This is a genomic window from Sphingomonas psychrolutea (genome assembly GCF_014636175.1).
Taxonomy (GTDB): Bacteria; Pseudomonadota; Alphaproteobacteria; order Sphingomonadales; family Sphingomonadaceae; genus Sphingomonas; species Sphingomonas psychrolutea.
On record NZ_BMDW01000025.1, the window covers coordinates 1 to 51,714 of the forward strand.

At 64.2% G+C, this 51,714-nt stretch carries 39 protein-coding genes and 1 tRNA gene; 23 read left to right on the plus strand and 17 right to left on the minus strand.

The genetic code is table 11. The features are described from left to right. The first annotated feature begins 479 nt into the window (after positions 1–479). Complete coding sequence (locus tag IEV62_RS15910; protein WP_188449227.1) at positions 480–1,067, plus strand: recombinase family protein; 588 nt, start codon at positions 480–482, stop codon at positions 1,065–1,067. 109 nt (positions 1,068–1,176) lie between these two features. On the opposite strand, the gene IEV62_RS15915 is transcribed toward IEV62_RS15910, so the two are convergent. The 4 genes from IEV62_RS15915 to dapB form a co-directional block, all read right to left on the minus strand. Then, positions 1,177–2,088 (minus strand): hypothetical protein, encoded by a 912-nt coding sequence (locus IEV62_RS15915; RefSeq protein WP_188449229.1) that lies wholly within the window; start codon positions 2,086–2,088, stop codon positions 1,177–1,179. An 838-nt stretch (positions 2,089–2,926) separates the two neighbouring features. Further along, positions 2,927–3,262, minus strand: coding sequence for a hypothetical protein (locus IEV62_RS18295; RefSeq protein WP_229733274.1), 336 nt, complete (start codon positions 3,260–3,262; stop codon positions 2,927–2,929). 1 nt (position 3,263) lies between these two features. Continuing rightward, positions 3,264–3,926 (minus strand): endonuclease III, encoded by a 663-nt coding sequence (gene nth / locus IEV62_RS15925; RefSeq protein ID WP_188449230.1) that lies wholly within the window; start codon positions 3,924–3,926, stop codon positions 3,264–3,266. After that, on the minus strand, positions 3,923–4,651 hold the full coding sequence (gene dapB / locus IEV62_RS15930) for a 4-hydroxy-tetrahydrodipicolinate reductase (RefSeq protein WP_188449232.1): 729 nt from the start codon (positions 4,649–4,651) through the stop codon (positions 3,923–3,925). The genes nth and dapB overlap by 4 nt, the downstream gene beginning before the upstream one ends. A 317-nt stretch (positions 4,652–4,968) precedes the next feature. Here dapB and IEV62_RS15935 point away from each other — a divergent pair, with 317 nt between their 5' ends. Continuing rightward, positions 4,969–5,670, plus strand: coding sequence for an NAD-dependent deacylase (locus IEV62_RS15935; protein WP_188449234.1), 702 nt, complete (start codon positions 4,969–4,971; stop codon positions 5,668–5,670). Positions 5,671–5,796: 126 nt separating this feature from the next. Here IEV62_RS15935 and IEV62_RS15940 read toward each other — a convergent pair whose 3' ends face one another. The 5 genes from IEV62_RS15940 to lepB form a co-directional block, all read right to left on the minus strand. Beyond that, a complete protein-coding gene (locus tag IEV62_RS15940; RefSeq protein WP_188449236.1) occupies positions 5,797–6,291 on the minus strand; it encodes an Hcp family type VI secretion system effector in 495 nt (164 codons plus the stop codon). Positions 6,292–6,386: 95 nt separating this feature from the next. Further along, positions 6,387–7,358 (minus strand): carbon-nitrogen hydrolase family protein, encoded by a 972-nt coding sequence (locus IEV62_RS15945; protein WP_188449238.1) that lies wholly within the window; start codon positions 7,356–7,358, stop codon positions 6,387–6,389. Positions 7,359–7,400: 42 nt separating this feature from the next. Then, positions 7,401–8,306 carry a GTPase Era gene (gene era / locus IEV62_RS15950; protein ID WP_188449240.1) on the minus strand — a complete coding sequence of 302 codons (906 nt, stop codon included), beginning with the start codon at positions 8,304–8,306 and terminating at the stop codon, positions 7,401–7,403. A 112-nt stretch (positions 8,307–8,418) separates the two neighbouring features. After that, a complete protein-coding gene (rnc, locus tag IEV62_RS15955; protein ID WP_188449242.1) occupies positions 8,419–9,087 on the minus strand; it encodes a ribonuclease III in 669 nt (222 codons plus the stop codon). Then, positions 9,084–9,914 carry a signal peptidase I gene (gene lepB, locus IEV62_RS15960; RefSeq protein WP_188449244.1) on the minus strand — a complete coding sequence of 277 codons (831 nt, stop codon included), beginning with the start codon at positions 9,912–9,914 and terminating at the stop codon, positions 9,084–9,086. Before lepB ends, rnc begins: the two co-directional genes overlap by 4 nt. Before the next feature lie 190 nt (positions 9,915–10,104). Between lepB and pgi the strand changes: the two genes are divergently transcribed. Together pgi and gorA are read left to right on the plus strand one after the other, a co-directional pair. After that, on the plus strand, positions 10,105–11,598 hold the full coding sequence (gene pgi, locus IEV62_RS15965) for a glucose-6-phosphate isomerase (protein WP_188449246.1): 1,494 nt from the start codon (positions 10,105–10,107) through the stop codon (positions 11,596–11,598). A gap of 135 nt (positions 11,599–11,733) precedes the next feature. Next, positions 11,734–13,083 carry a glutathione-disulfide reductase gene (gene gorA / locus IEV62_RS15970; RefSeq protein WP_188449248.1) on the plus strand — a complete coding sequence of 450 codons (1,350 nt, stop codon included), beginning with the start codon at positions 11,734–11,736 and terminating at the stop codon, positions 13,081–13,083. Between the two features lie 89 nt (positions 13,084–13,172). Here the strand turns inward: gorA and IEV62_RS15975 are convergent, their stop codons facing one another. The 4 genes from IEV62_RS15975 to acs form a co-directional block, all read right to left on the minus strand. Beyond that, a complete protein-coding gene (locus tag IEV62_RS15975) occupies positions 13,173–13,496 on the minus strand; it encodes a GIY-YIG nuclease family protein (RefSeq protein ID WP_188449250.1) in 324 nt (107 codons plus the stop codon). Between the two features lie 74 nt (positions 13,497–13,570). Then, complete coding sequence (locus IEV62_RS15980) at positions 13,571–14,404, minus strand: TauD/TfdA dioxygenase family protein (protein WP_229733276.1); 834 nt, start codon at positions 14,402–14,404, stop codon at positions 13,571–13,573. A gap of 50 nt (positions 14,405–14,454) precedes the next feature. Then, a complete protein-coding gene (locus IEV62_RS15985) occupies positions 14,455–16,500 on the minus strand; it encodes a M13 family metallopeptidase (RefSeq protein ID WP_188449252.1) in 2,046 nt (681 codons plus the stop codon). A 98-nt stretch (positions 16,501–16,598) separates the two neighbouring features. Then, on the minus strand, positions 16,599–18,536 hold the full coding sequence (acs, locus tag IEV62_RS15990; RefSeq protein WP_188449254.1) for an acetate--CoA ligase: 1,938 nt from the start codon (positions 18,534–18,536) through the stop codon (positions 16,599–16,601). Between the two features lie 112 nt (positions 18,537–18,648). Here acs and IEV62_RS15995 point away from each other — a divergent pair, with 112 nt between their 5' ends. The 7 genes from IEV62_RS15995 to cobT all read left to right on the plus strand — a co-directional run bounded on the left by IEV62_RS15995 (position 18,649) and on the right by cobT (position 24,942). After that, the gene (locus IEV62_RS15995) at positions 18,649–19,665 is read left to right on the plus strand and encodes an NAD-dependent epimerase/dehydratase family protein (protein WP_188449256.1); all 1,017 of its coding nucleotides are present in this window, start codon (positions 18,649–18,651) and stop codon (positions 19,663–19,665) included. A 74-nt stretch (positions 19,666–19,739) separates the two neighbouring features. Beyond that, positions 19,740–21,266 carry an acyl-CoA carboxylase subunit beta gene (locus tag IEV62_RS16000; RefSeq protein ID WP_188449258.1) on the plus strand — a complete coding sequence of 509 codons (1,527 nt, stop codon included), beginning with the start codon at positions 19,740–19,742 and terminating at the stop codon, positions 21,264–21,266. 297 nt (positions 21,267–21,563) lie between these two features. Further along, positions 21,564–21,854, plus strand: a complete 291-nt coding sequence (locus IEV62_RS16005; RefSeq protein WP_188449261.1) for a hypothetical protein — start codon at positions 21,564–21,566, stop codon at positions 21,852–21,854. Beyond that, the gene (locus IEV62_RS16010; RefSeq protein ID WP_188449263.1) at positions 21,851–22,072 is read left to right on the plus strand and encodes a hypothetical protein; all 222 of its coding nucleotides are present in this window, start codon (positions 21,851–21,853) and stop codon (positions 22,070–22,072) included. The genes IEV62_RS16005 and IEV62_RS16010 overlap by 4 nt, the downstream gene beginning before the upstream one ends. Positions 22,073–22,119: 47 nt before the next feature. Beyond that, positions 22,120–22,239, plus strand: coding sequence for a type II toxin-antitoxin system Phd/YefM family antitoxin (locus tag IEV62_RS18440; protein ID WP_373868605.1), 120 nt, complete (start codon positions 22,120–22,122; stop codon positions 22,237–22,239). Between the two features lie 59 nt (positions 22,240–22,298). Continuing rightward, positions 22,299–23,102: a hypothetical protein gene (locus tag IEV62_RS16020; RefSeq protein ID WP_188449266.1), complete on the plus strand. Its 804-nt coding sequence runs from the start codon at positions 22,299–22,301 to the stop codon at positions 23,100–23,102. Continuing rightward, on the plus strand, positions 23,092–24,942 hold the full coding sequence (gene cobT, locus IEV62_RS16025) for a cobaltochelatase subunit CobT (RefSeq protein ID WP_188449267.1): 1,851 nt from the start codon (positions 23,092–23,094) through the stop codon (positions 24,940–24,942). The genes IEV62_RS16020 and cobT overlap by 11 nt, the downstream gene beginning before the upstream one ends. A 74-nt stretch (positions 24,943–25,016) precedes the next feature. On the opposite strand, the gene IEV62_RS16030 is transcribed toward cobT, so the two are convergent. Beyond that, positions 25,017–27,626, minus strand: coding sequence for an HWE histidine kinase domain-containing protein (locus IEV62_RS16030; RefSeq protein ID WP_188449268.1), 2,610 nt, complete (start codon positions 27,624–27,626; stop codon positions 25,017–25,019). Continuing rightward, the gene (locus IEV62_RS16035; protein WP_188449269.1) at positions 27,619–28,269 is read right to left on the minus strand and encodes a biliverdin-producing heme oxygenase; all 651 of its coding nucleotides are present in this window, start codon (positions 28,267–28,269) and stop codon (positions 27,619–27,621) included. Before IEV62_RS16035 ends, IEV62_RS16030 begins: the two co-directional genes overlap by 8 nt. A 291-nt stretch (positions 28,270–28,560) precedes the next feature. On the opposite strand from IEV62_RS16035, the gene IEV62_RS16040 reads away from it, so the two are divergent. The 5 genes from IEV62_RS16040 to IEV62_RS16060 are packed head-to-tail and all read left to right on the plus strand — an operon-like array spanning position 28,561 to position 33,857. Next, a complete protein-coding gene (locus IEV62_RS16040) occupies positions 28,561–28,821 on the plus strand; it encodes a ribbon-helix-helix domain-containing protein (RefSeq protein ID WP_188449271.1) in 261 nt (86 codons plus the stop codon). A 57-nt stretch (positions 28,822–28,878) separates the two neighbouring features. Beyond that, on the plus strand, positions 28,879–31,350 hold the full coding sequence (locus tag IEV62_RS16045; RefSeq protein ID WP_229733279.1) for a TonB-dependent receptor: 2,472 nt from the start codon (positions 28,879–28,881) through the stop codon (positions 31,348–31,350). Then, on the plus strand, positions 31,350–32,081 hold the full coding sequence (locus tag IEV62_RS16050) for a tetratricopeptide repeat protein (RefSeq protein WP_188449274.1): 732 nt from the start codon (positions 31,350–31,352) through the stop codon (positions 32,079–32,081). The genes IEV62_RS16045 and IEV62_RS16050 overlap by 1 nt, the downstream gene beginning before the upstream one ends. Further along, positions 32,075–32,758, plus strand: coding sequence for a Fe2+-dependent dioxygenase (locus IEV62_RS16055; protein WP_188449276.1), 684 nt, complete (start codon positions 32,075–32,077; stop codon positions 32,756–32,758). Before IEV62_RS16050 ends, IEV62_RS16055 begins: the two co-directional genes overlap by 7 nt. A gap of 7 nt (positions 32,759–32,765) precedes the next feature. Beyond that, positions 32,766–33,857: a PepSY-associated TM helix domain-containing protein gene (locus IEV62_RS16060; RefSeq protein WP_188449278.1), complete on the plus strand. Its 1,092-nt coding sequence runs from the start codon at positions 32,766–32,768 to the stop codon at positions 33,855–33,857. A gap of 241 nt (positions 33,858–34,098) precedes the next feature. Here IEV62_RS16060 and IEV62_RS16065 read toward each other — a convergent pair whose 3' ends face one another. Together IEV62_RS16065 and IEV62_RS16070 are read right to left on the minus strand one after the other, a co-directional pair. Continuing rightward, on the minus strand, positions 34,099–38,688 hold the full coding sequence (locus tag IEV62_RS16065; protein ID WP_188449280.1) for an NAD-glutamate dehydrogenase: 4,590 nt from the start codon (positions 38,686–38,688) through the stop codon (positions 34,099–34,101). A gap of 71 nt (positions 38,689–38,759) precedes the next feature. After that, a complete protein-coding gene (locus IEV62_RS16070; protein WP_188449282.1) occupies positions 38,760–40,058 on the minus strand; it encodes a PAS domain-containing protein in 1,299 nt (432 codons plus the stop codon). Between the two features lie 203 nt (positions 40,059–40,261). Here IEV62_RS16070 and IEV62_RS16075 point away from each other — a divergent pair. The 7 genes from IEV62_RS16075 to IEV62_RS16105 all read left to right on the plus strand — a co-directional run bounded on the left by IEV62_RS16075 (position 40,262) and on the right by IEV62_RS16105 (position 51,231). Further along, positions 40,262–40,337: transfer RNA gene (locus IEV62_RS16075), tRNA-Thr, on the plus strand. A 623-nt stretch (positions 40,338–40,960) separates the two neighbouring features. After that, positions 40,961–41,686, plus strand: coding sequence for a helix-turn-helix transcriptional regulator (locus tag IEV62_RS16080; RefSeq protein ID WP_188449284.1), 726 nt, complete (start codon positions 40,961–40,963; stop codon positions 41,684–41,686). Between the two features lie 348 nt (positions 41,687–42,034). Beyond that, entirely contained in the window at positions 42,035–45,040 is a 3,006-nt protein-coding gene (locus tag IEV62_RS16085) for a TonB-dependent receptor plug domain-containing protein (protein ID WP_188449286.1), read from the plus strand. 71 nt (positions 45,041–45,111) lie between these two features. After that, complete coding sequence (locus tag IEV62_RS16090) at positions 45,112–47,160, plus strand: alpha/beta hydrolase family protein (RefSeq protein ID WP_188449288.1); 2,049 nt, start codon at positions 45,112–45,114, stop codon at positions 47,158–47,160. After that, positions 47,157–48,254, plus strand: a complete 1,098-nt coding sequence (locus IEV62_RS16095; RefSeq protein WP_229733281.1) for an alpha/beta fold hydrolase — start codon at positions 47,157–47,159, stop codon at positions 48,252–48,254. Before IEV62_RS16090 ends, IEV62_RS16095 begins: the two co-directional genes overlap by 4 nt. Next, a complete protein-coding gene (locus tag IEV62_RS16100) occupies positions 48,254–49,864 on the plus strand; it encodes an amidase (RefSeq protein WP_188449290.1) in 1,611 nt (536 codons plus the stop codon). Before IEV62_RS16095 ends, IEV62_RS16100 begins: the two co-directional genes overlap by 1 nt. 59 nt (positions 49,865–49,923) lie before the next feature. After that, positions 49,924–51,231, plus strand: coding sequence for a metal-dependent hydrolase family protein (locus IEV62_RS16105; protein WP_188449292.1), 1,308 nt, complete (start codon positions 49,924–49,926; stop codon positions 51,229–51,231). Positions 51,232–51,714: the final 483 nt, after the last annotated feature.

Consider the following 51,714-nt stretch of genomic DNA (forward strand, 5'->3'; position numbering starts at 1 on the left):
CCTGAATCGCTTCTCCGAAATAGGAACACCGGTGACCGTCCGCCTCTCATAACATCTTCAAGTAAAAGCGCGGTTATGCTCTCGCGACGTTATGCAACAAAGCCAGTCCAAAGTATCTGCTGCGCTGTCGAGAGTGTCGGCCGCGTCGTCAACTTCGGAGATAGCTGCTCTCATGGCTTCGACCCTAACCTTCAGCGCTGCGATCTGTTGGTCGCGTTGATCCAGCTCCTCTTGCGGCACGCCACAACCCGATAGGAGCGCGAGGCCCGATAATACGAACGCTATAGTTCCTCTGCGCATGCCACCCCCGGTCGGAACGCTAAGCCTCCCGAGCCGCTTGTCAACGCGACTACGATGGAGGCTGTATCGAAAACGAACGGTTTCGAGCCCCTATTGAGAGGTGTATCGATTATTAGCTTGACGGCAATTCCGATACATAAGCAGTAACGAGCTACGTTATCGATACAGGGAAAACTGTCATGGCTCGCACATTTTCATATTGCCGCGTAAGCACCGTTGATCAGACTACCGACAACCAAGTTGCAGAAATTGAGGCGGCGGGGTTCGCAGTCGATCCTAAACGGGTCGTGACTGAGACGGTGTCGGGTTTCACGTGCGCTCGGGAGCGTGCGGGCTTCGCAAAGCTAATGGACCGGCTAGAGGCCGATGATGTGCTGATCGTCAGCAAGCTTGATCGACTGGGCCGTAACGCGATGGACGTGCGGGCAACGGTGGAGGCCTTGGCGGTGGCAGGTGTGCGGGTCCACTGTCTCGCGCTTGGCGGGGTTGATCTGACTAGCTCGGCGGGGAAACTCACGATGGGGGTAATCAATGCCGTCGCTGAGTTCGAGCGGGACTTGATCGTGGAGCGAACCCAAGCGGGCTTGAAGCGGGCAAAGGCCGCTGGGGCCGTGCTGGGCCGTCGCGCTTCCTTAGATACTGCGCAGCAAGAGGCCGTGAGGCAACGTAGGGCCGCTGGGGATTCGCTGGGCGTGCTGGCGAAGGCGTATGGGGTTTCCCGCGCAGCGATCCAGCGGGTGGAGCGGCGGGCCTCTACGGGGGCCTGAGCGGCCTTGATATTCGGGCAGTGCCACGCCCGCCTGTCGTGTGATATTGTTACATCGACGGAAGGCCGTTCCGAGACGCAAGGGGGACTTTCGGCGCTATTCGGCCCCCTTAGTGGACGCTCGGCACGGGCGCGGTCGGCTTCCCGAGGTTCTCGGTGAAGTAGCGCTCGAAAGCATTCTTCAGGACCTCCGCCGCTATCCCACGCTTCGACGTCGGAACGATCAGTGCGTCATGGACCGGGAGGAACCCAATGCCCTGGGACTGTAGCTCGGCCATCGCCATCATCATGATTTCCGCTTCATGATATTGAAGGTCGTGCGTGCTGATGCCGTGGCCTTTTAGTCCCGCAAGGACCGGAAAGCGCTTTACGGCCTCACGCCGCACAATGGCACAGCGGGGGCCGCCAGCCTTGGGGTCTGATGCGCCTAGCGCGATCATGATCCAGCGCTTCACTTCTTTATGGTCTAGCCCCGGGAGGGCGTAGGAGGCCGTAGAGGCATCGAACGGGAGGCCTAGCAGGCCGTGTAGGATCGTTAGGTGCGCGGCGCTTAGGTCAACCTCTTCGACCGCTTCACCGTCAATGCGGAGTAATGCTGCGCGTGCCCGCCGCCCCCGCCCGCTCTCATCCCCACCGCCGCTCATACTTTCGTAAGCGTCACCCCGGGGCATGGAATAGAAGCGACCGCCCCATTGCCAAGCAAAGTCCGGTTTACCGGCATGGCTGAATATTCGACGAAGGCCTGCGAAGACGATGCCGTCGATTCGCCCTTTCGCCATTAGGAAGGCATTCAGGCTTTCCATGCTTGCGATAATGGCGAGCGCCTGAGGGTCCTTAGGATCGATTGGGAGCCGTACGGCCCGGTCGGATTTTGTCACCTTTTCCGCTCGCGCCTCCACGGCATCGCAGGCGGCTGGCAGCGCTACAGTCCCCGTGGCGAAATGGGCTGCCAAGTTGCTTAGCGTGACGCCATGCTCGCTCGCCATCTGAAGGAGCGGGGCCGTGGGACGAAAACTCGTCATAGCCGCCCTTTGATGGGATAGACCAAACCTATCCTCTTCCCGAAAGAAGCCCGCCAGTTCCTCTAAGTGCCCCGAGGCTCCCATAGCGGCCCGCATGGCATTGAAGGCTGTAGCCCGTCCCGGATAGGCGGCTGTGGCGCTGTTGCTGGTCCTTAGCTTGCTCCACCGCCCTGCGCGGATGCCGTAGAGGAGGTCAGAGAGGAACGGTCCCAAGGCCTGCCGATATCGCAATAGCATCGTAGGGCGGGCCTGGACCCTCCCCTTCATGTGGGGCAATACCACTGTACCAATGATGAATGAAATCAAGGCCTCAGCCTCAGGGGAGCAAGGGCCGCCAGCAAGCAGCATTGAGCGCGCGAAAGTCCTAGCATCCCGTCGATCCGTCGCGCGATCAGGAAGCGCTAGGTCCCCTAGTGGCGTGTAGGCGTGCATGGGTGGACCTTAATGGGGGATAATGATGACCCCCACTGGAGGCTTGCGGGGCTGTAAGCTACTCAGGGTAGCGTAGGGCAACCCTTAGCATAGTGGAGTAAAAACTCCATGGCCATTCACTGACTTTCCGCCCCGGACGTTCCCACGGGCCGCACCGCTACCTTTCAGCCGTCCGGGGCGGATGTCTGGCCCGCCACAACTGTGACACAACGCCGCCCTTGCCGAGACTGCTAAAAGGGTCCAAACCGCCCGTGGCGAGCAGCAGAAGGTAGGTTTTCCACGGGTTTCCAGATACGGGACGGCCCAGACTGCCTTCGGAGGGCAGCGCTCTATCCAGCTGAGCTACGGGTGCCTGATTGCCCGCCTAGCAAAGCCGGGGGCGCTGCGCCAGTCCCTTGCGTGGCGGCTATTTGGCCAGCGTCANCTGCAGGACCGGGGTGGAATAGAGCACGGTGATGATATCGACCGAGCAGAGCTGGCTCAGGCTGGTTGCGTAGGAGAAGCGCTCTTCGAACCCAAGCCCCGGGCACGCATAGGGCAGGGTGTTGCGATACACTTTGCGGCCGGTCATGATAAAATCGATCGTGCGGTCGCCATGGACGCGGGTTTCGCTGATCTGGCGCAGCGGGATGCAGCTTTCCGGCTTGCCCACCTCGGTCGCGACGAGAATCGCCTGGCGGTCGCGCGCCATGCCGGGCGCGGCGACAGCGGTGACGGCAAGAGCGGCGAACAGCAGGCGCATGTCATGTCTCCTGTTTGGCGCGGAGCTTCGGCGCCGGGGTCTTGGGCTTGAACGCGCAAAGATCGGCGACGTTGCAGCGCCAGCATTCGGGCGTCCGCGCTTTGCAGACATATCGCCCGTGCAAGATTAACCAGTGATGAGCGTGCAACCGGAACGGCTGCGGCGTCGCCTTATCCAGCTTCAGTTCGACCGCGAGCGGGGTCTTGCCGCGCGCGAGGCCGGTGCGGTTGCCGACGCGGAAGATGTGCGTGTCGACCGCAAAGGTCTCCGCACCGAACGCCACGTTCATGACGACATTTGCGGTCTTGCGCCCGACGCCGGGGAGCGTTTCGAGCGCGGCACGGTCCGCCGGGACTTCGCCGCCATATTGCGCGATCAGGCGCTCCGACAAAGCGATCACGTTCTTGGCCTTGGTGTTGAACAGGCCGATCGTCTTGATGTGCTGCTTGAGGCCGTCCTCGCCGAGCGCAACCATCTGGGCGGGGGTCTTCACGGTTTCGAAGAGAAGCCGCGTCGCCTTGTTGACGCCGATATCGGTGGATTGCGCCGACAGCGCGACCGCAACGACCAGCTGATAGGCGTTGCCGTACGCAAGCTCGGTCTCGGGATGCGGATTGTCCGCCGCGAGCCGGGCGTAGAAGTCGACGACGTCGGCCTTCTTCAAACCCCGAGCACCTGTTCCATCGAGTAGCGCCCCGCCGGTTTGCCGACGAGCCACAGCGCCGCCGTAATCGCGCCGCGCGCGAAGATCGCGCGATTTTCGGCGCGGTGGCCGATTTCGATCCGCTCGCCCTCGCCCGCGAAGATGACGAGGTGATCCCCGGCGACCGAGCCGCCGCGCAGCGAGGCGAAGCCGATCGTCCCCTCCGAGCGTGCGCCGGTCAGGCCCGCGCGATCAGCGACCTTTGCCTCGGCCAGTGTAATGCCGCGCCCAGCCGCCGCCGCTTCGCCGAGCAGGAGTGCGGTGCCAGAGGGCGCATCGACCTTGTGGCGGTGGTGCATTTCGGCGATTTCAATGTCCCATTCAGGTCCCAGCCGCGCGGCGGCATCGCGTACCAGCTTGGCGAGCAAGGTGACGCCGAGCGAGACATTGCCCGTCTGCAGCACTGCGATTTCGCCTGCGGCGGCATCGATCAGCGCGTGGTGCGTGGTCGACAGCCCGGTCGTGCCGATCAGGATCGGCGTGCGCGCGGACCGCGCGGCGGCAAGCGTGCGTTCGAGCGCGGCGGGCGTCGAGAAATCGATCAGCACGGCGGCATCGTGCGCCAGCGAAACCGGATCGCCCCCGGCATCAATCCCGCCGATCAGCGTCGCGCCGAGATCGGGCACGGCGACGGCGAGCGCCTGCCCCATCCGCCCCGCACTCCCGATAATGCCGATCGCGGTCATCTTCGCTCTCCCGAATTGCTCCGCGCGCCTGTACCGGGTCGGGCCGGGAGATGCCATGCGGCAAATTGCCGACTCGTGGTCCGCGGCGCGGAAGTTTAGGCTAAGTTTAGGCATAAAAGCGATTGCACAGCACCAAAGATGCTGCGTCGCAATGCGGTGGGGCGGCGTGCCACGGCGCGTGGGGTGCCAAGAATAAACCGACGGTTTGAAAGAGCCGGATGCGAGGATGACAGATCGCTGGCGTGTAGGACATACAGAACCGCCTGGTGGCCTCCGAACGATAGCGGAAGCTGTGCCCCTGCGGTATCGTCACCGGCATGACCAGCCCACGCAACATCGTCATCCTCACCGGCGCAGGCATCTCCGCCGAATCGGGGATCGCCACCTTTCGCGGGCCGGGCGGGCTGTGGGAGGGGCACCGCGTCGAGGATGTGTGTACGCCCGCGGCGCTGGCCGATGATCCGGTACTGGTCCACCGTTTCTATGATGCGCGGCGCGCGGCGCTCATCACCGTGCAGCCCAATGCCGCGCATGTCGCGCTGGCGCGGCTCGATGCGGCGTGGCCGGGCGCGCTGTTGATCGTGACGCAGAATGTCGATGATCTGCACGAGCGCGCCGGGGCGAAGCGCTTGCTGCACATGCATGGCGAATTGCAGTCCGCACTTTGCGCGGCGTGTGGCGCGCAAGCGCCGTGGAGCGGGGATTTGCCGCCAGGGTCGGCCTGCGCGGCATGCGGCGCGGCGGCGCTGCGGCCCGATATCGTGTTCTTTGGCGAGATGCCGTACGCGATGGACGTGATCGAGCGTGCGCTGAGCGAAGCCGATCTGTTCGTGTCGATCGGGACGTCGGGCGCGGTCTATCCCGCCGCCGGGTTCGTGCAGGGCGCGCGCCATGCCGGGGCACACACGTTGGAACTCAACCTCGAACGATCGGCGGGGAGCGGGTATTTCCACGAGGCGCGGCTGGGCGTGGCGGGGGAACTGGTGCCCGAATGGGTGGAGACTTTGCTTGCATCCTAAACCCCGCAAACCGCCAGCCGCCGACCTTCGACAGCACAATGCGGGGTGACGCTATGGTTGACGCGCAACCGCGCGAGGCGCGGGACGGGGCGTCGGCCATGTCCCGTCCGTCGCGCCGAAGACCGATCAGGACCCCGCGCAGACCACCGCGCTGACATCGGCCGGGGCAAGGACGCGTTCCGACACAGCGGGCGCGCTGGCTTGGCGTCCGCCCTTCATCGTTGCGAGATCCCAACTGGCGACTTGCGGCTTGCCCTGCACGCGCGTCGCCCAATCGTCGTTTGCCATGGTCCCGCCGACGCGATCGAGTTCCTTGGTGATGACAAATGGTTTGTGCATGCGCTTGCCGGTCGGCAGGCCCGATGCGGAATCGCGCGGCGATACGATCGCCGAGACAACGGCACCGCCGGCACAGGTGACGCGGAGCATGACCTGGTCGGGCGTGCCGTCATTGTCGCTGTCGCGATCGATATAGCCGTCCATTCCGCGCATCTGTCCATCGCTGAACGTCCCGGTCGCGGTGAACCGCACGTTGGGGCCGCCGCCCGCGCCGACCGATCGGGCTGTGCTGATCTGGGGTGCCGCGAGCACGGCGAGCGCGACGATAGCGTCGATCATCATGGCAAATCCTCTCCTGTCTTTTATGGACAGGAAGCTGCTCCCCAATGGGACGTTATGCAAGCGTTCCGAAAGCGGGGCGAGCGCTGTCGCGCCGCTCAGGCGGTGAACCCGTCCTCCGCATCCGCCACGCCCAATTTTGCGCGGCGGTCGACGCGGAGTTCGAACACGTCGGGGCGGGCATAATGTCCATCGCTATCGAGCGACGTCAGGTTGCGACCGATTGCCGCCAAATCCAGATCGGCGATCAGCAAATCGGCATCGGCACCGGTTTCCGCGAGGATTGTGCCGTCGGGCGCGATGATGCAGCTGCCGCCGGACTGAAGCTGGCGATCGGGCATGCCGAGCAGCAGATCGCGTGCATCGGCATTGCCGCCGACGCGCTCCAGCCCGTCGAGCAGATCGGCGCGGTGCTGGATCGTGCCCGCCGCGAGCACGAAACAGCGGCCCTCGAACGCATAATGTTGCGACGCGATGCGGTACATCGGGCGTACCGTCGGCCAGGCCGAGATATGGACCGCTTCGCCGGTGTGATGCATCGCGGCGCGGGCGAGCGGCATCCAATGTTCCCAGCAAATCAGCGATCCGACCGCGCCCCATTCGGCAGTATGCACGCCGAGCGTCGCGCCGTCGCCGCGCCCCCAGATCATTCGCTCGCCATGCGTCGGCACGAGCTTGCGGTGGAGCAAGGGCGGTTGGTTCGGGCGGAACAGATATTGCGTGTTGGTCAGGCTTGAGCGGACGCGTTCATGCGCCCCGACCGAGACGAGGATATTGGCTTCGTCGACAAGTTGCTGGAGCGGTTCGAGCCGCGGGTCGTTCGGGCGCAGCGCTTGTTCGAGCAGGATCGCGTGGAGCGCCTGCGTGCCGCGATGATCCCAGATCGCGGCATTGGGGGCCTCGTCGAGCCACAACGGATAACCGCCGAGGAAGGTCTCGCCAAAGGCGACCAGCTTGGCCCCGATATCGGCGGCATCCGCGACATGATCGAGCAAGGCGGTGATCCCGTCGCCGATCGCCAGCGGGATCGGGGCGGCCTGCACCAGCGCAGCTTTTACGGTCTTGGTCATGCGATTTCCCCTGAGGCCGCGCCCGCATCCGATCGGCTGGGCTTACTCTACCCAGTCCAGCCCCATCTCGCGATAGACGTCACGCTCGTCATCCCAGCCCGGCCTTACTTTCACGTGAAGATAGAGGTGGACCGGCCGGCCCATGATGCTGCTGAGTTCGGCACGCGCGCGCGCGCCGATTTCCTTGATCCGGGCACCACCCTTGCCGAGCACGATCGCGCGTTGCGTCGGGCGTTCGACCAGAATTTGCTGGTGGATCTCAACCGATCCATCCTGGCGTTCGAGATATTGCTCGGTCTCGATTGCGGATGCGTAGGGGAGCTCAGCGTGGAGCTGGAGATAGAGCTGCTCGCGTGTGACCTCGGAGGCAAGGCTGCGCTCGGTGGCGTCGGACACTTGATCTTCGGGGAAGTGCCACGGCCCCTCGGGCATGCGCGCGGCGAGATGCGCCTTCAGTTCGGGCAGGCCGTCACCGGTCGATGCGCTGACGAAGAAGACTTCGTCGAACTGGACCATGCCGGTCAGTTTCTCGGCATGGAGCAGCAGCTTGCCCTTGTCAGCGAGATCGACCTTGTTGAGGATGAGGTATTTGGGTTCGCGGCGATCCTTGATCGCCTCGGCAATGGTGGTGACCTTGCTGCCGAGCCCGCCTTTGGCATCGACCACCAGCGCCAGCACATCGGCCCCTTCGGCCCCGCCCCACGCCGCCTTCACCATCGCCCGGTCGAGCCGGCGCTTGGGCTCGAAGATACCGGGGGTGTCGACCAGCAGGAGCTGCGTATCGCCCTCGATCGCGACGCCCATCAGCCGGACGCGCGTGGTCTGCGCCTTGGGGCTGACGATCGCGACCTTCTGCCCGACGAGCGCGTTGACCAGCGTCGATTTACCCGCATTGGGCGCGCCGAGGACCGCGACGAGGCCGCAGCGTTGGGGGGTGGGTTCGGTCATATATCACTTTCGTCACCCCGGGCTTGTCCCGGGGTCCACCGTGGTACGCGTACCACTGGTGTTGCTCATGCCCCGCAGTGGACCCCGGAACAAGTCCGGGGTGACGGAGGGGTTAGTTTCGCAGCTTTCCCAACAGCGCCGTCGCAGCAGCGGTCTCCGCTTCCTGTTTCGAACTGCCCTCGGCCTCGGCTTCGGCAAACGTCCCGATCATCGCCTTCACCCGGAAGCGTGGCGCGTGGTGCGGGCCGGAGCGTTCGACCACTTCATACGCCGGGGCCTTGCGATTGTGCGCGGCGGCCCACTCCTGCAGCGCGCTCTTGGGATGTTGCGGGGCGGAAAGCACGCGGCTGGCGCGGTCGCCCCACGCGGTGCGGATCGCACGCGCCGCACCGTCGAGCCCGGTTTCGAGATAGAGCGCGCCGATCAGCGCCTCCATCACATCGCCCAGCACATTGTCCGAATCCGCTGCGCCATCGTCGCGCGCTTGCTTGCCGAGGCGCAAATGCGCGGCGACGCCGAGGCCGCGCGCGACATCGGCGCAGACCGCGCCCGTCACCAGCGTATTGAGCCGCTTCGACAAGGCACCTTCGGGTTCGCCGGGGAAGAGTTCGAACAGCCACTGCGCCATGACGAGGCCGAGCACGCGGTCGCCGAGAAATTCGAGCCGTTCGTAATTGGCCGCCGCCTGGCTGCCATGCGTCAGCGCGCGTTCGTACGGCGTGAGATCGACCGGTCGATGCCCGAGCGTCGCGGTCAACCAGTCGCGAAGTGGCTCGCTCAAAACCCCTCCCCGATGCGGCTCCAGCGTGCGGCCGAGAACCACGTCCACGGCAGGAACCAATTGGCCGAGCCATCGGTCGAGAAAAACGACACCATCGCGCGCCCCTCGATCCGCTCCATCGGGACATAGCCCATGCCCTGCGGCGGATCGAACCGGCTATCGCCGCTGTCGTCGCGATTGTCGCCCATCACGAAGACGTTGCCGGCGGGGACCATATACACGCCGGTCTCATCGGCATTGGGCTGCTCACCGCGATCGAGTACGGCGTAGCTCTTGCCGTTCGGCAGCGTCTCGCGGAATTGCTGGTAGCGGCAGACGGGCTTGCCATCGACGCTGTCCTCGAACTCGGTCGGGCATTCGCTGCCGCCGGGATAGTTCGGGCTAAGCGGGATGATGAAATCGGCGATTCGCTGCTTGGGAATCGGCGTACCGTTCAGGATTACCTGCCCGTTCCGCATCTGGATCGTATCGCCGGGCAAACCCATGACGCGCTTGATCACGTCGTGGTCGTTCCCCGGCGGCCCGCGAAACACCACGACATCGCCGCGCGCCGGATCGCGCCCGAGGATGCGACCGGGCAGCAACGGCGCGCCCCATGGCAGCGACCAGCGCGAATAGCCGTAATTCCATTTCGACACGAACAGATAGTCGCCGATGTAGAGCCGCGGCAGCATCGATTGCGACGGGATGCTGAACGGGGCAACGATAAAACTGCGCAACACGAACACGATCAGCGCAAGCTTCAGGAAGAAGGTGAGCGTCTCGCGCGTTTCGGAACGCGGCGGTTTCGCGCGCTTGATCGAGATTTTTGTGTCGGTGTCGGCCATCCGCGCGGTTTGGTGCTGCGCCGCCCCCCCGTCAAGTTGGTCGTCAAGCTGGCGGTTGTAATGGCACGGCGCTAGGGCGATCTGTGTCTGCTGTTCCCGTGCGAAAGCAGGGGTCCAGAGTCGCGGGCATTGTGTTCCGTTACGCTGGACCCCTGTTTTCGCAGGGGAACCGAGTTTCGAAGAGGTGACTATGACCAAGGCCGACTGGACCACGATCGAGGCGCTGCCCTCGCCCCGTCTCGAATCGCTGTTCGCCGAGGATGCGGCGCGGCTGGCGAGCTTCAGCGTCGATGTCGCCGGGCTGCATTTCGACTGGTCGAAGACGCATCTGACCGCCGACGCGGTCGCTGCCTTCACCGCGCTCGCCAAGGCGCAGGATCTGCACGGCAAGCGCGAAGCGCTGTTCGCCGGCGAAGCGGTCAACACCAGCGAGGGCCGCGCCGTCACGCATGTCGCCGAACGCGGCGAAGGCAGCGAAGACGATGTCGCCAAGGCGCGCGTGCTCCACGCCCGGATGCGCGCGCTGATCGACGCGATCGAGGCCGGGGCGCTCGGCGAGATCCGCCATGTGCTGCACGTCGGGATCGGTGGCTCCGCGCTCGGGCCCGATCTGCTGATCGATGCGCTGGGCCGCGAGGACAGCCGCTATGAGGTCGCGATCGTGTCGAACATCGATGGCGCAGCGCTCGAGGAAGTGTTCGCCAGATTCGATCCGACCGCGACGCTGCTGGTGATCGCGTCGAAGACCTTCACCACCAAGGAAACACTGACCAACGCCGATTCGGTGCTGCAATGGATGGGCGAGCACGGCGTCGAAGACGCGTACGGCCGCGTCGTCGCGCTGACCGCCGACCCCGACAAAGCGGTCGAATGGGGCGTCGACGAGACGCGCGTATTGCCCTTCGCCGAGAGCGTTGGCGGGCGCTATTCGCTCTGGTCTTCGATCGGCTTCCCGGCGGCACTCGCGCTGGGGTGGGATTGCTTCGAGGAATTGCTCGAAGGGGCGGGCGAAATGGACCGGCATTTCCGCCAGACCTCGCTCAGCCAGAATGCGCCGGTGCTCGCGGCGTTTGCCGATCTCTACTATACGCAGGTCCGCCACGCCGAGACGCGTGCGACCTTCGCCTATGACGAGCGGCTGCGGCTGCTGCCGTCCTATCTCCAGCAGCTCGAAATGGAATCGAACGGCAAGGGCGCGACGATCGACGGCGAGGCGGTCGGGCGGCCGACCGCGGCGATCACTTGGGGCGGGGTCGGCACCGATGCGCAACATGCGGTGTTCCAATTGCTCCACCAGGGCACGCACCTCGTGCCGGTCGAATTCGTCGCGGTGATCGAGCCGGGCGATACGCTGTCGGAAGAGCATCACCGGCAATTGCTGCTCAATGCCTTTGCGCAAGGGGCGGCGCTGATGAAAGGCCGCCCGAACGACGATCTCGCGCGGAGCTATGCGGGCGATCGGCCTTCGTCGACGATCCTGCTCGAGGACCTCGATGCGCGCACGCTTGGCGCGCTGATCGCCTTTTACGAACAACGCACCTTCGTGAACGGCGTGCTGCTCGGGATCAATTCGTTCGATCAGTTCGGCGTGGAACTGGGCAAGGAAATGGCCAAGGCGGCGGATGCCGGCGGGCAGGAATTCGACGTATCGACGACCGATTTGATCAAGCGGGCGTTCGGATAACACCCGACCGTCACCCCGGCCCCCTCGACGAAGCTCGGGACAGGCTTGCGCCGGGGCCCACCGTGCAACAAACATCGCCGCGCTTCAGGCGCGGTGGACCCCGGAACAAATCCGGGGTGACGGAGTGAGAATATAATGAGCGATTTCGACTACGACCTCTTCGTCATCGGCGCTGGCTCCGGCGGCACCCGCGCATCGCGCGTTGCGGCGGCGCATGGCGCCAAGGTGGCGGTGGCGGAGGAATATCGCGTCGGCGGGACCTGCGTCATCCGCGGCTGCGTGCCCAAGAAGCTGCTCGTCTACGGCGCGCATTTCGCCGAGGATCTGAAGGACGCGCGGCGCTTCGGCTGGGATGTGCCCGAACACCTCAACTTCGACTGGAAGCGGCTGCGCGACAACGTGATGGAGGAGGTCGATCGCATCAACGCCGCCTATACCGACACGCTGACCAATAACGGGGTCGAGATCATCCTCGATCGCGCAGAGGTAACCGGGCCGCACAGCCTGACGCTGGGCAGCGGGCGCGAAGTGACCGCGAAATACATTCTGATCGCGACCGGTGCGGCGCCGGTCGTGCCGGAATGTCCGGGGCACGAACACGGCATCACTTCGAACGAGGTGTTCGATCTCGACGCGGTGCCAAAGCGCATCCTGATCGCGGGCGCGGGCTATATCGCCAATGAATTTGCCGGCATCTTCAACGAATTCGGCGCGAAGGTGACGCTGATCAACCGCAGCGACGTGATCCTGCGCGGCTATGACGAATCGATCCGCGACCGGCTGCTGCAAATCTCAATGATGAAGGGGCTCGATTTCCGCTTCAACGCGACGTTTCAGGGGATCGAGCAGCAGCCCGATGGGTGTCTCCGCGTATCGATGACGGGGCATGAGCCGATCGACGTCGATTGCGTGCTGTTCGCGACGGGACGGTCCCCCAATACCGCCGGCCTCGGTCTGGCGAACGCCGGGGTCGAACTCGACGACGCGGGCGCGGTGGTGGTTGATGCCGATAATGCCTCGACCTGCGACAGCATCTATGCCGTCGGCGACGTGACCAACCGCGTACAGCTGACCCCGGTCGCGATCCGCGAGGGGCAGGCGTTTGCCGACACGATCTTCGGCGGCAAGCCGCACCGCGTCGATTACGAAAACATCCCGAGCGCGGTGTTCAGCCATCCGCCGATGGCGGGCGTCGGCCTGACCGAGGCGCAGGCCAAGAACAAGTTCGGATCGGTCAAGGTCTACACCTCCGACTTCCGCCCGATGAAGAACGTGCTGGCGAACCGCAACGAACGCGCTTTGTACAAGATGGTGTGTCATGCGGAATCGGGCGTGGTGCTCGGGCTGCACATGATCGGGCCGGACGCGCCGGAGATTTTGCAGGCCGCAGCAGTGGCGGTGAAGGCGGGCCTCACCAAGGACGCGTTCGACCAGACCGTCGCGCTGCACCCGTCAATGGCGGAGGAATTGGTGCTGCTGCGGTAGGGGTGGCGGGTTCGAGCCGGTTGGGGGCGTGGACGGCAGGAGCGTTTTTCCGTCACCCCGGCCTTGTGCCGGGGTCCACCGTGCCACCATCACCCGGCCAGGGGCGGCAGGCCAAGCCCAACCGCAAGGTCATTCCACGCCGGATTTTCATGTTCGATGAGGTTGCGCTTCCAGTCTCGCCGATAGCGTTTCAACTGCTTTTCGCGGGCAAAGACGGAGTCCATTGTTTCGGCGGTTTCGAAATAGACGAGCCGCTTTATCCCGTACTTTTTGGTATGCCCGTCGAACGTCCCGGCGCGATGTTGTAAAATCCTGCCGATCAGGTTCGACGTAACGCCGACGTAGAGCCGACCATTATAGCCGCTCGCCAGAATGTAGACGCAGGGGACGCGCTCGATCGTCACGCGTAGCATCTTGCTCCACGGTGGACCCCGGCACAAGGCCGGGGTGACGACTAAGGATACGCGCGCTTTCTACCCCCCGGCGCCTATTCCAACGCCACCCCCGAAATCGTGATCCGGTGCATCAACCGCCGATGCCCCTGATAATCGTTCGCCGCGAAATGCCAGGTCGAACGGTTATCCCACACCGCGACCGAACCCGGCTGCCATTGCAACCGACACTGAAATTCCTCGCGCATCGCGACCGAGTAGAGATATTGCAGCAGCGGCTGGCTCTCCTCGCGCGTCCAGCCTTCGAAATGGAGCGTGAAGGCGGGGTTGACGTAGAGCAGCTTGCGCCCCGTCACCGGGTGGTGGATCACCGCCGGGTGGACGGCGTTGGCGCTGATGTCATGACCCTTCAGATCGGCGGCCTGGTCGGTCTTGGCGTAGATGCCGTCATGGCCATAGATGTGATCGGCGCTGTGCACCGCGCGTAAACCGCCAAGCGTCGCCTTCAGCCCGTCCGACAGCGCATCGTACGCCGCGCCCATGTTCGCGAACAGCGTGTCGCCGCCCACCGGCGGCAGCTCGCGCGCGACGAGGATCGATCCCATCGCGGGCACCGGATCATAGCTATGGTCGGTGTGCCAGCCGCCGCCGATATTGACGAACTGCGTCTCGGCTTTGCGGACTTCAGCGATTTCGGGATAGCCGCCATTGGCGGGGAAGTAATTGTTGACGTCGATCGCGCCCCACCGCCGCGCAAAGGCGATATGATCTTCGGGGCTAAGCTGCTGATCGCGCAGCAAGACGACGCCCGTTTCGGCGAGCGCGGTGCGGATCGCGGCCATTTCGTCATCGCCGATCGCGCGCACGTCGATTCCGGTGACTTCCGCTCCGCAATGCGCGGCCAGTGGATTGATGTGCATTTCGCCCATGCTGCCTCTCCTTATTTTATGGAGCGCAGCATGGGCGAAGCGCGCGGGCTTTACCAGATGTGGACGCGCTTCTCGGGGGCGAGGTACAATCTGTCGCCGGGCTTCACGTTGAACGCGGTGTACCAGGCGTCGACATTGCGGACGATGCCGTTGACGCGGTAATATGGCGGGCTGTGCGGATCGGTCAGCAGCCGCGCACGCGCCGCGCCTTCGCGGATCTTCGACTGCCACGCTTGCGCGAAGGCCAGGAAGAAGCGCTGGTCGCCGGTCAGCCCGCCGATGACGGGCGCCTTGCCGTGCTTCGCCTGATAGCGGTGATAGGCGGCATAGGCCATTTCGAGCCCGCCGAGATCGCCGATATTCTCGCCCATCGTCAGCTTGCCGTTGATTTTGGTGCCGGGGATCGGTTCGTAGGCGTCATATTGCGCGCCGAGCACCGCCGTGCGCGCGGTGAATGCTTTCTTCGAGTCGGGCGTCCACCAATTGGCGATCTTGCCCGTGCCGTCGAACAGGCTGCCCTGATCGTCGAAACCGTGACCGATCTCATGCCCGATGATCGCACCGATCGCGCCGTAATTCACCGCCGGATCGGCCTTTGCATCGAAATAGGGCGGCTGCAGGATCGCGGCGGGGAAGGTGATCTGGTTCATCAGCGGGTTGTAATAGGCGTTCACCGTTTGCGGCGTCATTTCCCACAAGGAGCGGTCGACCGGCTTGACCAGGCGTTGCAGGTCGAGGTCGTGCTGGAATTCGCCCGCGCGGACGGCATTGCCGATCAGATCGCCGCGATCGATCTTCAGCGCCGCATAATCGATATATTTTACCGGATGCGCGATGCGCGGCTCGAACGCGTCGAGCTTGGCGATGGCCGCCGCTTTGGTCTTGGCGTCCATCCAGTTGTTCGACGTGAGCCGCTCGGCGAGCGCACCGCGCAGATCGGCGATCAGCTCACCCATCTTGGCTTCGCTTTCGGGCGGGAAGTGGCGTGCGACATAGATTTGCCCGACCGCCTCGCCCAGTGCACCGTTGACGAGCGCGACGCCACGCTTCCAGCGCGCGCGCTGCGACGGCTGATCGTTGAGCGTCTTGCCGTAAAAGGCGAAGCTCGCGTCATCGAAACGCTTGGGCAGGAATTGCGCGTGATCGCTGACAAAGCGGAACGCCACCCAGTCCTTCCACGTCGCCAGCGGGACGCTATCGAGCATCTTGCCGTTCGCGGTCAGCGCGGTGCTGGTCGCCATGATGACGGTCGGGATGCTGTCGAGCCCGGCGGTCTTGAGCATCAGGTCCCAGTCGAATTCTGGCGCCAGCTTCTTCATGCCGGCGCGGTCCATCGGCTTGAACATTTCCATCAGATTGCGCTGGCGCTCGGGGCTCCATTGCTCCTTGGCCATCGCGGTTTCGAGCGCGATGATCGCATCGGCCTTGGTCGCGGCATCGGGGATGCCGGCCAGCGTCTGCATCTGAATGACATAGTCGCGATAGGCCTTGCGGAAGGCATCATACTTTGCGCCTTCGAGCAGATAATAATCGCGTCCGCCCATGCCGAGCCCGCCTTGCGAGGCCGCGGCGACATAGCGGGTCGGGTCGGTCGGATTGGGCAATTGGCCGAGCTCGACCGGCGAGGCATAGCCGACGCTCGCGAACAGCATCTGCAGCGCGGCCTTGTCGTTCACCGCGGCGATCTTGGCGAGATAGGGTTGCAGCGGGGCAATGCCGCGCGCTTCGGTGGCGGCTTCATCCATCCAGCTCGCATAGAGATCGCCGATTTGCTGGCCCGATGCGCCATAGGCCTTGGGATTGGCGGCAAGATCGGCGACGATCGCGCGGACTTGCTGCTCGGCTTCGTCGCTCAGCACCACGCCATAGCCGGCCTGCGTGCGATCGGCGGCGATTGGCGTGCGCTTGTCCCAATTGCCGTTGGCATAGGTCCAGAAATCGTCGCCGGGCTTGAGCGTGCGCTGTTGCGCCGTGAGATCGATCCCGAACGTGCCGTAGCGCGGGCCGGCCTTGGGCGTGACCTTGGCGATTCCGGGGACGGTAAGCGCCGCGATCGCGACGGCGGCGGTGAGACGGACGAACGTGGAACGACGCATTTCAGAACCCCCTTCAGGTGTGTTGCCGTGCTATAGCGCCGAGTCGAAAGCGCTGCAAGTGGTCTGTCAGGGTCGCGCGACATCTATTCAGGGTCGGCTTACTCCACGCGGTTCGCCACCAGATCGTCGACCACCGCCGGATCGGCGAGGGTTGAGGTGTCGCCGAGGCTCGATACGTCGCCCTCGGCGATCTTGCGCAGGATGCGGCGCATGATCTTGCCGCTGCGCGTCTTGGGCAGGCCGGGCGCGAATTGCAATTTGTCGGGCGCGGCGATCGGGCCGATTTCCTTGCGCACCCACACGATCAGCTCACGGTGCAGATCGGGATGCGGATCGACCCCGGCGTTGAGCGTGACGTAGGCGTAAATGCCTTGCCCCTTAATGTCGTGCGGCATGCCGACGACGGCGGCCTCGGCGACGTGCGGATGAAGGACCAGCGCCGATTCCACCTCGGCCGTGCCCATGCGATGACCGCTGACGTTGATCACGTCGTCGACACGGCCCGTGATCCACCAATAGCCATCGACGTCGCGCCGCGCGCCGTCGCCGGTCGTATATTTACCGGGATAGGTGGTGAAATAGGTCTGGAAGAAGCGATCGCGATCCCCCCACACGCCGCGCATTTGCCCGGGCCAGCTGCGCGCGATGACGAGGTTGCCTTCTGCCGGACCAGTCAGCACCCGGCCTTCGGGATCGACGAGTTGCGGGTCGACGCCGGGCATCGGGTTGGTCGCGCTGCCCGGTTTCAAGGCGGTCGCACCCGGCATCGGCGCAATCATCGCGCCGCCGGTCTCGGTCTGCCACCACGTGTCGATGATCGGGCAGCGGCCTTCGCCGACCACGTCGTGATACCAGCGCCATGCCTCGGGGTTGATCGGTTCGCCGACGGTGCCGAGCAGTTTCAGCGAGCTGCGATCGGTCATCGCGACGAAGTCATCGCCATCCTTCATCAGCGCGCGCAAGGCGGTCGGGGCGGTGAAGATCGTATGGACCTTGTGCCGGTCGACCACTTGCCAGATGCGGCTCGCGTCGGGCCAATTGGGCAGGCCTTCATACATCAGCGTCGTCGCGCCATTGGCGAGCGGGCCGTACAGAATGTAGGTGTGCCCGGTGACCCAGCCGATATCGGCGGCGCACCACCACACAGTGCCGGGGCGATAATCGAAGGCGAGCTCGTGCGTCAGGCTGGCCCACAGCAAATAGCCGCCGCTGGTGTGCATCACGCCCTTGGGCTTGCCGGTCGATCCGCTGGTGTAGAGGATAAACAGCGGGTCCTCCGCACCCATCGGCTCGGGCGGGCACGTCGCGGGGACGCCCTCGGCCGCCTCATGATACCACACGTCGCGCGGGTGCATCGTCACCGCGCCGCCGGTCGCCCGCACGACGATGACGGTCTTCAGGCCGGGTGCCGTTTCTGCGGCGGCATCGACATTCGCCTTTAGCGCCACGCGCTTTCCGCCGCGGCGGCCTTCGTCCGCGGTAATGACAATGGTCGATCGGCAATCCTCGATCCGCCCGGCAAGCGCCTCGGGCGAGAAGCCGCCAAACACCACCGAATGGATCGCCCCGATCCGCGCGCACGCCAGCACCGCGAACGCCGCCTCCGGAATCATCGGCAGATAGATGGTGACGCGGTCGCCCTTGACGACGCCCTGCGCCTTGAGGACATTGGCGAAGGTGCAGACCTCGGCATGGAGTTCGCGGTAGGTGAAGCGGCGCGGCGCGTCGCTCGGCGCATCGGGTTCCCAGATCAGCGCGATCTCGTCGCCGCGCTTGGCCAGATGCCGGTCGAGACAATTGGCGGAGACGTTTAGCTTCCCGTCGGCGAACCAGTTGATGTGAAAATCGGCCTTGTCGAACGACCAGTCACCGGCGATTTCGGGCCGCTTGATCCAGTCGAGCCGTCGCGCCTGTTCGAGCCAGAAACTGCCCGGATCGGCGATCGACCGACCGTAGAGCGTCTCATACCCCGCCGCATCGTAACGCGCCTGCGCGGCCCATTCGGGCGGGACGGGGTAGAGGTCCTGTTCGGCCATGCTATGCTCTCCTCGACGCCTTGTGCCGGGTCGGCGCCTTTGAATGCAAGCACCACTTGGCGCGACTTAAGTTTCATTGTAAAACCCATCGCAGGCAATCGGGAGTCTTGCGATGACGGGTACGGTTCTGGTCACGGGCGGCAGCGGTTACATTGCCGGGTTCCTCATTCGTCAGCTGATCGCCGAGGGCTGGCACGTCAACACGACGGTGCGCTCACTGGCGCGCGAGGCGGAGATTCGACGTGTGCTGGCCGTTGACGATTCGCGGCTCAGCTTCTTTGCCGCCGATCTGCTCGACGATGCCGGCTGGGCGGAGGCGGTCGCGGGGTGCAGCCATGTCGCGCATGTCGCCTCGCCGTTCCCCGCCGCCGCCGTCAAAGACGCGCAGGAACTGATCCGCCCGGCGCGCGAGGGCGCCTTGCGCGCACTGCGCTTCGCCCGCGACGCCGGGGTAAAACGCTTCGTGCTGACCTCGTCCGCGGCGGCGATTGCCTATGGCCATCCCGGCCGCACGACGCCCTATACCGAGGCCGATTGGACCGACGTCAACCACCCCGATTCCTACGCCTATGTCCAGTCGAAGACGATCGCCGAACGCGCCGCGCGCGATTGGGTGGCGGCAGAGGGCGGCGACATCGAATTCTGCAGCGTCAATCCCACGCTGGTGGTCGGGCCGATCCTGAGCGCGGATTTCTCGACCTCGGTCGAGGCGATCCGCAAGATCGTCGCGGGCGCGCTCCCCGGCTGCCCCGATTTCGGCTTCGGCGTGGTCGATGTGCGCGACGTCGCCGATCTCCATGTCCGCGCGCTCAACGCCCCCAACATGGCGGGCGAACGCTTCATCGCCTCGGGCCCGTTCCTCACGATGGTCGAGATCGCGCGGCTGCTGAAAGACCGGCTCGGCGCGGACGGTCGCAAGATCCCGACGCGCAAACTGCCCGATTTCCTCGTGCACATCTCCGCTTTGTTCGATCCGATGGTCCGCCAGGTGATCGGCGAGCTGGGTAAGACGCGCGCGATGGATGCCAGCCACGCCCGCAAAATGCTTGGCTGGGTGCCGCGACCGGCCGAGGAATCGCTGGTCGATACCGCACGCAGCCTGATCGCGATGGGGGTCGTCCGGCCGTAGCGGAAAGCCCGGGAGTTGCGTTCCGCGCCGAAACACGGAAAGGGACGCGCACAGTCCCTGCGGCAGGAGCGCCCATGTCCTCAACCATCGCCGAACTCGAACGCAAGCGCGCGGCCGCACGCATTGGCGGTGGCGAGAAGCGCATCGCCGCGCAGCATGCCAAAGGCAAGCTGACCGCACGCGAACGCTTGGACGTGCTGCTCGACGAAGGGTCGTTTGAGGAACTCGACATGTATGTCGAGCATAATTGCGTCGATTTTGGCATGGCCGAGCAGAAGATTCCGGGTGACGGCGTCGTCACCGGATCGGGCACGATCAACGGCCGGCTGGTGTTCGTGTTCAGCCAGGATTTCACCGTGTTCGGCGGGTCGCTGTCCGAGGCGCATGCCCAGAAGATCTGCAAGATCATGGATATGGCGCTCAAGGTCGGCGCGCCCGTGATCGGGCTGAACGATTCGGGCGGCGCGCGCATTCAGGAGGGTGTCGCCAGCCTTGGCGGCTATGCCGAGGTCTTCCAGCGCAACGTTTTGGCAAGCGGTGTCGTGCCACAGATCAGCCTGATCATGGGGCCGTGCGCGGGTGGAGCCGTGTATAGCCCCGCGATGACCGACTTCATCTTTATGGTGAAGGATTCCTCATATATGTTCGTCACCGGCCCGGATGTAGTGAAGACCGTTACCAACGAGATCGTCACGCAGGAGGAATTGGGCGGTGCGGTGACGCACACCACGAAGTCGGGGGTCGCTGATGTCGCCTTCGAGAACGATATCGAGGCGCTGCTCGCGGCCCGCGACTTCGTGGACTTCCTTCCGGCCTCGAACCGGGAAGCGCCGCCCGAACGGCCATCGTCCGATCCGTGGGACCGTTTGGAGGAGTCGCTCGATACGTTGGTGCCCGCCAGCGCCAACCAGCCCTATGACATGCACGAACTGATCCGGAAGACCGTCGACGAAGGCGATTTCTTTGAGGTGCAGCCGACCCATGCCGGCAACATCCTGATCGGTTTCGGGCGGATCGAGGGGCGCACCGTCGGCTTCGTCGCCAATCAGCCGATGGTGCTCGCCGGGTGCCTCGACATCAACAGCTCGAAAAAGGCGGCGCGGTTCGTGCGCTTCTGCGATGCGTTCGACATTCCGATCGTGACCTTCGTCGATGTGCCGGGGTTCCTGCCGGGCACCGCGCAGGAGCTGAACGGCATCATCAAGCATGGCGCGAAGCTGCTGTTTGCGTATGCAGAGGCGACGGTTCCGAAGATCACCGTCATCACGCGCAAGGCCTATGGCGGCGCCTATGACGTGATGGCGTCGAAGCATTTGCGCGGCGATTTGAACTATGCCTGGCCGACCGCCGAGATCGCGGTGATGGGCGCCAAGGGCGCGGTGGAAATCATCTTCCGCGGTCGCTCCCCCGCCGAAATCGCCGAACAAACCGCGCAGTACGAAGCACGCTTTGCCAACCCGTTCGTCGCGGCGAGCAAGGGCTTCATCGACGAAGTGATCCAGCCGCACTCGACTAGGCGGCGGATTACCTTGGGGTTACGGAAATTGCGCGGGAAGCAGCTCGAAAATCCGTGGAAGAAGCACGATAACATTCCGCTGTGATCACGTGGTACGCCTTGGGCCTTCTGTCTTGGATCGTCTCCGGATTGTGTGTCTGGAGTTTGGTTCAGGCATGGCAACGAGGGCGGGTGCTGTCGCATGGTTGGGTTGAACGAGACAGGACCCCGATCTTCTTCTGGGTGGCGGTCATTTCCCAAACGTTCGCGCTCATGCTGTTCTCGTCGATTGGTTTTCTCGTAACGGCGGATGTGTTTGGCTCGTTGCGGTAGCTGACACCGCCACTCGGGCTTGCCTCCGAATCACCCAAACCTTATAATCACATGATAAGGAGCGCCGCCGATGCAGACCGAACGTGTGACCTTCCTGACCAGCCCCGATCAAAAAGCGAAGCTCGACGCTTATGCCGCGCTTCATGGGCATTCGGTCGGCCATGTCCTGCGCGAAGCGACGATCAATTATATCGCCACGCCCGTGTCGGAGCGTGCCGAGGATGAGGCCGCGCTTGCGCTAATCCTTCCCGAGGTTGAGGCGGCGGTCGCCGACATGAAGGCGGCGATCACGGCGATGCGCGCGGATATCGAGCGGACGTGCGCGGTGGTTGATGCGGTGCTCGCGGGCGAAAAGCGGTGAGTACGAGCGACAAGGTTTTCGGCGCGCTCAAGACAGTGCTTACGCTGAAAGACCAAGTGGACAATCTCGGCAAGGATCTGGGCAATCTCAACGCGAGGCTGACGCGCCTAGCCGAGGCCCACGGCGACCTGCGCGATCGCGTCAGCGGAATCGAGGGCTATTTGCGCGGGCGCGGCGAAAGCGCGGCGCCGCCGAGCGTCCCACAGATCGACGGATGACGACCTCCAACGCATCCTCCTCGGCGGGTGATACGAGGCCGCAGATTATGACAATTTCCGCGATCAAGCGGGATTTCGACGCGGTGCTACGCCGAGTCCATGAAGGCGAAGAGATTATCGTTACGCGCCGCGGCATCCCCTTGGGACGTTTGCTACCCCCTTTGTGATCGGTAATTCCGCGCACATCCCCGCTTCCCGATGCGCCCCAATCTGGTAGCAGGGTCGCGTGACCCACCGCCTCCCCCTTCTCGCCACGACCGCGCTGCTGCTGACCGCTGCCGCGCCCGACCCTGTGCCGCCGCCCGCACCACTGCGGCTGGTCGAGACGATCTCGCCGCAGGGCCTGCAGGAAGTGTCGCCCGGCGCGATCGTTTCCACCGCCGTCATCAACAAACCCGATTCGGTCATCCTCGCGGGGGACATCGTGCTCGATTACAAAGGAGAGCAGCGGACATTCGCGCGCGGCTCGGTGATCCAGGCGGGCGGCCCGACCGGGGTGGCCGGCGTACCCGACGCGATCTTCTGCGAGGCGGTCCACGAAGCCTCGATCGGCAAGGTGCTGACCGGGCAGCTCGCCTTCGGCGTGGTCGGGGCGCTGCGCCCGACGCATCTCAACACGCGCTATTGCCTGTTCGATGCCGACAAGGACTCCAAATTCGACCACGCCTTCCTCGTCGGCGCGAAAGGGGAGGGCCGTGCCCCGTTCGCGATTCCTCCGGTCGAATATGGCACGATCGAGGGGCGGCGCCTCGCCGACGACAGCGTCGCGCGGCTGCGTTACGTCGGCCCGGCCGGGACCCCCGACATGATCGCGTTCGATCTTGAGGCGTTCGCGATAGGCAAGTTGCGCGACGTGCCGCACGCCCGCACCTTCATCTCCGTCACGAAGCTGCCGGCCTATGCCATTATCGGGGTCGCGGTGGTGACGGTGTTAACCTACGACCCCAAAACCCGCGTTGCGACGATCCGGATGGATCATGATCTCGCGCCCGGGCAAATTGTCTTGCCGGAGCTTGCGCGTGCCTATTGATACCCCGCTCGACCGTTTCAAAGCCGTGCTCGGCGGAACCGCCCGCGCGCTCGCCGACGAGCCCGAGATCGAGCTCGCCTTCACCGCCGACGCGCCGACGCAAAGCGGCAAGCACATCAAGGTGCCGATGCCCGCACGGAGTCTCCCGGCGGAGCAGGTCGCGGAGGCACGCGGCTTTGCCGACGGCTTCGCGCTGCGCCTGAAGCACCACGACATTGCACTCCACAATCGCACCGCGCCCGGCGACGCGGTGGCGCGCGCGGTGTTCGATGCGGTCGAGTCCGCGCGAGTCGAGGCGCTCGGCGGACGCGGCTATGCCGGGATCACCGCCAACCTCGATGTCGCGCTGGAAATGCGGATGCGCGCCGATCCGATCACCCGCGCCAAATCGCGCGACGAAGTACCGCTGTCGACCGCGCTCGCCTTGATGGTGCGCGAGCGGCTGACCGGCGCCGCCCCGCCGCCCGCGACCGACCAGGGCATGGCGCTGGTGCGCGACTGGATCGAGCAGAAAGCGGGTGGCGATCTCGATGCGCTCGGCCTCGCAATCGACGACCAGCGCGCGTTCGCCAGCCTCGCCACCAAATTGCTCGAGGATCTCGATCTGATCGAGGGCGACATGCTGCCCGACGAATCCGACGAGGGTGGCAATGAGGATGAAGGCACCGACGAGCAGCAGGACGACCAAGGCGACGAGGGCGAGGAAGATGGCGAGCAGGGCCAGGGCGAGATCGAGGCGCGCGGCTCCGAACAGGATTCGGACAGCGAAGACGGCGAAGGCACCGAGCAAGGCCAGGATTCGTTCGACGATATCGACGGCGAGCCCGGTGACGAGGGCGAGGACGGGATGCTCCCGACACGCCCCAACCGCCCCTTCGCCGATCCCTCGGCGCAGTTCGATTATAAGGCGTGGACCACCGCGCATGACGAAGTGATCGCCGCGACCGATCTGTGCGACGCCGATGAGCTGGTGCGGTTGCGCTCCTATCTCGACCAGCAGCTCGTGCATTTGCAGGGCGTGGTGACCAAGCTCGCCAACCGGCTGCAACGCCGCTTGATGGCGCAGCAGAATCGCAGTTGGGATTTCGATCAGGAGGAGGGCCTGCTCGACGCCGCACGGCTCGCGCGGATCGTGGTCAATCCGACGCTGTCGCTCAGCTACAAGATCGAACGCGAAACCGACTTCCGGGATACGGTGGTGACGCTGCTGATCGACAATTCGGGGTCGATGCGCGGACGCCCGATTTCGATCGCCGCGATCAGCGCCGACATCCTCGCGCGCACTCTCGAGCGCTGCGGGGTCAAGACCGAGATCCTGGGCTTTACGACGCGCGCCTGGAAGGGCGGTCAGAGCCGCGAGACGTGGCTGGCGGCGGGGCGTCCGCCGCAGCCGGGGCGGCTCAACGATATCCGCCACATCGTCTATAAAAAGGCCGACGAGCCGTGGCGCCGCGCCAAGACCAGCCTCGGCTTGATGATGCGCGAGGGGCTGCTGAAAGAGAATATCGACGGCGAGGCGCTGCTCTGGGCGCACAGCCGCCTGATCGCGCGGCCCGAGGATCGCAAGATCCTGATGGTGATCTCGGACGGCGCGCCGGTCGACGATTCGACGCTGTCGGTCAATTCCGGGTCGTATCTGGAGCGCCATTTGCGCCAGGTGATCGGCTGGATCGAAGGCAAATCCCCGGTCGAACTTGCCGCGATCGGCATCGGGCATGACGTGACGCGCTATTATGCCCGCGCGGTGACGATCATGGATGTCGAGCAATTGGGCGGCACGATCATCGAGCAACTCGCGGCGCTGTTCGATACGCCGTCGGTGGGACGGGGGCGGGGCTAAAGGCGCAAAGCGCGCATCCGCCGCCGGGTGATGCGATGCTGCGGCGGGGCAAAAGCGACGCTCGGGGCTGTGGGCTACTGCCGCATCATCATCGCGCGTAGCCGATTGGCAAGCTCGCCGATTCGATACGGTTTGGCGATGATCTCGCTACCCGCGAGACTGTCGGGCAGCATATTGGATTGATCGTACCCGCTGCTGAAGGCGAACGGGATGCCGCGTTGCTTGAGCACGTCGGCGACGGCCCACGACATTTCCCCGTCGAGATTGATGTCCAGCAACGCCGCGTCAAACGTTTCGGTCGTGGCGAGTGCCAGCGCTTCGTCGAGCCGCGTGGCAGGGCCAACCACGTGCCAGCCAAGGTCTTCGCACATCCCCTCAACGCTCAGCAGCACCAGGAAGGAGTCTTCAACCACCAAAAGCCGGGGTTTTTCGGGCATCGCTTTGGTTCCACCCCCCATATTAGCGGCCAGCAGCTTTGCGACCGGGGCAAGGGTCAACTCGACAAGGGAGGATTTGGGCAAGACGATGTCGCAGATAATGCCACCGGGTTCGTAGCGAATGGTCGCGCCGCCCCCGGTTTCGAGCGCCAGCGCGCGCTCGATGAGGTTGGACCCGAACCCGCGCCGTGCCGGAGGTTGCACCGGCGGGCCGCCGGATTCAGTCCAGGACAGGCCCAGGCCTCCGTCGTCGCGCACATGCCACGCAACGTTGACATGACCGTCGCGCGTCGAGAACGCACCGTATTTTCCGGCATTGGTCGCAAGCTCATGCAGCGCCAGCGACAAGGATAGCGCCGATTTTGGGGTGAGGACCGCATCCACGCCGTTGATCGCGACGACGCCCGCTTCCTGGCCATAGGCTTCCAATTCCTCGCGCAGCAGGTTCTCGACGGACACACCCTCCCACCGGCTCTGCGTCAACAGGCTGTGCGCCTTCGCCATCGATTGGATGCGCTTGTCGAGCCCCTCGACAAAACTCTTTACCGATTCGGCACTCCGGCTGGACAGCGTGACCAGCGCCTGGATGTTCGCGAGCGTATTTTTTACGCGGTGATCGAGTTCGGCCATCAACAATTTGTCGCGCTCATGCGCCCTGACCCGTTCACGCGATGCCGCCTCGATCCGGCGCAACACCACTTGCAACAGCGAAACCCGCAAATCGAAGGCGGAATCGATCTCCGCCGACGTCCAGGGCAAGGCGCGGTTGCGGACCGTGTGTTTCCACACTTCAAACGATTTGCGCGGCGACAGCCGATCCCCGTCCGGGCCGATCGTCATCGGTTTGGCCGGGTCACCCGCCCACAATGCCGTTTCGACCAGCTCGGGCCTGAACCACAGGATGAAATCGGAGGGATCGCGCGACACCGCGATGACCAGAAGACCCGATGCGACATTGGCGAAGGCCGTTGCGGGCGGATAGATTTCACTCAACCGATCCGTCGCGAAGGTGCTCTCGGTTTCGGTCATGTACGCCGTTAGCCATTCGGTCAGCTCGGTGATCTGCGTGCGATCCGGGGTGGTTCCCAGAAAGGTGATTTCCCCTTCGACCCGCACGGCGACGCCGCCGCTGCGCGCACTATCAAGCGCGATATCCCCGCCATGGATATAGTCGAGCAGATTGGGGGTTTGCTGGGTCAGGCCAAATGCATAATCCTCCACCCCCGCGAGGTTGAGCATCAGTTCCTGCAGAATCTTGCGGCTCGCGAGCCGTGCCTCGAATTGCTCGCTTTTCTCGCGCGCTTCGAGCTGGAGCGAGAACATCGAGCCGAACAGTTCGCACACCGCGCGCAAATGGCGCGGCAGCCGACGCGGACTGTTGTTGTGGCACGCGATCAGCCCCCACAGTTTTCCGCCGACGATGATCGAGATCGACATCGATGCGTCGATCCCCATGTTCCGCAGATATTCGCGGTGGATTGGCGAGACATCGCGCAGGATCGCGTGGCTCATGTCGAGCGGCTTGCCGGTGCGCGGGTTCAGCGTGGGGGTCAGCGGTGCCGGATCATAATCGACCTGCGTAATCAGCCGCAGCCAGCTTTTAAGGTACAGCGCGCGCGCCTGTAGCGGGATGTCCGCTGCGGGATAATGCAAGTCGAGAAACGGCGACAGCTCGGGCACCCGGCTTTCGGCAATGACCCAACCCGATCCGTCGGCCATGAACCGATAGACCATCACCCGGTCATAATGCGCCACGCGCCGCACGCTCGCGGTCGCCATCTGGCATAATGCGTGCAGCGATTCGGCTGCGCCAAACCCTTCGATCATCGTCAGCACGGCCGCCAGTGGATCGGCGACGAACGGATCGCTCGGCTCGCCAGCTTCGAATTCGATGATCAGGTTGCCATCAACCTTGTGCGCGCTGGCGTCGAGCGGACGACCCTGCGCCACGCGCAGCAGCGGGTCGAGCAAGTGACGCGGCTTGACCACGTCGCGCTCGTTGCACAGCGCTTGGAGCCGATGAATCTGGTCTTCGGAAAACAGCGTCTCGACCGTTCGGTCGAGCAGCGCGTCGATCGGTCGGCCCAGCAGGCCTTGTGTGTCGCCCGCCGCCTGCAGGACGCGTAGCGTCGTGCTTTCCAGCACCAACATTGCGCCATGCGGCAGTATCGCGCCGGGAATATGGATCGGCTCGCGGTCACAGTTCGTCAAATCGATCCGGTCGCGCTCAAAGATCTGGTCAGTCATGCCGATCGTTCCATCCCTCAAGCCACTGTTCGAATATTGCAAAGGTGTCGGTTGCCCCGGCGACGACGGCCGTCCGGGTCGATGGCCCGGGCGGTACGCGCGACACTTGGTCGAGATAGGCGCGCCATACTGCACCAGTTTGCGCGCCATGGCCGGTAAAAAACCGGCGTCCCGCGGTCACGCCGCTGCCCAGCAAGCCGTCAAGCTGCCGCGCCAACCCACGCCCGCCAAGCGCAGACCCTTCCACGACATAGCGTGCACTCAGCAGATAGTCGGGTGACGCATTTACCGGAAAGGCAGCGGCGCGGGGCAAAGCGGCCAGTGCGGTGGGATCGACACCCAGATCGATCAAGTCGCGGTTGAGCCAATTCGTGCGTTCAGGCGACAGCTTGCGCGTCCGCTCGAATGGTTGGTGGAAGCCATAAAGGCGGCACAATAACGCCGTGTACGCGGCTTTGCCAATCGTGCCCGATTGTACCGCCGCGAGGCCCGGATGATGGTGGAGCCGTTCGTGAATCGTGGACGTCGCGGCGCGCAAAGCGTCGTGCAGGTTTGCTGCGGGTGGCCATGCGGACCGTGCTGTACATTCGAGAATCGTCGCGTGGCTGCGCGTCACGAAGGCGCCGAAACGCGCTGTTCGCAAGCCCCAATCCAAAAAATCGCCCCGACGGGCATGAAATTTCTCGGATCGAAGCCGCTTGCAAAGGCGCGCTGGTGGGCTTTGGTCAGGAAAATGTGCCGCCGATCAACGCGAGCGACACCTCCAAATGAAAATGTTACACCCCCCCGAAGGACGCTCAACGCCGCTCGGCCCATTTTGTTCCACGGGAAATTGCGCGCGGTGATTTTAGCGACAGATGGGTCTCAAGAACCGAAAATCTGCGCTGCCGGCTGCGATTGGGTCGCGCCCACCTCTCTGCTACACGCTCCTCGCATGCCGATCGCCCCACCGCCAACCGGCTTTCACGGCCCGGTCAAACGCTCGGTTACGATTGCCGGGCATCCGACCTCGATCAGCCTCGAGCCGGCCTTTTGGCGCGTGCTTGAGGCGGCGGCGGGCGTGCGGGCGTTGCCGTTGAACGCGCTGATCGCGGAGATCGATGCTTTGCGCATTCAGTCCGATGATCCGCCCAATCTTGCCAGTGCGCTGCGATCGTGGCTGCTTGAGGAATATATTGCGAGTAACTCGCAATAGCGTTGACTCTGCGAATAATTCGCAATAGCTGTTGCTCAACATTGAGGAACGCCAATCTTGATCTCGTCCAGCGCCACGCTCCGCAAACCCGCCTTTCTCGCTTTGTCGTGCGTCGGCGCGTTTGCGACCTGGCCGGCCTTCGCCACCGAAGCTGCGCCCGCCGCCGCCAATGATGCCGACCCCGACGGCAAGCTCGACATCATCGTCACCGGATCGCGCGAACAACGCCCGCGCGACCCGAAACTGGTCGCACCGCTGATCGACACGCCCAAGTCGATCGTCGTGCTCGACAAGTCCGTCATCGAACAAACCGGATCGACCACGCTCGCCGACGCGTTGCGCACCGTCCCCGGCATCACCTTTGGTGCGGCCGAGGGCGGCAATCCGATTGGCGACCGCCCGTTCATCCGTGGCTTCGACAGCCAGGGCAGCATCTATGTCGATGGCGTTCGCGATCTTGGCGCACAGAATCGCGAAGTGTTCGCGATCGATTCGGTGCAAATCGTGCGCGGATCGGATTCGACGCTCGGCGGGCGCGGCAATGCCGGGGGATCGATCAACATTCTCGCCAAGGTGCCGCAGGCGCGGACCTTCGGCTCGGTCGCGGCGAGCTACGGCAATGCCGATTACAAGCGCGTTTCGGCGGATGTGAACGTGAAGCTGAGCGACACCGCCGCCGTCCGCATCGCCGGGCTGTGGCACGATCAGGACGTTGCCGGGCGCGATGCGATCTATCAGCGGCGCTGGGGCGTGGCACCCAGCGTCACGATTGGTCTGGGCACACCGACCCGCCTGACGATCGGCTATTATTATCTCGAGAGCCACGAATTGCCCGACAGCGGCATTCCGTATCTCTACACGATCGGCAATGCGCCGGGCACCGGACAGATTCGCACCAGCCCGGCGGTCGGCCAGATCACCACCGCGGGTGGCCAGACCGACTTCGCCGCACGCTCCAATTTCTACGGCGTCGCGAGCCGCGATTTCCGCGACAGCACGACCAACCAGGCGACAATCCGCGTCGAGCATGATTTCGGCGGCGTGACGCTGCGCAACACCGCGCGCTACAGCCATGACAGTCAGGCCTATATCTTTACCTTGCCCGACGATTCGACCGGCAATGTCTATGGCACCGGCCAGGTTTGGCGGCGCGCGAACACGCGCTACAGTTTTGCCGAAAGCATCGTCGACCAGCTCGATCTGTCGGGCAGCGTCATGACCGGCAGCATCAAGCATGATTTCGCGGTCGGCGCTGAAGTGTCATGGCAAAAGACGCGGCGTGGGACCTTTGTCACGCGCGGCTTCCTCAATGCCAGCGGCACCGAAATCCTGTCGACCGGCGCGACCATCTCGCCGCGCTGCAACGCCGCCACGGTGTCGCGCTCTTATTGCACCAGCATCTTTGCGCCCAATCCGACCGATCCGTGGGTCAATTACGCCAGCGACACCTCGACGACGCCCGCTGCGATCGTCCGCTCGCTCCCGCTTGCCGAGACGCAGAACGATGCCGAGACGCAAGCGCTCTATGGCTTCGATTCGATCACGCTGCTGCCGTCGCTGATCCTCAATGTCGGCGCGCGCTACGACCGCTTCACCTCGCGCGTCACGCCGGGGCAACCGGCCAATGCGACGACGTCGTTCCGCCTGTCGCGCACCGACGAACTGTTCAACTGGCAGGCGGGTCTCGTGTTCAAGCCGACCAGGGAAACCAGCCTCTACGCTAGCTACGCCACCGCCGCGACGCCGCCCAACAGCTTGCTGGGTGAGGGGTTCGAGAACAATGCGCTGCCGACGACGACGGTCACCGCGAACTTGCTCGACTCCCTGCGTGTCCAGAAGACCAAGACCTATGAATTCGGCGCGAAGGGGAATGTGTTCCACGAAAAGCTCGCGCTGGGTGTGGCGGTGTTCCAGACCGACATCAGCAATGCGCGCGTCACTGATGGCAATAACAACATCGCGTTCCTCGGCTCGACCCGGATTCGCGGGGTGGAATTCAATGCCAACGGCACCATCCTGCCGGGCTGGACGGTGTTCGGCGGCTATACCTTCCTCGATGCCACGATCGTCGATGGCGGCTTCACCGCGCTCACCGCAGCGGCGAACGGTGCGGCGGCGGCGACGACGGTGCTCGTCCCATCGGTCAACACCGGCAAGGCGGTGCCGCAGACCGCGCGGCACAGCGCCACGCTGTCGACCAATGTCGAGCTGACCAAGCGCGTCTCGATCGGCGGCGGGGTCTATTTCATGGACAAGCAGAATGGCGGCTATGCCGACAATCGCAGCGCGACGCAGACCACTGCCGGCGTGGTGACCGTGGTCCCCGCGACCAAGATCCTCACGCGCGGCATCCCCAGCTATTGGCGCTTCGATCTGCAGGCGCGCGTCAAGCTGAGCGAGCGCTTCGATCTGTCGGTCAATGCGCAAAATCTGACCAACAAAACCTATTTCGCCAGCACCTATACCAACCATTATGCGACAATCGCACCGGGCCGCACGGTGTTCGGTACGCTGACCGCCAAATTCTGATGCGCGATCCGGCAACGCTTTCGTCCGAGGAAATCGCTGCGCGCCTGTCAGGCACGCCTGAGGAGCGTGCGGCGTTCGTCCACGCCTGCGCCGCAGCGGGCGAGGCCGAGGCGCAAGCGCTCTACGGCCAGATGCTGCTCGATGGCACGGGTGTTCCCGCCGACCAACGCGCCGCGCTCGGCTGGTTCATCAAGGCGGCGGCACAACAGCATCTGATGGCGATCAACATGGTCGGGCGCTGCTACGATCTCGGCTGGGGCACCGCGCCCGACAAGGCGCGCGCGGCCGAATGCTACCGCGTCGCCGCCGAGCGCGGCCTCGATTGGGGCATGTATAACTATGCGACGCTGCTGGCGCTCGGCGAAGGCGTCACGCTCGATCGCGCGGCGGCGCTCGACTGGTTCCGCAAGGCAGCCGCCCTTGGCAACGCCAAGGCGATCAACTTCGTCGGCAGCTTTCACGAAGATGGCTGGGTGGTGGGGCGCGATCTCGCGGCGGCGGCGCTATGCTACGCGCGCGCCGCGCAGGGCGGGGATTTTCGTGGGGCCTTCAACCACGCGCGCATGCTCGGCGCGGCGGGCAGGCACGAGGAAGCGATCGGCTGGCTCAAGCGGGCAGGGGCCAGCGCAACCCCGGCGTTCGTCGAGAAGGCCGCCGCCTGGCTCGCCGCGTCCGACGTGGCGGCGTTCCGCGGGCGCGGCGTCCAGGCGATCCGGAGCGCAGCATGCTGACCGTCATCCCCGATCTGCTGACGCCGACGCAAGTCACTGATCTGCGCGCGACGATCGATGCAGGCGACTGGATCGATGGCAATGCGACCTCGGGCACGCAATCCGCACTCGCCAAGCACAACCGGCAAGTGCCCGAGGAGTCGGACGCCGCGCGCGCTGGCGGCGCGGTGGTGCTCGATGCGCTGGCGGCGTCGCCGCTGTTCGTGGCGGCGGCGCTGCCGCTCAAGGTCTTTCCGCCTTTGTTCAACCGCTACGGCGTCGGCGACGCTTTCGCACCGCATGTCGACACCGCGATCCGCATCCGGCGCGGCAGCGATTTCCGTATCCGCAGCGATTTGTCCGCAACGCTCTTCCTGTCCGACCCCGACAATTATGACGGTGGCGAATTGATCGTCCAGACGCAGTTCGGCGAGCAATCGGTCAAGCTGCCTGCCGGGGCGATGGTGCTCTATCCCGCCTCCAGCCTGCACCGCGTCGCGCCCGTCACGCGGGGGGAGCGCGTGGCCTCCTTTTTCTGGCTTCAGTCGATGGTGCGCGATAGCGAAGCGCGCGCGATGCTGTTCGAGCTCGACACTGCGATCCAATCGACCGCCGCGCGGCTGGGGCAGGGCGATCCCGAAATCGTCCGGCTGACCGGTGTGTACCATAATCTGCTGCGCCGCTGGGCGGAGCTCTGAGGGTTTGATGACGAAGATCGGCATGCGCAACGCCTGGTTTCAGGTGCACAAATGGCTCGGGCTGATCCTCGCAATCCTGATCATTCCACTGTCGGTGACCGGCGCGGCGTTGGTGTGGGACGAAGCGCTCGATCATGCGCTCAACCCCGGGCGCTATGCCACCAGCGGGGTGCAGGAGATCGCCCCGGCGCGCTATGTCGCGGCGGCGCGCGCGGTGCTCGCGCCGGACGAGCGGATCGTGTCGCTGACCCTGCCAGACGAAGATGGCGGGCCGGTGGTCATCACGGCAAGCAAGCCCGGCACGCGCCACGCGCTGCAAGGCCCGCCCGCGCGCACCACCGTCTGGCTCGATCCGCCGAGCGCGCGCGTGCTCGATCACGGCAATAGCGGCACCGGCCTGATTCGCACCCTGCACATGCTTCACGGGACGATGCTGATCCCCGGCATCGGGCGGCAGGTCGTCGGGTGGATCGGCGTCGCGATGCTGCTGTCGAGCGTCTCGGGGCTATGGCTGTGGTGGCCGACGGTCGGGCGCTGGGTGCGCGGCTTGCGGTGGCGGCGGCACCGCAACACCGATACGAACTTGCATCATGTGCTTGGCTTCTGGATCGCGCTGCCCTTGTTCGTGCTGTCGCTGACCGGCGCGTGGATTTCCTTCCCGAAATTCTTCGGCGGCGGGCCGAACACGATGGGGATGCGCCCGAACGCGCCGCGCCCGGTGCCGCTGGCGCAGCCCAAATTGTCGGTCGATGCGGTCGTTGCCGCCGCGCAAGCCGCGAAGCTACCGGGGGCAGTCGGCAAGGTCGAATGGCCGACCGATCGCAAGCCAGTGTGGAAAGTCTCGTTCAACGGCACCCAAACGAGCGTCGGCGTCGCCGAGGCAACGGGGTTGGCCAAGGTCAATCCCGCCCGTCCAGAGGACACCGCGCGCCTGATGCGCCGCATTCACGACGGCACCGGCATGGGGTTGGGGTGGCAGATCGTGATCTTCTTGGGCGGCCTGCTCCCCGCGATCCTCGCGGTGACCGGTATCATCATGTGGTGGCGCGCGCGGGGCTGGAAGGCCGAGTTGAGAGCGAAGCAGGCGGCGCGCGCTTAAGGCGAGGGAGGATTGGTTCGCGCAGAGGCGCGGAGGACGCAGAGAAGAGAAGAAATTATCGCGCACAAAGACACGAAGACACAAAGAGTAGCGGTTCAGGGACGGCGATAAAGTCGGAATTATCTCGCCCGCTACGCGGGCATCTCATTTTCCTTCTTTGTGTCTTTGTGTCTTTGTGCGAACAAATCTTCTTCTCGGCGTCCTCTGCGTTCTCTGCGCCTCTGCGCGAATCCCCTTTCTTCTACCGCCCTAACAAAACCCGCGCCTGCCCCGCAATCTGCGCCAGCATCGCCGCGTTGGGCGCAGGCGCCAACCGCGCGCGGTCGACCACCGCCTTGAACTGCGCGACGCGACCGGCATTTTCGGAAAGCCACGCCTCAACCAGCGCTTGCGGATCGCTCCCCGCGCCACGCCCGAGAAATTCCAAACGCAATTGCTGGAAATCGCGCGCAAGACCCGCGATCAGCAACCGCTCCCACGGGTCGCTGGACGAAATGCGTGCGGCATTGGCCTGCGCCCAATCGAGCCCAAGCGCTTGCCCCAGCCGCGTAAACGCCCGCGTCAGCACGGTTTCGTCCAACCCGAGCCGCTCGCCGAGATCGGCCAGCCCGACCGCGCCGTCGAGCTCGAACAGCCGCACGACCTTCTGCACCAGCTTCTTGGGCGCGCCCGCCGTCTCCAGCGTCTCGGCGATGCGCGCACTTTGCGCGCTCGCCTCGGCCAGCAACAGCGCCTTGGTCTGACGGTCGAGCTGGACAATGCCCTTCGACAGCCGCGCAAGCGCCGCACCCGGCCCGGTGCCGCCGCGCGTGACGCGCAACAGATCGGCGATTTGCGAGCGCGTCGCGACCGCGACCTCATCAAACAACGCGATCCGCGCCGCCTCGGGCATCGCCGCGGTTTCGATCTCGCGCCACAACGTCGGCAAGTCGAACAGCCGTTCCGCGACGACGAACATGCCGGCAATGTCGCTCATCGCCGCGCCTTCTTCCTCGGCGAGTTCGAACGGGTACAGCACGCCCATGCGGTTGATGATGCGGTTGGCGAGCTTGGTTGCGACGATTTCGCCGCGGAGGCGATGCTGGTCGATCGCGCTCCCGAACTTCTTCTGCATCGCACGCGGGAAGGCGGCGTGGAGATCGGGCGCGAGATCGGGGTCGAGCCCGAGCGGCGAGCGTTCGATCGCCGCCTGCAGCGCGAGCTTGGCGGTCGCGAGCAACACCGCCAGTTCGGGGCGGGTGAGGCCCCGCCCCTCGGCAGCACGGCGCAGCAGGTCGTCGTTCGCGGCCAGCCCCTCGACCTTGCGATCGAGCGCACCGCTGGCCTCGAAAATCTCGATCAGCCGGACATAGCTCGGCACCGCTCGCGCGCCATCGGCCTCAGCGATCGACAGTGCGAGCGTCTGCAGCCGGTTATCCTCGAGCACGAGATGCGCGACATCGTCGGTCATGCCCGCAAGGAAGGTGTTGCGCTTCTCGTACGCCAGGCGGCCCTCGATCATCTCGCGGTTGAGCGCGATCTTGATGTTGACCTCATTGTCCGAGCAATCGACGCCCGCCGAATTGTCGATGAAATCGGTGTTGATCCGCCCGCCATATGCCGAGAAGGCAATGCGCGCGGCTTGCGTGACGCCGAGATTCGCGCCTTCGCCGATCGCGGTGACGCGCAGATCCTCGGCATCGACGCGGAGCCGGTCGTTCGCCGGATCGCCGACCTGGATATTGTTCTCGGCGCGCGCCTTCACATAGGTGCCGATCCCGCCGAACCACAGCAAATCGACCGGGGCCTTGAGGATCGCCGAGATCAGCGCACCGGGATCGAGCTCGCTTTCCTCCACGCCGAGCACGGCCCGGACTTGCTTCGACAGCTTGATCACCTTGTCGGTGCGCGGATATACCCCGCCGCCCTTGGAAATCAGCGACGCGTCATAATCCGCCCAGCTCGAGCGCGGCAGCGCGAACATGCGGTTGCGCTCTTCCCAGCTCGCGGCGGGATCGGGGTCGGGATCGAGGAAGATGTGGCGATGGTCGAACGCCGCGACGATCTTCAACGTCTTGGACAGCAGCATCCCGTTGCCGAACACGTCGCCCGACATATCGCCGCATCCAACGACGCGCACGGTATCGGTCTGCACATTGACCCCGCGCTCGGCGAAGTGGCGCTGGACACTCAGCCATGCGCCCTTGGCGGTGATGCCCATCGCCTTGTGATCATAGCCGACCGACCCGCCGCTCGCGAACGCATCGCCGAGCCAGAATTGGCGTTCGAGCGCGATCGCATTGGCGACGTCGGAGAAGGTCGCTGTGCCCTTGTCGGCGGCGACGACGAAATAGGGATCCTCGCCATCATGGATCACCACGCCCTCGGGATGCACCACCGCGCCTTCGACGATATTGTCGGTGATCGAAAGCAGCGCACGAATGAACACGCGATAGCTTTCGGTTCCCTCGGCGAGCCACGCGTCGCGGTTCGACGCAGGCGGGAGCTGCTTGGGATAGAAACCGCCCTTGGCACCGGTCGGCACGATCACCGCATTCTTGACGCGCTGCGCCTTCATCAGGCCGAGGATTTCGGTGCGGAAATCGTCGCGTCGGTCGGACCAGCGCAAGCCCCCGCGCGCGACTGGGCCCGCGCGCAGATGAATCCCCTCGATCCGCGCCGAATAGACCCAGATTTCGCGCCACGGCACGGGAGCGGGAAGCCCGGGGACGAGATGGCTGTCGAGCTTGAAGGCGAGGGCGGCTTGGCCCGCGGGGGCAAAGGCATTGGTGCGCAGCGTGGCCGCGATGACGCTGCGGATGCTGCGCAGGATGCGGTCATCGTCGATCGCCGAAACCGCATCGAGGCCCGCGTCGATCGCGGCATCGGCCCCCTCAATCCCCTTGCGCTTGCGCGCCGGATCGTGCGCCGCGGTGAAGCGATCGATCAACGCGGCGGCAACCTTCGGTGCGCGGCGCAGCGCGTCGACCACGGTGACCAGACTGTAGGTCGATCCCGCTTGCCGCGAATAGCGGAACCAGGCGCGGAACAGCAGCACCGATGCCGGGGCCAGCGCGGCATCGACGATCAGACGGTTGAACGCGTCATTCTCGGCCTTGCCCTCCAGCACCGCTTGCACCGCGTTTTCCAATATGGTCGGGTTGGCTGGCAGGGCGCCGATCTCGACCAGAAAATCGTGGACGAAGCCGTGCTGGTCGTCGGTCAGCGCGGTCGGCACTTCCTCGACCACGCGGAAGCCGAAATTCTCGAGCACCGGAACCGCATCCGACAAGGGCAAGGCCCCGCCGAGCCGGTAAACCTTCAGCCGCGCCGCGCCCGCATCGTCGCGGTACAGCCGCACGGAGCGATCCTCGGGCGTTTCCAGTCGCGCCAGGCGATCGATATCGCGCGCCGCTTCCTCGGCAGTGTTGGCGGCGCGATAGCCTTGCGGGAAGGTTGCCGCGTGTTTGAGCGCAAGCCGCGTCGCGCGCGCCGGATCGAGCAGATCGCCCAGCGCCGCCTCGACCGCCGGGACCCAGCCGCGCACCATCCGCGCGATGCTCGCGTCGAGTGCGGCGGTATCGGGCATCGTCCCTTCGCCGCGAATGTCGAGTGTGAAGCGGATCAGCGCGGTGACATCGTCCATCGCCACTGCCCAGTTGAGCAAATGCGCCTTGGCTGCGGCGGTCAGCATCTCACCGATCGCGATCCGGCGCGCGGTGGTCAGGTCGTCGCGCGGCAACCATACAAAGGCGAACAAATGTCGCCCGAGCACGCTGCGCACCAGCACCAGTTTCGGGCGCGGGCGATCGGCCAGCGACATTGCGGTCAACGCGACGTCTTCGAGCGCTTCGGGTGTGAAGGCGGTGATCAGATCATGCGGCAGCGCCGCCAGTGCATGCGTCAGCGCCTTGCCGGTATGGCTTTTGGGATCGAACCCGAATTTCGTTTCCAGCGCGGCGAGATGCGTGCGCAGCACGGGGACTTGCTGCGGTGCTGCGTTGAGCGCGGCGCTGGTCCACAGCCCGGCATGGATCGACAGGCCAGTCACCTTACCCTTCTCAAGCATCGGCACGACCGCGAGATCGAGCGGAACGTGGCGGTGGACGCCCGAGATCAAATTGGATTTGAGCAAGAGCGGTGCCGCGCCCCCATCGGTGAACCAGCGCATGGCCAGCGCACGCGATGCCTCGGCGAGCAGCGGCACGGAGTGCGGGTTGCGCGCGATGCCCAGCGTCGTCGCGGCGCCGCCGTGCCACATCTCATGCCCGAGCAGGGTGAAATTGCGGTCGAGCAACCATGTCAGCAAGGCGGCACCCTCGCCCTGCGGAAGGGTCGCGATATCGGCCGACATCGCATCCTGCAACGCGCGCCAATCCTGCACCGCCATTCGAACATCGGCGAGGTTATGCTCCAATGCGGCAACCAGATCGCGCCGCTCGCGCGCATCGGCACGCTCCAACTCGAGATAGATCATCGATTCGGCCGTGCCGTCGTCACCGACGCTGGTCAGCGCGCCATCCACATCGCGCGTGACGCACAGCACGGGATGAATGATCCGGTCGATCGCGATGTCGAAGCTGCCGATCGTCGCGGCGATCGAATCGACCAGGAACGGCATATCGTCATTGACGATGGCAAGCCGCATCCGGCGCCGCGGATCGGCCCCCGATAACGCCTCCAACGCGATCGTCGCGGTGGCGGCGGGACGATGCTCGGCGGTGGCGGCGACGAAGGCGGCAGCCTCCGCGCGCTCGGTCTTGCCGAACCCCTGCAACTCGCCCGGAAGCGCACCTTTGGTCAGCCGGACAGCGAGCGCATCCGACAGCGATTTCAGCGTAGTTTTGGCCATGCGCAACCCTATGCGCCGGACGAGTTACGACCTCAAGACTTGTGGCGCTGCAACATACGCCGCGACACCGTTCAGGTCGTGGCGCACCGCATCGCGCGCTCGATCAGCGTGCTGTCGTCGGCCATCGTCGCGACGATATCGAGCATCTCGCCGTCGCGTACGCGGGCGAGCAGCACGACATAGTGCCCGCTCGACGATGCGGTTTCGAGCGCGACGCTTGCCAGCGTCGGCCGCTCGGCGAGCAAGGCGCGCGGATCGGGCCTGACCTTGGCGAGCGGGGCACGCGCCAGCCGCTCGGCCTTGACCACGCCCTTGATCCCACCCTCGAACGTATCGAGAAACGCGCGAAGTGCGCCCGCCGCAACGCCGATCCGCCGGGCATAAGCAAGCACGGCAGCATATTCGGTCAGCCGCGTCTTGTCATGCTCCACGCCGAAGACAAGCTTGACGATCGGCGTCATCGGTGCGCGCAATTGCACCGCGATCCCGGCCATATCGAGCAAGGTTTCATACGCTTCCGGATCCGCATCGGCGGCGGCGGCAAAGGTGTGGGCGCGGCTCAGCGCGCGGTACAACGTCGACCGGCTGCGCGTATCGGCGGTCCGAACGGCGGTGGCGGAGTCTCGCGCCAGCGCAAGCTGTTCGCGCAGGCTCGCACCGGCCGGCGCAATTGCATCGTCGTCACGCTCGGTTTCATCGGCCTCGTCGAGCCGTTCGACATCGCGGCCAGCGCTCGGTCCGTCGGCCCAGACGGGGGCAGTGACGACCGTTGATGGCGTGGTGCGCACCGCGGCGGCGATTTCGGCGTCGAGCTTGGCTTGCGCTTCTGCATCGACCAGTTCTTTCCAGTTGATCACGCCGTAAATAAAATCGATCGAATCCTCATCCGAGGAAAACGGCATCAAGATGCCCCGATACATCGTGTTGAACCCGCGCGTGCTGACGAATTCGGCCTCGAAGCCGATGGGCGCGCGGTTTGCGATGATCTGCAAATAATGGTCGGTCAGGCGCGACAGCAGCGACCGGCTCGGCACTTGCGCGATGTGCGTCGTCGACGAATCGAGGCTACATTCCGCGCGGAGCGCCTTGCCGAGATAGGCGATGGCCGGATTTTCGATTCCGGCGGAAAAATCGAGCAGGACGCTGTGCGGTCCGAAATCGGCGATATTGGCGGGATTGAGATCGGCGATCGAGGGATAGGGCCGTCCGCCGAGCAGCGAGACCCAGTGGTTATAGGCGCGCACGTGCATGCGGCGTTCGTCGGTGCCGACCTCGATCTGCGTGTCAGCGACTCCGCCATCCTCGTCGGGCGCGGACACGTTCTCGTCCAGATCGATCCGATCGCTCCCGAATCCGCTAACACTGTCCATGCGTAAACGCCCTACCTCGCTCGGCCGAACCCAATACGGGCCGCCGTCACGGCCACGTTGTGCACGCGCCGTGGTAAACACGGGGTAAACCGGCGACCGTTTCACCGCGACACCCGCGCGTCGCGCGTCGGTCCGCGCTTGTCAGCCCCGACATGACCTGATAAGCGCCCGTCCTCATCATCGTCCGCCACGGACATGGCGACGCCGCTTTAGCTCAGTTGGTAGAGCATCGCATTCGTAATGCGGGGGTCACAGGTTCGAGTCCTGTAAGCGGCACCATTTTTCTTATACATTATCAATGACTTGACTGCACTTCCGTCGACGAGCGGGCTGTCTCTGTGACACCTTATCGTCCGGCGGGTTTCGACGCATTTCCAGCGATTCCGCATTGGTTGCGGCAACTCCGTGCAACACAAACGCAACATGGCGACGTCACTCCGCGCTGACAGAATCGTCATAGCGAATCGCTCATCGTCATCTCGTTCGCGCCGCTGCCTGAACTGCTCCCCGACGGTGCGGTCGCCATGAGCATTCTGCGGAAGGCCTGGCATAAACGACATGCATCCGGTCGGTCGGATTGCCGAGCCCACTCGGTCACAAACTCGAAAAGCGACGGTTCGGCTTCCTTCACAATAGTCGACCTTTACGGCCCGCTAGTCGCGTCCCGGAATCAGATGTTTGGCTGTCGCCCATCCAACAGCACGGCAATCATGTTGGCCGCCTTCAGGCAGAAACTCCACTCGGCATCATATCCAGTTTTATCGAGTGACCTCTCACACAGATTAATCGAAACTTCTTCAGCGTTGATTCGAAGCCCGCCATATTTTTTTGACAAGCCGCAAAAGCCTTGTATCGATCGTTACGCTTCAGGTACTCGTTTCGAGTTTTCGAGCAAGGAGGACGTGATCGGACATGCGCCGACGACCGTTGCAGCATTCGACGATCAGTCCGCTCGGCTGTTCCAGGACTTGCGCGGACTCGGCTTCGATAAATGCGTGTACGTGATCGAGGCGCGTGGGGCGGCTGCGATCGTTCCGCTTGCGGCCTTTGGCATCGGGCTGACCGAGGCGCATGCCAACGAGTTCATTGGCCGCGCCGCGCACGATCCGCTGCGCAGGATGCTGTCGCGCGGTGAAATCCCGATTGGCAGCGTGCCGATCACCTACGAGAATACAGGCCGCGCCCTATCGGTCGCCCCCGACAGTAAACTGTCTGTGGGCGATGCGTCGCTATTGCGCTGGTGCCTCGCGCAAGGCGTCCGGACCGGAATCACTTTCCGCATCCTGATGACGAAAGGACGCTACGCGTCCGTCAATTACTATAGCGCCGCGCAACTGACGCCGGCTGAACTCGACGCTGCGGTACAGGCGCTGTTCCTGTTTGGGCATCGCCTCCACGAACGGATCGAGCCCAGCCTACCGAGCGGCCCCGGGCACCTGCTGTCGTCGCGCGAGGTCGACTGTATCGAGCAAATGGCGCTCGGCCTCGGCAATCGCGAAATCGCCGAAACGCTCGGCATCTCGGTCGATACCGTGAAGGATCATATCCAGAGCCTTTTCCACAAGCTCGACGTTGCCAACCGCGCGCAAGCCGTGTCGCGCGCGCATATGCTCGCCTATCTTGACTGAGCAGCGCCCCCCCCCCCCCCCCCCCCCCATTTGGGGGGATAGCAGCGCTGACATGACTAACTTAGCTTTCATTTCATCAGGGCCAAACAAAAAACAATAAAACTCTGGATAGTCAAATTAAATCCGCACCAATACGTCGATGTCTACACTCAAATACTGTTTTATACTCACCATTTTCTAATAAAAAGTCAGGCGAATCGCTTAGATTACGCCAACTGGAACCCGTGCGTGGAGAGGGTCTCTAATAAGGCAGCTGCTCCTCTAGGTCGCGGCTTTGCGCTCATATTTTAAAAGGGGATTTACATGCACATGCACAGGTTGCGCCAGAAAATGCTTTGCGGAGCCACGATGCTGGTGATTGCCTTGCTTGCCGAGGGCGCGCAGGCGCAGGTGCAGGCCGCGCCGACACCCGGTGCGCCTCATCCCGCTGACACGACGTCCACAAGCGAGCAGCCGGCCGGCGACATCGTGGTGACCGGCTCGCGCATTCCACGCGCCGGTTTCGACACTCTCCAGCCCGCGCAGACGGTCAGCTCGCAATTGCTGGCGGACCGCTCGCCGGTTAACGTAGCAGACACCCTCAACGAGCTGTCCGCCTTCGGCACGCCGGGATCGAACAATACCGGACAGCAGTCGAGCGCCAATGTGGGGCAGCAGTTCGTCAACCTCTACAATCTCGGCTCACAGCGTTCGCTGGTGCTAGTCAACGGGCGGCGCTTCGTGTCGGGCAACGCGCCGACGCCGCCGGGCACCTTCGGCGGCGCGCCATCGGGGCAGGAGGTTGATCTCAACACCATTCCGGTCGGGCTGATCGACCGTGTCGAAGTACTGTCGGTCGGCGGCGCGCCGATCTATGGTGCCGATGCCATTGCCGGAACGGTCAACATCATCCTCAAGGACAAGTTCAAGGGGGTTATTGTCGAGGGACAGTACGGCATCTCGCGCTATGGCGACGGCGAAAGCTATGTCGGCCGCGCGGTTGCCGGCACTAACTTCGCAGAGGACCGCGGCAACATCACGACGACAGTGGAATATACCAAGCAAGGCGGCTTGACCTATCTCGACCGGCCGAAAACGCTGCCCTATGCTACATTCCAGCCGTCCGACGCGTGCAAAGCTCTCGGCTATGGTGCGTGCTACGTCCCCAATGCGACTGTTCCAAGCATATTCCCCGGCGGCATCCCTGCTTCCAACGCTGGGCTCGCCAATGCGGGATCGCCGACCTATCCCAATGCGATCCACAACGCAGCGGGGCAGGTGGTTGCGTTCGGCCCCGACGGCAATCTCAACCCGGTCAATCTGGGCGTGCAGAACAACGGGTTGGTTTTCGGCTCGGGCGGTGACGGCGATAATCTGGCGGGGCAGTCGCAATTCGTCGCACCGATCAGCCGCATCCTGTTTGGTACGCTCGGCCATTACGACGTGACCGACCATGTCCGCGCCTATTTCGAAACTGAGTTCGCACATTCTGAAGCGACGCTGCTCGCGGCGCAGCCAAGCTATCAGTCGGCGTTCTTCGCTTCGCAGAAAGGGGCGGGGCCGATCCAATTCACCACCGCCAATCCTTTCCTCACCGCACAGGCCAGATCCGTTCTCAACGCGGCCGGCGCGGGCACCTTTTATCTGTCGCGCGCCAATCTCGACATTGCGCCGCAATCGACCGAGAACACCAACACAACCTATCGCGTCGTCGCGGGGCTGAAGGGCGATTTCGCAATCGCCGGACGCAAGGTCAACTGGGACGCGTCCTTTAACTACGGCCGGTCCGAGAACGGCATCACTTACTACGACATCAACCAAGAAAATTTCGCCAATGCGATCGACGCCGTGCGTGACGTTACGGGTAAGATCGTCTGCCGCGTCACACTTACTCCTCCGGCCGCCCCGGCCGGCGGGCAGCCCTATTCGGTTACGGCATGCCAGCCGCTCAACCTGTTCGGCTCCGGCGCGCCGAGCGCGGCCGCAGTCAATTTCGTCACCGCAAAGGACTTCGCTAAGTCCGTGCTGACACAGCGCGACTGGCAATTAAACGGCAACGCCTCGCCGTTTGACCTATGGGCAGGGCCGGTGCAGCTCGCACTCGGCTTCGAATATCGCGAGGAATCTGGTCAGTACGATGTCGACGCCTTCGCCGCGGCTGGGCTGGGGCGCAATGCCCCCAGCTCGAACGTCGCTGGCCGGTACAACTCTACCGAGTTCTCTGGCGAAGCGAAAATTCCACTGGTGTCGCCCGCGATGGGATGGCGCTTTCTTCATTCGCTTGAGCTGGACGGGGCATTCCGCCGGATCGACAACAGCCGGGCGGGCGGATCCAACGTCTATACCTTCGGCGGCAAGATCGCGCCGATCGCGGACATCGAGTTCCGGGGCAATTTCACCCATTCGGTGCGCGCACCGTCGATTGGCGAGTTGTTCCTGCCCACGACCAACACCCAATCCTTCGCTCAGGATCCGTGCGATCCCAATTTCATCGGCGCAAATTCGACGCGAGGAGCTAATTGCACGGCCGTGTTCAGGACGCTCGGCACCAATCTATCGAGCTTCAAGTCGGGCGTCGTCAACGCCTCAGTGCTTGGCACAACCGGCGGCAATCAGGAATTGCTGAACGAACGCGCCGATGCATGGACCGCGGGCTTCGTTACGCGCCCGCGGTTCGTACGCGGACTAACGCTAGCCCTGGACTGGATCGAGATTCGCCTGAAAGACCCGATCACCAGCCTCACGCTAACCCAGGTTATGGACGCCTGCTATGACAGCGGCAGCTTCCCGAACAACTATTGCAACCTGTTCCAGCGCAACGGCGCCGGGCAGGTGACGGGGTTCAGCACGCCGCTGATCAACGCCGGCGCGCAGTCTTTCGCCGGCGCGCAGCTCGACATGACTTATCGCTTCCAGATCGGCGACCTGCCGTTTATCCACCACGGCGGCGATTATGGCAGTCTGACCTTCGACGTGAACGGCTTCTACACGAAGACCCACACCTACACGATTCTCGGGGTCACGACCCCGACGTTGGGCAATATCGGCGACCCGAAGATGCGGTTCAACATCTCGACGCGCTACCGCAAGGGACCGGGCATGCTGTATCTGCAGTATCGCCACATCAGTAGCGGCGCGCAGGATGTGACTCTTCAATCCTCGTCTCAACAGATTCTCGGTGTTGGCGCCTATTCTCAGTTCAATGGATCGGTTTCATACGACATAACGTCGAAGATTACGGCGCAAATGGTTATCAACAACATCTTCAACCAGTCGCCACCGCCTTATGCCATCTCGCTCAACGCTGGCGCAGCGCTCGGTACCTATAATTACTTCGGACAATCCTTTGTCTTCAAGCTGAAGGTTGGATTGTAGGCTGCCGCATCAAGCGTCGGGCGAGTCTTGCCCGGCGCTTCTGCGCGGGCACTTTACTTCGGGGATATTTCATGAACCGCCTGTTTCCGTTTATCGCGACGGCGATCACCCTCTCCGCCACCTCGGCCGTCGCGCAGACCGTGCTCAAGCCGGTCGACCTTTTCTCGCTCGCCGCCGCCAGTACGCCCGCCGTACGACCTGACGGTGGACTGATCGCCTACGTCAAAAAGGCCAACGACGTGATGACCGATCGGGCGCGCACATCGCTCTGGTTGGTCGACAGCCGGACCGGCGCGGCGACCGCGGTGGCGGCCGGCGAGGACGACGCCGCGCAGCCGTGCTGGTCGCCGGACGGCCAGCGGCTCGCCTTCGTGCGGACCACGGCCAAGGGCGAGCCCACGCTCTACGTCTATAGCGTTGCCACGCGCCAGGCGACGATCGTGTCCGCGGTCGCCCGACAGCCAAGCCAACTCGCTTGGTCGCGTGACGGCGTCAGCCTCGCCTTCGTGATGGCGGTCAACCGGCCCGACACGGTGTTCGGCAGGCCGCTTACACCGCCCGCCGGCGCGATTTGGGCGCGTCCACTCGAAGTGATCGACACGGTCGCGTATCGCGACGACGGCATCGGCCCGCGCGCGCCGGGATTTCCGCATCTGTTCGTCGTTCCCACGGGCGGCGGCCCGCCGCGCCAAGTGACCAGCGGCGCGTTCGACGATGGCGGGCCGCTGTCCTGGACTCCCGACGGCAAGGCGATCGTATTCACCTCGCGGCGCGCGACCGACTGGCAGCGCGATCCGCTCAAGGCGGGCATCTATCGCGTCGCGGTGACCGATGGTGCCGTCACCGAGCTGACGAAGCCCGACGCCCCGCGTGCGGACGCGCGGCTTTCGCCCGATGGTCGGCAGATCGCCTTCACCAACCACGACGAGCGCTACCGCGGGTATGAAAACGCGCGGCTGTGGGTAATGGATAGCGATGGCGGCCACCTGCGGATGCTTGCTGGAACGCTCGATCGCAGTTTCGAGAAGCCAGTCTGGGCGGCCGACGGAAGGTCTCTCTATGCGGACTATGTCGATCGGGGCGTCACCAAGGTTGCGCGGGTGGACGTGGCGCGCGGTAGCTTCCGCGACGTGGCAACCGACCTCGCCGGGGATGGGTTCGATTTGCCGTACAGCGGCGGTGACTTTTCGGTCGGTGCCGACGGTACGCTGGCGATCGCGCAAGGGGCACCGGATCATCCCGCCGATCTGGTCATGGTGCGCAAGGGCAGGACTACACGGCTCACCAACCTCAACGGCGCATTGCTCGGCCAGCGCACGCTCGGCGCGGTGCAGTCGCTTGCGGTCAGGTCGAGCGTCGACGGCGCCGCGGTCGATGCTTGGTTAGTGCTGCCGCCGGGCTTTGATCCGAAGCGCAGCTATCCGCTGATCCTCGAAATCCACGGCGGGCCGTTCGCGAGCTACGGCCCGACGTTCGCCAGCGACGGGCAGCTCTACGCAGCTAACGGGTATGTCGTGGTCTACGCCAATCCGCGTGGATCGACCTCGTATGGCGAGCGCTTCGCCAATGGCATCGACCGCAGCTATCCCGGCACCGATTACGACGATTTGATGAGCACGGTCGATGCCGCGATCGCCAAGGGCTTCATCAACAAGGATCGGCTGTACGTCACCGGCGGTTCGGGCGGCGGGGTGCTGACGACGTGGATCGTCGGTAAGACGCATCGCTTCCGCGCTGCGGTAGCGCAGAAGCCTGTCGTCAACTGGTCGAGCGAGGTGCTGACCTCCGACATATATCCGTGGATGGCAAAATATTGGTTCGGCAAGGCGCCGTGGGAAGATCCTCAGAGCTATTGGGCGCGCTCGCCGCTGTCGCTCGTCGGCAACGTGACCACCCCAACCATGCTCATCGTCGGCGGCCAGGACGTGCGGACGCCCGTCCCGGAATCGGAACAATATTACGGCGCGCTGCAGATGCGCGGCGTACCGACCGCGCTTGTCAAGGTGCCGGGGGCGTTCCACGACATGGCAAAGCGACCGAGCCAGTCCGCTGCCAAGACCAATGCCGTGCTGGCATGGTTTGCGCTTTATGGTGGCCCCGCGGTGGAGCTGAACGAATGATGCGCCATATCCTTTTCCTGCTCGCATCGCTCTTGCTCGGTGTGACTCCCGCGCTCGCCGCTGATGGCGAGCGCACCGCCTTCGTCCTCCGCGACTTCAAGCTTGAAAACGGAACCGTCCTGCCACGCGCGGTCGTTATGTATGCGACGTACGGCAAGCTCAATGCGGAGCATAGCAACGTGGTTCTTTTGCCGTCGCACTACATGGCGGATTCGCATGGCTATGAGTGGCTGATCGGCGCGGGCAAGGCGTTCGATCCCGCACGCTATTATCTGGTCGCCACCGAATTGTTCGGGAACGGCAAGTCCTCCTCGCCGAGCAATACGCCTGCGCCGTTCGACGGCGCGCGCTTCCCGGTGACCAGTATCCGCGACAATGTCGAAGCGGTGCACCGCCTGCTCGGCGAAGCGCTTGGCGTGCGGCATCTGCGCGCGGTCGTCGGGTTTTCGATGGGCGGCGAGCAGGCGTTTCAATGGGCGGTCAGCCGTCCCGATTTCATGGACCGCGTCGTGGTGACCTCGGCGACGGCCAAGACCTGGCCGCATGGCATCGTTCGGCTCGAAAGCGAGATCATCGCGATCACCACCGACCCGGTGTTCGCCGACGGCAATTATACGAAGCAGCCGAAGAAGGGGCTGGAAGCCTTCGGCGCGATTTGGGCGGCGTGGTTATTTTCGCAGCAATGGTGGCGCGACGAATTATGGCGAGCGAGCAGTCCTCCCGGCACGACCTTCGCGCAGGTTTTCGACAAGTTCCACAAGGACTTCATCCCGGGCGCCGACGCGAACGATCTGATCCTGCAGATGCGCACTTGGGAGATCCATGATGTCGGCACGACCCCGGGTTTCGGCGGCGACACCAAGCGCGCGCTGCGCTCGATCGAGGTTCCGCTGCTTTACATGCCCTCGCAGACTGACATGTATTTCCCGGTCGAAGACGCGCGATTCGAGGCGCAGTTCATCCCGAACGTGACCTTCACGCCGATTCCCTCGCTCTGGGGCCATACGGCGGGCGCGGCAAGCAACCCGGCCGACGCCAAGTTCCTCAACGATACAATCGGTGCCTTCATGGCGGCGGACGAAGCCAAACGTTAATGCTCAAACGAACGGAAAGCGCTGTGAAACCCATTTTCAAACTGACGGCGGTCTGCGCCGCGCTGCTGTGCGGCACTGCCCATGCCTATGACGTGACCGAAAAGTCTATCAGCCAACTCCAGGCCGATCTCCAGGCTGGGCGCGTAACCTCGGTCGAACTGGTTCGCCTGTACGAAGCGCGGATTGCGGGGCTCAACCCCAAGCTGCATGCCGTCATCGCGCTTAACCCCGCAGCGCCCGCTCAGGCCAGGGCGGCGGACGCAGCGCGCAAGGCGCACGCTCCGTACTCGGCACTCGCTGGGATCCCGATCCTCCTGAAGGATAATATCGAGAGCGCCGATCCGGTCGCGACCACTGCCGGCAGCCTCGCACTCGCTGGAAATGTCACGGGCCGCGACGCGCCGCTCGTCGCGCGACTGCGCGCGGCGGGAGCGATCATCCTCGGCAAGACCAATCTCTCCGAATGGGCCAATATCCGCTCGAGCAATTCGATTAGCGGCTGGAGCGCGACCGGCGGGCAGGCGCGCAATCCGTATGCGCTCGACCGTAACACCTGCGGCTCAAGCGCTGGCTCGGGCGCTGCGAGCGCCGCCAGCCTCGCCGCGGCGACGATCGGGACCGAGACCGACGGATCGGTGACCTGCCCCTCGGCGATTAACGGGCTGGTCGGGCTCAAGCCGACGGTCGGCCTTGTGTCGCGCACACATGTTGTGCCGATCAGCCATAGCCAGGACACTGCGGGGCCGATGACCCGCGACGTCATGGATGCCGCAATCGTGCTCGGCGGTATGGCGGGCAGCGACCCTGCCGATCCTGCGACGGCGCACGCCGACGTAATCGTCCGGGATTTCACAACCGCCTTGTCCCCCATCGCCCTGCGCGGGGTCCGGATCGGCGTGATGCGCTTCGCCGCCGGTTTTCACCCTGAAACCGAGGCCGTGTTCGAGCGCGCGCTCGTCGCGCTGCGCGCCGCAGGTGCGACGCTGGTCGACATCAAGCAATTTCCCGGCGGCAAGGACCTGGGCGCGCAGGAACATCTGGTGTTGATGACTGAGCTGAAGGCTGATCTTAACGCGTACCTCGCCGCGACCGACCCCGCCAAGGTCCCAAGTCGCTCGCTTGCCGACCTGATCGCATTCAACGCGACGCATGCCGACCGCGAAATGCCTCTGTTTGGCCAGGACCAGTTCGTCGAGGCGGAAGCGACGAACGGTCTGGCCGACCCCGTCTATGTCAAGGCGTCGGCCGACGCGCGGCGCGGTGCGGGCGTGGACGGAATCGACGCGATGCTGGCCGACAATCGAGTCTCCGTGCTGATCGCGCCAACGCTTGGCCCGTCGTGGCTGATCGATCCGATCCTAAAGGATCATTTCTCGGGTGGAGGGGCGGGCGCACCGGCTGCGATTGCGGGCTACCCGCATCTGACCGTGCCGATGGGGCTGGTCGATGGCTTGCCGGTCGGCTTGTCGTTCATCGGCGCGGCGTGGAGCGACGCTAAGCTGCTTGCCTATGGCTATGCCTATGAGCAGGCCACCCTCGCGCGTCGTGCACCGCTCTATCTGCCCACCGCGGAGATTCCCCGCATGGCGGCGCCTAGCATCGCCAAATGATGCGCGAACAGTTCGTCCAGTCAGCCTCAGGAGCCACCATGTCGAAATCAGCAGGGTCGATGAAACACCACATCCGATCGCGTCCGATTGCGGCACTCGCCGCTATCCTCCTTGCTGCGGCAGCGTCGCCCGCGGTCGCGCAGGATGTTGTGATCCATGCGGGCCGTCTGATCGACGGCGTCACCAAGGCTCCCAGAACCAACGTCTCGATCATCCTCCACAACGATCGCATCATCGCGGTCGAACCCGGTTTCGTGACGCGGCCCGACGCGCGCGTGATCGATCTGACGCGGGCCACCGTCCTGCCCGGGCTGATTGACGCGCATGTCCATATCACGGACCAGTTCGATGGCGGCGATCCCATCCGGGAAAAGGTAACGCGCACGACCTTCGATTCGGCGTTTCTGTCGACGCGCTACGCCAAGGCGACGCTCGACGCCGGCTTCACCACCGTCCGTGATGTAGGATCGGACACGGATCTGGTCGTGGCGCTGAAACGTGCGATCAACGCTGGGACAATCCCGGGTCCGCGCATGTTCGTCGCAGGCGCGCCGCTCGGGCCAACGGGCGGACATGGCGATCCGGCCAACGGGCTCGATTCGGGCCTGAGCCATGCCGGCTGGGACGATGTCGTCATCGACAGCGCCGAAAAGGCCCGCCATGTCGTACGCGACATGCACCGGCGCGGCGTCGACCTTATCAAGATCATGCCGTCAGGCGGGGTCCTTTCGATCGGCGACGATCCCAATTTGCAATTGATGGCCGATGACGAAATCAAGGCGGTGATCGATACCGCGCACGCTCTAGGCATGAAGGTTGCAGCCCACGCGCATGGCACTCTGGCGATCAACCGCGCGCTCGCCTTTGGCGTCGACTCGATCGAACATGGCTCGTTCGCTGATGCCGAGAGCTATAGTTTGTTCAAGGCGCACGGCGCGTATCTCGTGCCGACGCTGCTGATCGGAGAGCGAGTACTGGAACTCGCCCGCGCGCATCCCGAGCAGCTCCCGCCCGGAGCGGCCGCAAAGGCGATCGCGGTCGTGCCCATCATGCAGGCAAATTTCGGCAAGGCCTATCGCGCTGGCGTAAAAATCGCCTTCGGCACCGACGAATCGCTTGTCCCGCATGGCCAAAACGCGCGCGAGTTCGCGCTAATGGTCAAGGGCGGGATGACGCCGATCGATGCGATCTTTGCGGCAACCGCTAACGCCGCCGACCTAATCGGCGACAGCGCCGACATCGGTTCGATCCAGGCCGGGCGTTACGCCGATCTCGTCGCTGTTGCAGGCGACCCGCTCAGCGACATCACCCAGATGCAGCATGTGACGTTTGTGATGAAAGGCGGCATCGTGGTGCATGGCGAATAGACAATGGGTTTGCGACTAACCAAACCGGTTTATTATGCAAGGGCTTGCCGAAACGAAATGGATGGGGGGAATCACTGCTCGCGGTTGCGCTTAAGGCCACAGCGATCCAGGCTTCCGCGCAGGATCGCGCCTAGCGGTTGCTTGTCGAACTGGCCGACGCACAGGGGCCGTCGGGCTTCTAAGAGGCGCTGTGCGCGATCATGGCGCGCGTGATGAAAGCATCTGTGAATTGGCCTGCAATATTGGCCCTGATACGGTTTTGATAATCGGCCCGGTGTAACGTCGATCATAAAAACTGCGTCAGAGCCAATGTTGGGCGCCTATAAACCCCGAATACGATCAATATTGCAGGTCGATTCATACCAAATAATTTACCGTTTCGATGGGCTTTGTTGCATAACGTCGCGAGAGCATAACCGCGCTTTTACTTGAAGATGTTATGAGAGGCGGACGGTCACCGGTGTTCCTATTTCGGAGAAGCGA

Bases quoted from the DNA above. Each gene is read 5' to 3' on its own strand.
- IEV62_RS15910 (WP_188449227.1), top strand. From the start codon at position 480: ATGGCTCGCACATTTTCATATTGCCGCGTAAGCACCGTTGATCAGACT.
- IEV62_RS15915 (WP_188449229.1), bottom strand. From the start codon at position 2,088: ATGACGAGTTTTCGTCCCACGGCCCCGCTCCTTCAGATGGCGAGCGAG.
- dapB (WP_188449232.1), bottom strand. From the start codon at position 4,651: ATGACCGCGATCGGCATTATCGGGAGTGCGGGGCGGATGGGGCAGGCG.
- IEV62_RS15935 (WP_188449234.1), top strand. From the start codon at position 4,969: ATGACCAGCCCACGCAACATCGTCATCCTCACCGGCGCAGGCATCTCC.
- IEV62_RS15940 (WP_188449236.1), bottom strand. From the start codon at position 6,291: ATGATGATCGACGCTATCGTCGCGCTCGCCGTGCTCGCGGCACCCCAG.
- IEV62_RS15945 (WP_188449238.1), bottom strand. From the start codon at position 7,358: ATGACCAAGACCGTAAAAGCTGCGCTGGTGCAGGCCGCCCCGATCCCG.
- era (WP_188449240.1), bottom strand. From the start codon at position 8,306: ATGACCGAACCCACCCCCCAACGCTGCGGCCTCGTCGCGGTCCTCGGC.
- lepB (WP_188449244.1), bottom strand. From the start codon at position 9,914: ATGGCCGACACCGACACAAAAATCTCGATCAAGCGCGCGAAACCGCCG.
- pgi (WP_188449246.1), top strand. From the start codon at position 10,105: ATGACCAAGGCCGACTGGACCACGATCGAGGCGCTGCCCTCGCCCCGT.
- gorA (WP_188449248.1), top strand. From the start codon at position 11,734: ATGAGCGATTTCGACTACGACCTCTTCGTCATCGGCGCTGGCTCCGGC.
- IEV62_RS15975 (WP_188449250.1), bottom strand. From the start codon at position 13,496: ATGCTACGCGTGACGATCGAGCGCGTCCCCTGCGTCTACATTCTGGCG.
- IEV62_RS15980 (WP_229733276.1), bottom strand. From the start codon at position 14,404: ATGGGCGAAATGCACATCAATCCACTGGCCGCGCATTGCGGAGCGGAA.
- IEV62_RS15985 (WP_188449252.1), bottom strand. From the start codon at position 16,500: ATGCGTCGTTCCACGTTCGTCCGTCTCACCGCCGCCGTCGCGATCGCG.
- acs (WP_188449254.1), bottom strand. From the start codon at position 18,536: ATGGCCGAACAGGACCTCTACCCCGTCCCGCCCGAATGGGCCGCGCAG.
- IEV62_RS15995 (WP_188449256.1), top strand. From the start codon at position 18,649: ATGACGGGTACGGTTCTGGTCACGGGCGGCAGCGGTTACATTGCCGGG.
- IEV62_RS16000 (WP_188449258.1), top strand. From the start codon at position 19,740: ATGTCCTCAACCATCGCCGAACTCGAACGCAAGCGCGCGGCCGCACGC.
- IEV62_RS16005 (WP_188449261.1), top strand. From the start codon at position 21,564: ATGCAGACCGAACGTGTGACCTTCCTGACCAGCCCCGATCAAAAAGCG.
- IEV62_RS18440 (WP_373868605.1), top strand. From the start codon at position 22,120: ATGACAATTTCCGCGATCAAGCGGGATTTCGACGCGGTGCTACGCCGA.
- IEV62_RS16030 (WP_188449268.1), bottom strand. From the start codon at position 27,626: ATGACTGACCAGATCTTTGAGCGCGACCGGATCGATTTGACGAACTGT.
- IEV62_RS16040 (WP_188449271.1), top strand. From the start codon at position 28,561: ATGCCGATCGCCCCACCGCCAACCGGCTTTCACGGCCCGGTCAAACGC.
- IEV62_RS16050 (WP_188449274.1), top strand. From the start codon at position 31,350: ATGCGCGATCCGGCAACGCTTTCGTCCGAGGAAATCGCTGCGCGCCTG.
- IEV62_RS16055 (WP_188449276.1), top strand. From the start codon at position 32,075: ATGCTGACCGTCATCCCCGATCTGCTGACGCCGACGCAAGTCACTGAT.
- IEV62_RS16060 (WP_188449278.1), top strand. From the start codon at position 32,766: ATGACGAAGATCGGCATGCGCAACGCCTGGTTTCAGGTGCACAAATGG.
- IEV62_RS16065 (WP_188449280.1), bottom strand. From the start codon at position 38,688: ATGGCCAAAACTACGCTGAAATCGCTGTCGGATGCGCTCGCTGTCCGG.
- IEV62_RS16070 (WP_188449282.1), bottom strand. From the start codon at position 40,058: ATGGACAGTGTTAGCGGATTCGGGAGCGATCGGATCGATCTGGACGAG.
- IEV62_RS16085 (WP_188449286.1), top strand. From the start codon at position 42,035: ATGCTGGTGATTGCCTTGCTTGCCGAGGGCGCGCAGGCGCAGGTGCAG.
- IEV62_RS16090 (WP_188449288.1), top strand. From the start codon at position 45,112: ATGAACCGCCTGTTTCCGTTTATCGCGACGGCGATCACCCTCTCCGCC.
- IEV62_RS16095 (WP_229733281.1), top strand. From the start codon at position 47,157: ATGATGCGCCATATCCTTTTCCTGCTCGCATCGCTCTTGCTCGGTGTG.
- IEV62_RS16100 (WP_188449290.1), top strand. From the start codon at position 48,254: ATGCTCAAACGAACGGAAAGCGCTGTGAAACCCATTTTCAAACTGACG.
- IEV62_RS16105 (WP_188449292.1), top strand. From the start codon at position 49,924: ATGAAACACCACATCCGATCGCGTCCGATTGCGGCACTCGCCGCTATC.